This is a genomic window from Aeromonas sp. CD (genome assembly GCF_033349375.1).
In the GTDB taxonomy this organism is placed as follows: Bacteria; Pseudomonadota; Gammaproteobacteria; order Enterobacterales; family Aeromonadaceae; genus Aeromonas; species Aeromonas hydrophila.
Window position 1 is genome coordinate 1000021 of record NZ_CP137631.1, and the last position, 55516, is coordinate 1055536.

Sequence of the window (55516 nt, forward strand, 5' to 3'; positions counted from 1 at the left end):
CTGACGGGGGATGCCAGGCGGGCCGCCGACGAGTGGCTGGCGACGGGGGGCACAGTGGTGGCGGCCGAGGCGGGCGAACTCGACCGGTTGCCGGCCCCGGACCTGGTGGTCGACGCACTGCTCGGCACCGGTGTCCATACCCGACTGTCACCGCTTATGACAAAGATCGTCGCAACAATCAATGGCTTGCAGGTGCCCGTGCTATCGGTGGATCTCCCCTCCGGCCTCAATGCCGACACCGGCTGCGCCATGGGGGCCGTGGTGCGTGCCAGCCGCACCCTCACCTTCATCGGCATCAAGCAGGGCATGCTCACCGCCGACGGGGTGGATTGCGTCGGTCGGCTCGACTGCGATCCCCTCGGCGTCAGCGTCCCGCCCGGCTGGCAAGCGGCGGCCGAGCGCATCGATTATCCCTCCCTGCACGCCCGACTGACCCCGCGCCAGCGCTCGTCCCACAAGGGCTCCCACGGCAAGGTGCTGCTGGTGGGGGGCAATGCGGGGATGCAGGGAGCCATCGTGCTGGCCGCTCGTGCCTGCTTGCGGGCTGGTGCCGGCCTGGTGCGGGTGTGCCAGCATCCTGACCAGCTGCCGGCCAGCCTCTACCAGGCCGAATTGATGGGCAGTCAGGACGGAGACGAGGAGCGCTGGGCTTCGGTGCGGGTGGTGGGACCCGGCCTGGGGCAGGATGAGTGGGGTCGGCGCCATTTTGAGTCTTTTGTTAACGAGCAGGTGCCACTGGTATTGGATGCCGATGGATTGAATTGGCTGGCGCAATGTCCCCGTCATCAGGATAATTGGGTGCTCACGCCCCATCCGGGCGAGGCCGCCCGCCTGTTGGGCTGCACCATTGCCGAGATTGCCGCGGATCGTTTTGCCGCGGTGCAGCGTCTGCAGCAGCGTTTCGGCGGTGTGGTGCTGCTCAAGGGGGCGGGGACGCTGATCCACGATGGCAAGGGGATATCGCTCTGCGACGCGGGCAATCCCGGCATGGCCAGTGGCGGCATGGGCGACCTGTTATCTGGTATAATCGCCGCCCTTTTGGCCCAGGGCTGGTCTGCCGCCGAGGCAACCCGACTGGGCGCCGTGATCCACGGGGAAGCGGCCGATCTGGCCGCTGCAGACGGAGAGCGGGGCATGCTGGCATCAGATCTGCTGCCCTTTATCCGTCGACTGGTAAATCCCGACACCATAACAAGCTAAAGAAGAACATGGCAAAACAGTTGATGATGACACTGCCGGACGAGGCAGCAACAGTGGCACTGGGTGGCCGACTGGCCCACGCCTGCCAGCAGGCAACCACGGTGTTCTTGCACGGCTCTCTCGGGGCCGGCAAAACCACCCTGACCCGGGGTTGGGTACAGGGGCTGGGGCATGAGGGCAAGGTCAAGAGCCCGACCTATACCCTGGTCGAGCCCTATGAGCTGGCCGACTGGCAGCTCTACCACTTCGATCTCTATCGATTGGCCGACCCGGAGGAGCTGGAGTTCATGGGGATCCGTGACTACTTCGGCGCCAATACCCTCTGTCTGGTGGAGTGGCCGGAGAAGGGCGATGGCTGGCTGCCTGCCCCCGATCTCGACATTACCCTGAGTTATGCAAACGAGCAGCGCGAGGTCCTGATAGAGGCCCGCACTGCTATTGGCGAAGCCATTCTGGAACGGTTGTCATCTACGTGCGCTTGATCCTTGTTATTGCCCTCTCCCTGCTGGCCTTACCCTCCTGGGCGAATCAGCTCAAGAGCGTGCGGGTGTGGCCATCGCCGGACAACACCCGGGTGGTGCTCGACATGAGCAGCGCCCCCAATTACAACTACTTCACCCTGACCGGCCCCGACCGGCTGGTGATCGACCTGAAAGGGGCGAGCAACGTCACCAATCTGGCCCGCATCGAGAACAAGAGCGAGCTGGTGCGCAAGATCCGCGAGAGCTCGCCGCTGGAGAAGGGCGGTCTGCGGCTGGTGCTGGATCTCAGCTCCACCATCAAGCCGGTGGTGTTCCCGCTGGCACCGGCGGGGCCCTACGGCCACCGCCTGGTGATCGACCTGCCGTACGAAGAGAAGGCCTCCGCCGCGGTGCAAGCCACGCCGGTGGGTGGTAAGGGCAAGGGGGTGGTGATCGCCATTGACCCGGGCCACGGCGGCGAAGACCCGGGCTCCATCGGCCCGCGTCGCACCTACGAGAAGCGGGTAACCCTGGCGGTTTCCCAGAAGCTGGCCGCCCTCATCGACCGCGAGCCCGGCATGCGTGCCGTGCTGACCCGGCGCGGCGACTATTTCGTCGATCTGAACAAGCGCTCCGAGATTGCCCGCAAGGCCAAGGCCGACCTGCTGGTGTCGGTGCACGCCGACAGCTTCCACAACTCGACCCCGCGTGGTGCCTCCGTCTGGGTACTGTCGACCAACCGCGCCAATCGCGAGATGGGCAGCTGGCTGGAGAAACAGGAGAAGCAGGGCGAGCTGCTGGGGGGCGTTGGCAAGGTGTTGGCCGAATCGGACCCGAACCCCTATCTGGCGCAGACCTTCCTCGACCTCTCCATGGACAAGTCCCGTGCCGAGGGCTATGACGTCAGCCGCCAGATCCTGCGTTCGCTGGGCCGGGTGGCCAGGTTGCACAAGAAGGCACCGGAGCACGCCAGTCTGGCGGTGCTGAAGGCGCCGGATATCCCCTCCGTGCTGGTGGAGACGGGCTTTATCTCCAACCACGCCGAAGAGCAGCTGCTGGCCACCGCCAGCTATCAGGATCAACTGGCCCGCGCCATCTTCGAAGGGATCCGCAACTATTACCGGGCCCATCCGACCAAGGGGGCCATGCTCACCGGCAAGGGGCAGGCTAGTAACAAGCAGGCGGCGGTCAGCCGACCCGCCCCCGCCAGCAAGCCGGTCGCCGTCAGCAAGCCGGCGGCGCAACCGGTGCAGCAGGTGGTGACCAACCGGATGCCGGCCACCGAGCCGAATCGCAGCAGCGATGGCGGGGCACCGGTCAGCAGTGTCGGCGGATCCTCGTCCGGCGCCGGCGTGATCAAGCCCTACGTGGTGGCGGCCAAGGAGCCGAGTGCCCCGGTCGCCAGCGTGCAGAGCAACGACAAGGCCAACATGCTCCGTCATGTGGTCACCCGCGGGCAGAGTCTCTCCCGGCTCGCCGAGAAATACGGGGTCAGCCAGGCGCGGCTGGTGGAGATCAACAAACTCAAGTCGCGGGACATCCAGATAGGGCAGGTGCTCTATATTCCGCAAAAGTAGCGCTGGATGAGGCGCCGGGCCCCTCCCTGCCAGTAGCAGAGAGGGGCCCGGTGGACTGTCATTGACCCCTACCGATTACCCACGTCTTCAACCAGCAGGAGTCAGTGATGCCGATCCGTAACTTGTCCCCTGTGCTGGCCAGCCAGATGAGAGTGGGCTGTGATGCGGTGGCATGGTTCTCATCCGGGGTTGTGGCCACAGTCATGCCGTTCAACCAGCAGGAGTAAGCGATGCCAATCCGTAACTTGTCCCCTATTCTGGCCAGCCAGACGAGCGTGGGCTGTGATGCGGCGGTGCGGCTCCCATCCGGGGCGGTGGCCACAGCCACTCCGTTCAACCAGCAGGAGTAAGCGATGCCAATCCGTATATTGCCGCCGATTCTGGCCAACCAGATTGCTGCCGGTGAGGTGGTGGAGCGGCCCTCCTCCGTGGTCAAGGAGCTGGTGGAAAACAGCCTGGACGCGGGTGCCGACCGGGTCGAAATCGACATTGACAAGGGCGGCTCCAAGCTCATTCGCATTCGCGACAACGGCGGTGGTGTAGCCAAAGATGAGCTGGTGCTGGCACTGTCGCGCCACGCCACCTCCAAGGTAGCGACCCTCGACGATCTGGAAGGGATCAACAGTCTGGGCTTTCGCGGCGAGGCGCTCGCCTCCATCAGTTCGGTCTCCCGGCTCACCTTCACCTCCCGCACGGCGGAGCAGAGCGAGGCCTGGCAAGCGCAGGCCGAAGGGCGGGAGATGAGTGTCACCGTCAAGCCGGCGGCCCACCCGGTGGGTACCACGGTGGAGGTGGTGGATCTCTTCTTCAACACTCCGGCACGGCGCAAGTTCATGCGCAGCGAAAAGACCGAGTTCGCCCACATCGACGAGCTGGTGCGCCGCATCGCGCTCTCCCGCTTCGACGTCACCCTGATCCTGCGCCACAACGGCAAGGTGGTGCGCCAGTACAAGGCCGCCAATACGGTGGCGGAGCAGGAACGCCGACTCGCCGCGGTGTGCGGTTCTCCCTTTATGCACCACGCGCTGGCGGTGGAGAGCGAGCACAGCGACGTGCGGCTGTGGGGCTGGCTGGCGACCCCCGAGGGCGCCAGGCCGCAGAACGATCTGCAATACACCTATGTCAACGGCCGCATGATGCGCGACAAGCTGATCAACCATGCCATCCGCCAGGCTTATGACGAGCTGCTGCCGGCCGACCGGTTCGCGGCATACGTGCTCTACATCGAGCTGGATCCGCGTCAGGTGGACGTCAACGTCCATCCGGCCAAGCACGAGGTGCGCTTTCATCAGGCACGCCTCATTCACGACTTCATCTTCCAGGCGCTGTTTACTGCCCTGCGCCAGCAAGGTGCGGCTAGCGATGAGCCCTTGGCCGAGACTCTGGTCGAGCTGCCGGTCAGTGCCTCCATCGAGTACCCGGGCCAGGCCCCCAGAGCCGAGTGGTATGGCGCTGAGCACAACTACCGGGCACCGCCCCGGGAAGTGCGGGAAGGCAGTAGTACCGGGCGGGCCGGCAACTACCAGCCGCCCGAGCCCCCCAGCCGGGAGGCGATGCGCGGCATGGGATCGCTGCTCACCACCCTGCCGGCGGTGCAGGGCACGCCGCAGGCAGAGGCTGAGACCGCGCCTGTTGCTGCCGTGCCCGCCAAAGCGGGGACGTGGCGGGCATTGACCCTGGTGGAACAGGCCTATCTGCTGCTGGAGCGAGACAACCGGCTGGCCCTGCTGTCGCTGGTGCGGGCCGAGCGCCTGCTGCTGCGCCACTGGCTGCTGGAGGCCTGGGGTCAGGGGCTGGCGGCCCAGCCGCTGCTGTTGCCGGTCTCCTTCAAGCTGCCGAAAAACCTGGTCGCGCTGGTCGAAGAGCAGGATCGTTTGCTCAAACGGATGGGGCTGGAGTTGAAAAGCGGCGGGCGCGACACCATGATCCTGACTCGGGTACCGGCGTTGCTGCGCCAGACCGATCTGGTGCGCTTATTACCTGAATTGTTGCAACTGATCGAGAGCGGATCTGACAGTGATGCCGGCCAGCAGGCTGAAGTACTATGCCAATGGCTGGTGGAGCAGGGGATAAGTCGCGAAAAAGTATACGATTTTGCCACGGCCAACCGCTTGCTGACGGAACTTGTTGCCGATTTCAGTGACCAACTGGCTGACGTTCGCATGGTGCGCCCGCTGGTGCTGGCGAGCGTGCTGGCCGAGTTCGCCGATGGCCATTGAGGGGAATGTCCCTTTTGAACCCATAAACCAGTTTTTTGCAGGTGCGCCGCACGGGCGGTGACCATGCAAGGGGAGTTTTTTACGTGGCTGACTTGCCGACTGCAATTTTTCTGATGGGGCCGACGGCCTCCGGCAAGACGGATCTCGCCATCGAACTGTGCCAGGCGCTGCCCTGCGACATCATCAGCGTGGATTCCGCGCTCATCTATCGCGGCATGGATATCGGCACCGCCAAACCGAGTGCTGCCGAGCTGGCGCTGGCGCCGCATCGGCTGATCGACATCCTGGACCCCGCCATGAGCTATTCGGCGGCCGATTTTTGCAAGGATGCGTTGCGGGAGATGAAAGAGATTGCCGATCGCGGCCGAATTCCGCTGCTGGTGGGCGGCACCATGCTCTATTTCAAGGCGCTGCTGGAGGGGCTCTCTCCGCTGCCTTCCGCCGACCCCGCCATTCGGGCCGGCATCGAGGAGGAGGCCGCTCGCCTTGGCTGGCAGGCTCTGCACGATGAACTGGTGCGCATCGACCCGGTGGCCGGTGCCCGCATCCACCCCAATGACCCGCAGCGGCTCAGCCGGGCGCTCGAGGTCTACCGCATCAGCGGCAAGACCCTCACCGAGCTGACCCAGGTGCAGGGGGAGGGGCTGCCCTATCGGGTGCTGCAGTTTGCCATCGCGCCGAGCGATCGCGCCGTGCTGCACCAGCGCATCGAGCTGCGCTTTGACAAGATGCTGCAGGGCGGCTTTGAACAGGAAGTCAGGGCGCTCTACCAACGGGGCGATCTCACCCCGGATCTTCCCTCCATCCGCTGCGTGGGATACCGCCAAATGTGGGACTACCTGGCGGGGGAAGTGGAGTATGATGAGATGCGCTATCGCGGAATTGTTGCCACCCGCCAGTTGGCCAAGCGTCAAATGACCTGGTTGCGCGGTTGGTCTGATGTGACCTGGTTGGAATCTGGTGAGTCTGGCAATCTGGCAAGGGTCGTCGCCCGTGCCGGAGTGGCTTGACACTCCTGTATAATCAGGTTGTTATATTGATATCCGGTGTTTAAAAACAACAAACTATAAGGAAAAGAAGATGGCTAAGGGGCAATCTCTCCAAGACCCGTTTTTGAATGCGCTGCGCCGTGAGCGGATTCCTGTTTCTATCTATTTGGTGAACGGCATCAAACTGCAGGGTCAGATCGAATCGTTTGACCAGTTTGTCATTTTGCTGAAGAACACCGTGAGCCAGATGGTCTACAAGCACGCCATCTCTACCGTGGTGCCGGCCCGTGCCGTCAACCACCACCAGCATGCGCCGGGCGCGGCTGGCGAAGAGCAGGGTGAAGCCGAGGCGTGATATCCCGGGACGAGGCGACTCGTCAACCCAGATTCATCATGATTCCTGTCAAGGAGCAAGCGCTTGTTTGACCGTTATGAAGCCGGCGAACAGGCCGTTCTGGTACATGTCAACTTCAGTGATGAGGGTGAGCGGGAGGATCTGGAAGAACTCAAGATGCTGGTGAGCTCGGCCGGGGTCAATGCGCTGGGGGTGATCACCACCAGCCGCAGTGCGCCCAGCGCCAAATTTTTTGTCGGCAGCGGCAAGGCTGAAGAGATAGCGTCCCAGGTCCAGATGCTGGATGCCGACGTCGTCATCTTCAACCATGCCCTGACCCCTGCCCAGGAGCGCAACCTGGAGCGTCTGTTCCAGTGCCGGGTAGTGGACAGGACCGGTCTGATCCTCGATATCTTTGCCCAGCGCGCCCGTACCCACGAAGGCAAGTTGCAGGTCGAACTGGCCCAGTTACGCCATCTTTCTACTCGCCTGGTGCGAGGCTGGACCCACCTTGAACGTCAGAAGGGCGGGATCGGTCTGCGCGGCCCGGGTGAAACTCAGCTGGAAACCGACCGTCGTCTGTTGCGTGAGCGCATCAAGGCGATTTTGCGTCGGCTCGACAAGGTGGCCAAGCAGCGGGAGCAGGGGCGTCGTGCCCGCAACCGCAACGAGGTGCCGACCGTTTCCCTGGTGGGTTACACCAACGCCGGAAAGTCCACTTTGTTCAACCAACTTACAGCTGCCAGCGTGTATGCTGCCGACCAATTGTTCGCAACCCTGGATCCGACCCTGCGCAAATTGGTGATCCAGGATGTGGGTGATGTGATTCTGGCGGATACAGTTGGATTTATTCGACACTTGCCCCATGATCTGGTCGCGGCCTTCAAGGCGACGCTGCAGGAGACCCGCGAAGCGGACTTGCTGCTGCACGTGGTGGACTGTGCCGATGAGCAGATGCAGGAAAATATCGAGTCGGTGCAGCAGGTGCTGGCCGAGATCGAAGCCGATGACCGACCCCAGCTGATGATCTGCAACAAGATCGACAAGCTGGGTGAACATCCGGTCGGGCTGGAGCGTGACGAAGAGGGGCGCCCGGTGCGGGTCTGGCTGTCAGCCCAGACCGGGGAAGGATGTGCAGACCTGTTTACGGCCCTGACTGAATTGCTGGCCGGATCCATGGTGCACCACACCCTGCAGTTGCCGCCTTCGGCCGCCAGATTGCGCAGTGCGCTCTATCGCCTCAAGGGCATCGAGCAGGAAGGTTTCAGCGAGGAGGGGGATTTTGTGTTGGAAGTCCGCCTGCAACTGGCTGACTGGAACCGCCTCATGAAACAAGAAGGTGAGAGTTTACAACGCTTTATCAGGCATTGATTCGTCGATGAGATGAATGTTTGCTGGCTTCATCAACGGTTGATGGCCCGATAGAGATGATATCCATCCGCATGTATTAATGGAGACGCTGATGGCTTGGAATGAGCCTGGTAACAACGGCAAAGACCGTGACCCCTGGGGGAACAACGGCAAGAATCAGGGACCCCCTGATTTGGACGAGATGCTGCGCAAGGTGAGCCGCCGTTTTGGTGGTTTGCTCGGTGGCGGCAAGTCTGGTGGTGGCGATGTAGGCAAGTTTGGCCTCTCCATCGCCCTCGTGGTGGCGGTAGTGGTGTGGGTCGTCAGCGGCTTCTATACCATTCGTGAAGCCGAGCGGGGCGTGGTGCTGCGCTTTGGCGAATACTCCCACAACGTGGATCCCGGCCTGCGCTGGAAGCCGACCTTCATCGACCGGGTGATCCCGGTGGACGTGGAATCGGTCCGCTCCCTGCCGGCTTCCGGTTTCATGCTGACCCAGGACGAGAACGTGGTGCGGGTCGAGATGGACGTGCAGTATCGCGTGGTCGACCCGGAGCAGTATCTGTTCAGCGTCACCAACGCCGACGAGAGTCTGAGCCAGGCCACCGACAGCGCCCTGCGTTACGTGGTGGGTCACACCCGGATGGACGACGTGCTGACCACTGGTCGTGAGAAGGTGCGCCAGGAAACCTGGCAGGTGATCGACAGCATCATCGAGCCGTATCACATGGGTCTGCAGATCGTCGACGTCAACTTCCTGCCGGCACGTCCGCCGGAAGAGGTGAAAGACGCCTTCGATGACGCCATCTCCGCCCAGGAAGATGAACAGCGCTTCATTCGTGAAGCGGAAGCCTATGCCCGTGAAGTGGAGCCGAAGGCCCGTGGCCAGGTCAAGCGTCTGGAGCAGGAGGCCGAAGCCTACAAGTCCCAGATCGTGCTGAAGGCCAAGGGTGAAGTCGCTCGCTTCAACGAGTTGCTGCCCCAGTATCAGGCTGCGCCCGAGCTGACCCGCGATCGTATCTACCTGGAGACCATGGAAGAGCTGTATCAGCAGGCCAACAAGGTGGTGGTCGACATGCCGGCTGGCAACAACAGCATGATCTATCTGCCGCTCGACAAGCTTTCCGGCAAGGCAAACGCAGTGCAACCGGCTCGTCCGGCAGGTGCGCCGGTGGTGGAACAGACCCCGCCGTCCAACGAAGGGGCCAACTCCACTCCGACTCCGCTGCGTAGCGGCGACCGTTTCAGCTCAGGGAGAAACTAATAGATGAAAAAGATAGCTATTGGTGTCATCGCTGTGGCCGCCATGGTCTGCTTCTCGTCGGTCTTCATCGTCGATGAAGGCCAGAAGGGCATCGTCGTGCAGTTCGGCAAGGTGAAACGGGTCGACTCCGGTGAGCCGCGCCTGTACGAGCCGGGCCTGCACTTCAAGGTGCCGCTCATCGACCAGGTACGCAAGATGGATGCCCGCATCCAGACCCTGGAAGGTCAGGCGGATCGCTTCGTTACGTCCGAGAAGAAAGACCTTATCATCGACTCCTACGTGAAGTGGAAGATCGAGGACTTCTCCAAGTACTACCTGGCGACCGGTGGTGGCAACAAGATCCAGGCTGAAGACCTGCTCAAGCGCAAGATCAACAACGGTCTGCGTTCCGAGATCGGTAACCGTACCATCAAGGACATCGTCTCCGGTGAGCGCAGTACCGTGATGGAAGATGCCCTGATGAAGATGGCGCGCTCCTCCGAGCTCGGCATCAAGGTGGTGGATGTGCGGATCAAGCAGATCAACCTGCCGGTGGAAGTCTCCAGCTCCATCTATCAGCGGATGCGTGCCGAGCGGACTGCGGTAGCCCGTGAGCATCGCTCCCAGGGCCGCGAGCAGGCCGAGATCCTGCGTGCCGATATTGACCGCAAGGTGACCGTGATGATCGCCGACGCCGAGAGTAACGCCCGTCAGCTGCGTGGTGAAGGGGATGCCGAGGCCGCCAAGATCTATGCCGACAGCTACAAGAAAGACCCCGAGTTTTTCAGCTTCGTGCGCAGTATGGAGGCCTATCGCAAGAGCTTTGCCGGTGGCAATGACCTGATGGTCCTCAAGCCGGACAGCGAGTTCTTCCGCTACCTCAAGTCGCCGCACGGCAGCAAGCAGTAAGCGAGTCGCAATGATACCCAAGGGCCTGATGATTCAGGCCCTTTTGTTTGGCGGTCAGGGGCTTGCCGGTATCCCGGCAGCTTGTGGACATGGTGGTTGAGAGGAGAGGTGATGCTGACATCCATCTTGATGGGGCTGGGCTTGCTGTTGCTGTTCGAGGGGTTGGGACCGCTGCTGATGCCGCGCGCCTGGCAACAGATGCTACGGCTGCTGAGCGAGCAGCCCACCGAGCAGCTGCGCCGCATCGGCGGCTGTCTGGTGGTGGCCGGGGCCGTTATTCTGTGGGCGCTGGCGCGTTAGAGGATGGTGCTGAGTGGGCCAGACTGTGTTTGCCGGACAATAAAAAAGAGGCCCTTTGGCCTCTTTTTTATTGTCCGGCGACTGGCATCAGGCGCTGCGCTGCACCGCCATGTGGGCCAGTGTTGCCAATGCCTGCTTGTGCTGGGAGTCCGGCAGGATGGCGATGGCCGCGATAGCTTTGTCGGCCTCTTCCCGGGCCCGCATGCGGGAGTATTCCAGCGCGCCGGTACGGTCGAGGATGGCCAGGATCCGGTCTAGGTGCTCCATGCCGTTGCGGTGCTCGATGGCGTCGCGCACCAGTTGGCGCTCTTCCGGGCTACCCACTTCCATGGCTCGCAACAGCGGCAGGGTGGGTTTGCCTTCGGCCAGATCGTCGCCGACGTTCTTGCCCATCTCGTCGCTCTGGGAGCAGTAGTCCATCACGTCGTCGATGATCTGGAAGGCGGTGCCCAGATACTTGCCGTAGTCGGTCATGGCCTGCTCGACGGGGGCTGGCTGATGGGTCAGCACGGCGGCGAGGCGGGTGGCCGCCTCGAACAGCTTGGCGGTCTTGCAGTAGATGACCGTCATGTAGCTCTCTTCGGTGGTATCCGGATCGTTGCAGTTCATCAGCTGCAACACTTCCCCTTCGGCGATGGTGTTGGTGGCATCGGAGAGGATCTCCATCACCCGCAGGTTGGAGAGCTCGCTCATCATCTGGAAGGAGCGGCTGTAGAGATAGTCACCGACCAGCACGCTGGCGGCATTGCCGAACAGGGCGTTGGCGGTTTCCCGGCCGCGGCGCAGGTCGGATTCGTCGACCACGTCGTCGTGCAGCAGGGTGGAGGTGTGAATGAATTCGATGATGGCAGCCAGTTTCAGGTGGTCTTCACCTTCGTATCCCAGTGCGCGGGCGGCCATGACGGTCAGCATGGGGCGCATCCGTTTCCCGCCTGCACTGACAATATAGAAACCCAGCTGGTTGATCAGGCTGACATCGGACTGGAGTCTCGTCAGGATCAGTTCATTGACCGCCGTCATGTCGGCGGCACAGAGCGCACGGATAGTCTGTTGGTCCATAAGTCTCGTAACGTGACGGCAGTGATGACTGCGATTTTAGCAATGGCGGGGATTCTACACGATTTCACAATGGGTTACAGTTAAGCGTTTGTTCACGGCGGCAGATATGCGCACAAAATAAACTTTTTGCTAAATTGGCCTTGCCTGAGCAAATCGATTTGCGTAGAATGCCGGCCCATTGTTATAGGTTTTTGCGCGTGTCTGGCCTTGAGCAAAAGACACGCCTTTACGGAGTTAATCAAATGTACGCGGTATTCCAAAGCGGCGGAAAACAACACCGTGTGGCCGAAGGTCAAATCGTTCGTCTGGAAAAGCTGAACGTTGAGACTGGCGCTACCATCGACTTCAACGAAGTTCTGATGGTTGCTGCAGGCGACACTTTTAAAGTAGGTGCTCCTTTCGTTGAAGGTGGCAAGGTTGTAGCTGAAGTTGTGGCTCACGGCCGTGGCGAGAAAGTGACTATCGTCAAGTTCCGTCGTCGTAAGCACCACCGTAAGCAAGCGGGCCACCGTCAGTGGTTCACTGAAGTCAAAATCACTGGCATCAGCGCTTAATTAGAGGAGTACGATAGATGGCACACAAAAAAGCTGGCGGTTCATCCCGCAACGGCCGCGATTCAGAAGCTAAACGCCTGGGCGTGAAGCGTTTCGGCGGCGAAACAGTTCTGGCTGGCAGCATCATCGTTCGTCAGCGTGGCACCAAGTTCCACGCCGGTACCAACGTTGGTCTGGGCAAGGATCACACCCTGTTCGCTACTGCGACTGGTAAAATCCTGTTCGAAGTTAAAGGTCCGCTGAACCGTAAGTACGTTAGCATCGTTGCTGAGTAATTACGGACCGCAAGGATCCGAAGCCCCGCCAACAGGCGGGGCTTTTGTTTTTCTGCAGCAGTTTACGAAAAAACGGCACGCAGCTGACCCTGGCTCTGAAAGGGCATGCTTGGCAAGATGCGTATCGCCCGCAGGGGTCTGTACCACTATAATTGCGTATCGGTTTTTCGAATTAAGGTGACGGTTACCTATGAAGTTTGTTGATGAAGTCCAGATTCGAGTCGATGCCGGTGACGGTGGTAACGGTTGTGTGAGCTTTCGCCGTGAGAAGTACATTCCGAACGGCGGCCCGGATGGCGGTGACGGCGGTGACGGTGGCGACGTATATCTGGTTGCCGATGAAAACCTGAACACCCTGATCGACTACCGTTTCGAGCGTTTTCACGCCGCCGAACGTGGCGAGAATGGCCAGAGCGCCAACTGTACCGGCCGTCGTGGCAAGGACAGGATCCTGCGCGTACCGGTCGGCACCCGCGCCAGCGATGAAGACACCGGCGAACTGCTGGGTGACCTGACCCACCACGAGCAGAAGCTGCTGGTCGCCAAGGGCGGCTTCCACGGTCTGGGCAACACCCGTTTCAAGAGCTCCGTCAACCGGGCACCACGCCAGAAGAGCAACGGTACCCCGGGTGAAGTGCGTACCCTGAAGCTGGAGCTGTTGCTGCTGGCCGATGTCGGCATGCTGGGTCTGCCCAATGCCGGCAAGTCCACCTTCATCCGTGCCGTCTCCGCGGCCCGTCCGAAAGTGGCCGACTACCCCTTTACCACCCTGGTACCGAACCTGGGCGTGGTGCGTGGTGAGAACTCCCGCTCCTTCGTCATCGCCGACATTCCCGGTCTGATCGAAGGTGCCGCCGAAGGCGCTGGCCTCGGTATCCGCTTCCTCAAGCACCTCGAGCGCTGCCGCGTGCTGATCCATCTGGTGGACATCTGCCCGGTCGATGGTTCTGATCCGGCCGAGAATGCGGTGACCATCGTCCGGGAGCTGGAAAAATACAGCCCGGAACTGGCGAGCAAGCCGCGCTGGCTGGTGTTCAACAAGATGGACCTGATCCTGGAAGAAGAGGCGCAGGAAGTGATGGATCGCGTCCAGACCGCCCTCAATCATGAAGGTCCTGTCTACGCCATCACCGCCATCAGCAAGGAAGGGACCAAGAAGGTCTGCTACGACATCCTGGACCTGCTGGATACCATGCCCCGTCAGCTGGCGGAAGATGCCAAAGACGCCATCGAGAAGGTGGAGTTCAAGTGGGACGACTACCACAAGAACCAGCTGGCCAAGGCTGAAGCCGATGCGCTGGCCGCCTCCAAGGCGTTTGATGAATCGCTGGACGACGACGAGTGGGATGACGAAGACGATGATGGCGTGGAAGTCATCTACGTGCGTGACTGACCCACATCCCGTGCGCGGTCGTGATACCGCCACCCGGTGCTGAGAAACCGGAGCCTTCCCAGGCTCCGGTTTTTTTATGGGGATCGACCGGATCACCATATAGATATATTTCTTATGTCACTTATTGCCTGCCAACCGCAACTGATTATACTGCGCACCTGAATGTAACCTTGTCGAAACAATATGCTAACCAATTGTAATGAATTGATATGCGTATCTGCTTGCGTGCATTCTTATGGAAGGTTTGCCTGTGTAGATATTTATGCTTGAAATGATCCATTAAAAGCTTGTTTGTGCATTTTATTGGGGTATTCTTGCGCCCGTTTTGCCGGGCGAGAGCATGGATATGCAGGTTTGCCTGGCTAAGGAAAAGTAACATTAAGGCTGTAGACCATGCTGGAAAAGACTCTGCAAGCACCTGCGCTCAATACCCGCCGCAACGTGCTGATGTTCCTGGTCCCGTCACTCATCGGGATCCTGCTGTTCATGACCCCCGTCATCTATGACGGAAACGTCACCATCCCCGTGGCTGTGCTGGCGAAGCTGGTACAAACGGTGTTTGCCGATTATCTGGTGGCCATGGTCAGCGCCATCATCACCACCACCATGCTGATGACGCTGGTAGCCTGGCTGTTCAAGCCAGCGATCCTGGTCAGACGCCCCTTCCTCAACAGCCTGTTCAACGTCTCTCCCTTCTGGGCCTGCGTACGGGTACTGGGCGGCATCTTCGTGCTGCTGACCTTCTTCGAGGCGGGCCCGGCGGCCCTGCGCTCCGATGCGACCGGCGGCCTAGTGCTGCATGATCTGCTGCCGGTGCTGTTCTCCGTCTTCATCTTCGCCGGCCTGCTGCTGCCCTTGCTGCTCGATTTCGGTCTGCTGGAGTTTGTCGGCACCATGATGACTCGCATCATGCGCCCGGTGTTCCGTCTGCCCGGTCGCTCCGCGGTGGACTGTTTCGCCTCCTGGCTGGGGGATGGCAGTGTCGGCATCCTGCTGACCAGCAAACAGTACGAAGGCAAGTTCTACACCCAGCGGGAAGCGGCCGTCATCGGCACCACCTTCTCTGCCGTCTCCATCACCTTCTGCCTGGTGGTTATCTCCCAGGTTCGGTTGGAGCACATGTTCGTGCCCTTCTACCTGACCGTCTGTCTGGCCGGGGTGGTGGCCGCCATCGTGGTGCCGCGTTTGCCGCCGCTCTGCTGGAAGAAGGATGTCTACAGCGACGGAACTCCCCTGTGTCGCAAGCAGGAGTCGGTGCCGCACCAGCACAGCGTGCTGAGCTACGGCTATGAGCGGGCCCTGACCAAGGCCGAGGGCATGACCGACATGGGGGCAGTGGCACGGGAAGGGGTGAAGAACGCGCTGGACATGATCTTCGGCGTGCTGCCTGTGGTGATGGCCATCGGTACCTGCGCCCTGATGCTGGCCGAGCACACCTCCATCTTCAACTGGCTGGGGGCCCCCTTCGTGCCCTTGCTGGAGCTGCTGCAACTGCCGGAGGCGGAAGCGGCCTCCAAGACCATCATGGTCGGCTTCGCCGACATGTTCATCCCGGCAGTGCTGGCTTCCACCATCGAGAGCGACATCACCCGCTTCGTGATCGCCGCCATGTCGGTGACCCAGCTCATCTACATGTCGGAAGTGGGCGCCCTGCTGCTGGGCAGCAAGATCCCGGTCAAGTTGTGGGAGCTGTTCGTGATCTTCCTGCTGCGTACCCTGATCACCCTGCCGGTCATCGCCGGGGTGGCCCACCTGCTGTTCTGATCCGGCTCGCGCCTTGTCACACGGTCAACTTCGGTTGGCCGTTTTTTATGGCCGGCATTAGACCAAAGTGAGTCTTTTACAGGTCTTGTTTTTACATTAATGTAACAGTCTGCAAAAACACGCCAGCCGAGCAGTAGGCACGTCCAACCTATGTGGCCAGGAGTTACCCCATGACCTCACTGCTCAGCTACCGGGCCGGTCCCTGCGATCAGCCGCTGCTTCATCAGACCATAGGCGCCTACCTGCAACAGGTGGCGGAACGTTTCCCCGACCGGCCCGCCGTGGTGGTGCGCCACCAGCAGATCCGCTGGAACTACCGTGAATACCTGACCCAGATAGACAGGTTGGCGCTGGGCCTGCTGGCGCTCGGGATCCGGCCGGGGGAGCGGGTCGGCATCTGGTCGCCAAACAACATCGAGTGGTGCCTGGTGCAATTTGCCACGGCCCGCATCGGGGCCATCATGGTCTGTATCAATCCCGCCTACCGCAGCTACGAGCTGGCCTTTGCCATCAACAACGTGGGCTGTCGGGCCCTCATCTGTGTCAGTGCGTTCAAGGGCTGCGACTACCTCGCCATGTTGGGGGAGCTGGCCCCCGAGCTGGCGAACTGCCCACCCGGCCGTCTCGTATCATCCCGGCTGCCGAGCCTGGAGATGGTGATCCGGCTCGGGGAGGAACAAAGTGCCGGCATGCTCAACTTCCCCGAGGTGCTGGCACTGGGCGACCGGCAGGACCCGGCCTGGCTGGCCCGGGTGGCGGCCACCCTCAAACCCGATGACGCCATCAACATCCAGTTCACCTCGGGTACCACGGGCAACCCCAAGGGGGCCACCCTCAGTCACAGCAACATCCTCAACAACGGTCGCCAGGTGGCGCAAGGCATGGCGTTCAGCGAACAGGACCGGCTCTGCATCCCGGTGCCGCTCTACCACTGTTTCGGCATGGTGCTCGGCAACCTGGCCAGCATCAGCGTGGGGGCCTGCGCCCTGTTTCCGGCCGAAGCCTTCGATCCGGCGGCCACCTTGCGGATGGTGAGCGAGGAGCGCTGCACCGCCCTGCACGGGGTGCCGACCATGTTTATCGCCGAGCTGGAGCTGGCGGAGTTTGAGCAGTTCGATCTCTCCTCCCTGCGCACCGGCATCATGGCCGGTGCCATCTGCCCAGAACCCTTGATGCGCAAGGTACAGACCCTGATGCACATGACCGAGGTGACCATCGCCTATGGCCAGACCGAGTGCAGCCCCATCAATCACATGACCGCCATCGATGCGCCGCTGGACAAGCGGGTCACCACGGTCGGCCGCGCCATCGGCCACACCGAGATCAAGCTGGTCGACCCCAGCGGAGAGATAGTCGCTATCGGCGAGCGGGGCGAGATCTGCTGTCGCAGCAACGGGGTGATGCAGGGGTACTGGCAGGATCCGGTCAAGACGGCGGAGACCATCGACCAGGAGGGGTGGCTGCACTCGGGGGACATCGGCATCATGGATGAAGAGGGCTATGTGCGGATCGTCGGGCGCAGCAAGGAGCTGATCATCCGCGGTGGCGAGAACATCTATCCGCGCGAGATCGAAGAGCGTCTTTACGATCATCCGGCGGTGCAGGATGCGGCGGTGTTCGGGGTCGACAGCGAGCGCTATGGCGAAGAGGTGTGCGCCTGGGTCAAGCTCAGACCCCGCCAGGAGGCCAGCGAGGAGGAGTTGAAACAGTTTCTGGCAGCCCGCATCGCCTATTTCAAGGTGCCCAGATACATCCGGTTCGTGGAGGAGTACCCCATGACGGTGACCGGCAAGCTGCAAAAATTCAGGATGCGGGAGCTGATGAGTGACGAGCTGGCCCGCCAGCACGCCGAGGCGACGGGCTGAGTGGCGGTGACAATGGAAAAGGGCCTGCGGGCCCTTTTTCGTCAGCGTCCAAGCGGGTGGGGCAGTGCTGGTGTGCGGGGGCACTGTACCAGCAGCATGTGGGTGGTGAAGGTGCTGGTCTGGGGGAAGCCTGGGCTAAATCCCGTCACCGGATCGGCGACCCCCATGCTCATCTGGTGAGTGGTGATGGTGCGCTTGCTTCGATCGATTTGCTGATAGCCGTGGGGGCAGCTCAAGAGCGCCTGTTGCTGGCACTCCTCTGGCGCGCCGCACTCGATCTGGAAGCGTTGCTGGGCGGGATTGGCGGAGGGAAGTTCGCTGACGGTGGCGGGTGCCGGCAGCAGGGTGCAGCCGGACAGCAAGATGCTGCCCAGCAGCCATATTCTGGGTGACATAAGAGGCTCGTCCTTGGTGAGACAAGAGAAGGGCCGGCCAGGATTCGGGTTTCCCGTGCCGGCCGCGAAGCGCGGATCAGCGCGGGGTGATGCCCATGTCGACCGGACACTGGATGGTCAGGGAGTGGACCGTGTTGGCGACGCGATAGGGCTTGGCCGCCTTGTAGACCTTCTTATCTTCGTCGTAGCTGCCCCCCAGATACTGGGTGCTGTAGAGCGTTTGCTGGCGGCGATCGGTCTCCTTGTAGCCCTGCGGGCAGGTCTGATTGGCCTGCTGGAAGCAGGCGGTCATGCTGCTGCACTCGATGTAGAAGCCGCGCTGGCTGGCATCGGCCAGGTGCACCGGGGTGACGGTGGGGGCGGGGGGAGACAGCAGGGAGCAGCCGGAGAGCGTCAGCGCGCCCAGCACAATGAGATGTTTTGACATAGATAACCTGAACAGTGTGGTGTGACAAAGAGTGAGGGGGAGTCTATTGCTCCCCCTTCGCTATAGGGGCACCGTTATAACCAGCCGGGGGCGCTCAGGCCAGCCCGCAAATGTAAGAAAATATGACCCGCCCTAGGTTGGCGCGGCCAGCAGGGCGGTTTCATCCACCGGATCCAGCTGCTCGGGGGCGAGGAAGCGCTCGGCGTAGTCGCGCCAGATGCCGCTGCTGACAAACAGGGCAAACAGGGCGGGATCGATGTGCTGCTCGCGCACCATGCTCTGCATGATGGCCAGCGACTGGGAGACCGTTTTGCCCGATTTGTAGGGGCGATCGCTGGCGGTCAGCGCCTCGAAGATGTCGGCGATGGCCATGATGCGGGCGGGGATGCTCATCTGGCTGCCCAGCAGCTGGCGCGGATAGCCCTTGCCATCCATCCGCTCGTGGTGGCCGCCGGCAATCTCGGGCACGCTGCGCAGATGGCGGGGGAAGGGGAGGCGTTCCAGCATGCGGATGGTCTGGATGATGTGCTCGTTGATCTTGTAGCGCTCCTCCTCGGTAAGGGTGCCGCGACCGATGGCGAGGTTGTAGCGCTCGCCGCGGTTGTAGAGGTGAGTGGGCACTCGCACCTTGAAGCCCCAGGGGTTGCGCTCGTCCAGCTGATCGTGGGCGGGGCGGGGGATGAGGTGGGCGGCCTTGTCCGCCAGCAGGGGTTCGACGCAGGGCAGCGGCGCGGCCGGCTCGTTCTGGCGCAGCTTGAGCTCCTCCCGACTGATGCCGAGTCGATCGTCCAGGGTGCGCAGCCAGGTGCGGCTGGCGATGGCATCCAGCCTGGCCAGCTTCTCCGGCGCCATCCACTCACCGCCCAGGTTGCACTCGGCAACGAAGGCGAACTCCTGATCCAGGGTGCTCCAGAGCGGAGCCACCTCGCTCCTGGCCGCTTCCCGCTCCGATGCCGGCAGGCGGGCCGCCAGCGCCTCGATGTAGCCGTCGCGCTTGAGCACCTCGAAGCGGGTGCGGATCTCGTGGATCCGGTCGTAGAGGGTCTCCAGCTTGGTGGCCTTGTCCACCACGAACTCGGGGGTAGTCACCTTGCCACAGTCGTGCAGCCAGCTGGCGATATGGATGGCCTCCCACTCCTCCTCGTTGAGTCGAAACTCGGCGAACGGCCCCTGCTGCTGGGCGCAGGCAGCTTCGGTCAGCATCCGGGTCAGCTCAGGCACCCGCTGGCAGTGGCCGCCGGTGTAGGGGCTCTTGGCGTCGATGGCGCCGGCCATCAGCTCGATGAAGGATTCCAGCAGCTGTTTCTGCTCCTCCAGCAGGCGCTGGTTCTCGATGGCGGAGGCCGAGGTGCCCGCCAGCGCCTCGATCAGGCTGATGCGCGAGGCCAGCTCGCGGGCCGGGCAGTCAGGCAGGATCAGCAGCAGGCAGCCGCTCAGCTCCTGGCGATGGTTGCACAGTGGCTCGGCCACCAGCTGGCAGGGGCCGGGGAAGGGGCCCCAGTCGGCCAGATACTGCTGCCAGCCACTCTGGTCGATGGCGAGGCTGAGCCGCTCGCCCCGGGCCAGCTCGCCAAACAGGGCCTGCTGCCAGCGGATCTGTCCGGCCGGCAGCGGCGCTTGGCGCCACAGCGCCTGTACCGCCACCATGCCCCGCTCCTGGGCCAGGTAGAGGCAGCCTCCTTCGGCCTGCACCGCGGCGATGGTCTCGTGCAGGATGCGGCTGAGCAGAGAGTCGAAGCGGTGTTCGGCCGCCAGCGCCCGCCCCATGTTCATGAAGTTGCCGAGGGTCAGCCGCATGCCGGACATGGTGCGGGCCAGATCGTCGATCTCGCGGATGGCCGACTCGGGGACCCGGCTCTCGCCGAAATCGAAGTGCTGGATCCGCTCCGCCTCCTTGGTGAGCGCCAGCAGCGGGGTGGCGGTGCGCCGCGAGACCAGCCAGATCACCGGCAGCAGCAGCAGCAGGCCCGCCAGTGCCCAACCCAGGTTGACCAGGGCTTCGTCCCGGGCCTGCTGATAGAGCAGGTCGGCCGAGACCAGCAGGGCGATGTGGAAAGGGGAGTCGGTCCCGAGGGGAGCGAGGTTGACCAGCCAGTCGCTGCCATCGGCGGCGGTCAGGTTGAGCTCCGCCGGCTCGCTCAACAGGGTGGGCTGGCTGATGATCCGCTGCTGCAGATCCGGCAGGGCCGGGTGGGGCAGGGTCGCCAGCATGGGCAGCTGGCTCAGCTGCTCGAAGCTGGGCAGGTGTCTGGGGTCGGCGGCCAGCAGGGTGGCGTACTCATCGAACAGGATCACCTGGCTCTGGGCGGGCAGCTGCAGCTTGCCGATCAGGGCCGACAGCCCCTCGACGCTGGTGTCGAGCCCGATCACGGCGCGCCGGTCGTCGCTCTCCACCGCCAGCGTCATGCCCGGCTCCTTGGTGGTGAAGAACAGATAGGGGCTGGTGGTGGCGATCCCCGCGCGCCAGCGGGCCTGCTTGTACCAGTCGCGGCTGCGGGGATCGTAGCGGTAGTTCGGCATGGCACGACGCTCGAGCAGGGCCAGCCGTTGATCAAAATAGAGAAATTCCCCCTTGCCCTGGCTGAGGCTCTGCACCAGCAGGGTACTGGCGGCCGGTACGCCCCCCAGCTGGGCTCTGGCCCGCTCGGTCAGTTTGCGCACCAGAAAGAAGTCGCCATCTTCGTAGCCGGCGTAGACGGCCCCATAGCTGGGGCTGTTGGCCAGCACCTCCGCCAGTTGCGGCAGGTAGGCCAGGCGTTCGGTCAAGGTGGTCATGGCGGCCAGCTGGCCGCTGCGTAACAGGCTGAGCGACATGCGGGCCGGTCGCTCGTTCAGTTGCAGGGCAAGGGCCAGCTGCTGGCGATACTGCAGGAAGTTCTGTCGCTCGTGCTCCAGTCCCTGGCGCGCCCCTTGCTGGAACTGCAAGGCGATGAGGGCACTGCCGAGCAGGGTGAACAGCAGGATGAAAAGGGTGGCGATATGCACGTAGAAGGGTTTACGACCTGGCCTGGCAGTTGTCATGGACACATCCTTGTCACACGGGCGATTGCAGAGACGATCAGCTTGCAGTGTGCCAACAGGATGACAGAAAACACAATAACCCATTCATGGATATCGGGATGTGGCTGACGGAGACGGCGCCTGCCGGGGCTCTCGGCGCCCGCTCTGGCCAATTTTGCCGGCTGATCAGGTGATTCATTCAGGTATCCCGTGCTACATTGCCCCACTTGTTACTGGTCTGTGAATCAATGGAGTGACCCATGTCTGCCATCCCCTATTCCGTACTCGATCTGGTGCCCGTGGCCGAAGGCTCCCAGCCGGCCGAGTCGTTTCGCCGCTCGCTGGACCTGGCCCGTCATGCCGAACGCCTGGGCTATTGCCGCTACTGGCTGGCCGAGCACCACAACATGCCGGGCATCGCCAGCGCCGCCACCTCGGTGCTGATCGGTCATCTGGCCGGCGGCACCAATACCCTGCGGATCGGGGCCGGCGGCATCATGCTGCCGAACCACTCGCCGCTGGTCATCGCCGAACAGTTCGGCACCCTGGCTTCGCTCTATCCGGATCGCATCGATCTGGGGCTTGGCCGTGCGCCGGGCACCGATCAGCGCACCATGCGGGCGCTCAGACGCCAGCGTAGCGGTGAGGTGGATGACTTCCCGGCCGATGTGCGCGAGTTGATGGATTACTTTGGCGACGAGGTGGGGGCGGTGCAGGCGGTACCGGGACAGGGGCTGCATCTGCCCATCTGGCTGCTGGGCTCCAGCCTCTACAGCGCCCAGCTGGCGGCGGCCATGGGGCTACCGTTCGGCTTTGCTTCCCACTTCGCCCCCGCCATGCTGCTGCAGGCGCTGGAGATCTACCGCGCCCAGTATCGCCCCTCCGCCCGCTGGCCCAAGCCCCATGCGGTGGTCTGCATCAACATGATCGCCGCCGACAGCGAGCGGGAGGCACGCTTCCAGTTCACCACCCTGCAGCAGCAGTTCCTGCGCCTGCATCGCGGTAACGCAGGCAAGCTGCCGGCCCCCGTCATCGAACTGGGAGAGGAGTGGTCGGAGCGCGAGCTGCTGGCCATGGAGCAGACCCTGGCTCGCTCGCTGGTGGGCAACCCGGATCAGATACGTCACGGCCTCAAGGCGCTGCTGGCGGAAACCCGGGCCGACGAGCTGATGTTCAACGGTCCCATCGTCGATCATCAGGCTCGTCTGCGCTCTTTCGAGATTGCCGCCGAGTTGATGCAGGCGCTATAAGCTCGCCTGCCCGATACCAAGGCGCCATCTTGCACAAAACGCCTCTGTCGCCCTGCTGTCAGGTGATCGAAAGAGGGCGTCGTGGGGAGGGAAGGCAGGTTTTTTTGAGCACGCTCTTTTATCTAATGCACTGAATCCAAAGGAAAGTCAGGTTGGTGTCAGGGCGCTGTCGTGGCCCATTGCACCCGCCGGCCCCTATGCTGGCCCCGTCAATCAACCACAAGGAGTTCGAGATGATCGTCAGGAAGTTGAGATTGCAGCGGGGCTGGTCACAGGAGCAGTTGGCCGCCTTTACCGGCCTGAGCGTTCGCACCATTCAGCGGATCGAGCAGGGCCAGCAGCCCGGACTGGAATCCCTCAAGGCCCTGGCCGCCGTCTTTGAGCTCGAGGTGGCGCAACTTGACGGTACAAGCCAACAGGAGCACGAGATGAGAGGGAGTGATACGATGGAACGGGATGAGATACGGGTATCGGTAGAGGAGCGGGCCGCCATGCGCTATGTGGAGGGGCTCAAGGGCTTCTATTACCACATCGCCAGCTACCTGCTGGTGATTTGCGGGCTGTTTGTCATCAACTACCTGAGCAACCCGGGCTATATCTGGGCCTGGTGGCCGGCGCTGGGCTGGGGGTTGGGATTGATCTCCCATGCCATCAACCTGTTCCAGCCGTTCAAGCTGTTCGGCCCCGAGTGGGAGCGGCAGCAGATCGAGAAACGGCTGGGGCGCAAGCTCTAGGGTGAGCGATGCACCATAAAAAAACGGGCCCGGCAATGCCGGGCCCGTTCTGTTTTATTGCCTGCCACCTGCTTGGTGTGGGTGGGACAGGAGAGTTATCAAGGCGCCATCTTTATAATAGTGAGGTGCTGATCACTCAGACCCGGCCTCTTATCATCACTTGGCGTAAGTGGGGCAGGGGGGCTATCAGGGCATCATCTTCATAGCGCCACAGGGTGAGGCACTGATTGTTCAGATGCACTCCCCTTATCATCACTTGGCGTAAGTGGGACAGGGGGTGGCGATCAGGGCGTCATCTTCATAGCGCCACAGGGTGAGGCTTTGTCGCTCAGGTGCAGCCCTCTGAACCATCACTTGGCGTAAGTGGGACAGGGGGTGGCGATCAGGGCATCATCTTCATAGCGCCACAGGGTGAGGCTGTTGCCCCAGACACAGCCGGTGTCCAGCGCCTTGATGTCCTGCTTGCCGGTGTTGCCCATCAGGGCCGCCCAGTGGCCGAACACCAGGATGGGGTCATCCACATGGTGCTCGCGCTGCTCGAACCAGGGGCGCAGGCCCGGGGTCGACTCGGTGGGGCCCTTCTTGCATTTGAAGTCGAGCCGGCCGTCGAAATAGCAGAAGCGCATCCGGGTGAAGGTGTTGATGATGTAGCGGTAGCGCTCGATCCCGACCAGATCGTCCTGCCAGCCATCCGGCTGATCGCCATACATGTTGTGTAGCAGCCACTGGTACTGATCGCCACGCAGCAGGCTTTCCACCTCGCGGGCGCAGTTGCGGGCGGTGCGGGCGTCCCACGCCGGGGAGATGCCGGCATGCACCATCATGATGGGCAGGTCGGGGTGCTCCGCCAGTAGCGGACGGTGGCGCAGCCACTCCAGCAGCTCGTCCCGATCCGGCGCCTCCATCAGCTCCTGCAGCTTGTCCTTCTTCTTGAGCGGAGCGACGCCATCGGCGACCGCCAGCAGGTGCAGATCATGGTTGCCGAGCACGGTGACGGCCCGGTTGCCCAGCCCCTTGACGAAGCGCAGGGTATTGAGAGAGTCCGGGCCGCGGGCGACCAGATCGCCGCACAGCCAGAGCACGTCGTTAGCGGGATCGAACTCGGCCAGATCCAGCAGACGGCGCAAGTCGTCGTAACAGCCCTGGATATCGCCAACAAAACAGTTCGCCATGAAACCTCAGTTGATAATGTGGGGGACGGCCAGCGTAAAGGGCGCGATGGGCGTCTCGAATTGCTGCCCCGACTCGTCTTGCAGGGTATAACTCCCTTCCATCACCCCGAGCGGGGTGGCCAGCGGTACGCCGCTTTGATAGCTGAAGGTCTCTCCCTCTGCGATCACCGGCTGCTCGCCGACCACGCCGGGGCCTTCGACTTCCAGCATCTTGCCATTGGCATCGGTGATGAGCCAGCGCCGGTGCAGCAGCTGCGCCGGGCCCGGCCCCAGGTTCTCGATCTCGATGAGATAGTGGAACTGGTAAGGGTCTTTGGAATCCGCCACATAACGGGGGTATGGGCGGATCACGATGTGCGGAGTGGCCACGGGATCAGGCCTGTTGCTGATCCGCCAGCCAGTTGGCGATCATGACGAACTGCTCGAGGGAGAGGTTCTCCGGGCGCAGGTTGCCATCGATACCAAGCTCGGTCAGCTGGGCGTCCGTGATGAAGTTGGAGAAGCTGTTGCGAATGGTCTTGCGACGCTGGCCGAAGCCCTCGGTGCAGACCCGGTTCAGGCAACGAATGTCTTTCGCGACGATGGTCGGGTTCTTGTGCGGGATCAGACGCACCACGGCGGAGTCCACCTTCGGTGCCGGCTTGAAGGCGCCAGGGCCCACTTCCAGCACAGGCACTACCTGACAGTAGTACTGGGTCATCACGCTCAGTCGGCCATAGGCCTTGCTGCCGGGACCGGCGGCCAGACGCAGGACCACCTCCTTTTGCAGCATGAAGTGCATGTCCTCCACCCGGTCGGCGAACTCGCACAGGTGGAAGATGAGCGGGGTGGATATGTTGTAGGGCAGGTTGCCGAAGATGCGCAGCGGCCCCTTGCCTTCCCCCATCAGGGTGCCGAAGTCGAAGCGCATGGCATCGGCTTCGATGACGGTCAGCTTCTCCTTGAGGGTCGGGTGCTCGCGCAGGCGAGCGGCCAGATCCCGGTCCAGCTCGACCACGGTCATCTTGTCCATCTGGGAGGCGACCGGCTCGGTCAGCGCGGCCAGACCCGGGCCGATCTCCACCAGGTTCTGACCCGGCTGCGGATTGATGGCGGCCACGATCTGATCGATCACGTAGCGATCGTGCAAGAAGTTCTGACCGAAACGCTTACGGGCGGTGTGGCCCATGTGCACCTTGTTGCTCTGCACCTTACTGCTCATATCTTTTTTTCTCTACCATCTTGATGGCGTGGTTGATCGCGGTGATCAGGCTGCCCGAGTCGGCGAGGCCCTTGCCTGCCAGATCCAGTGCGGTGCCGTGATCCACCGAAGTGCGGATGAAAGGAAGTCCAAGGGTGATATTGACCGAACTGCCGAAGCCCTTGTATTTGAGCACGGGCAGCCCCTGGTCGTGGTACATGGCGAGTACCGCATCCGCATCCTTGAGGTATTTGTCCTGGAACAGGGTATCGGCCGGCAACGGGCCGACCAGATCGATCCCCTCCTGGCGAAGACCTGCTAGGGCGGGTTCGATCACGTCAATCTCTTCACGGCCGAGATGGCCGCCTTCCCCGGCGTGGGGATTGAGGCCGCAGACGTAAATGCGGGGTGTGGCGATGCCGAATTTGCTCTTGAGATCCGCATCCAGGATGCGGATCACCTTGCCGAGCCGATCCTCGGTGATGGCCATCGCCACATAGGCCAGCGGAATGTGGGTGGTCGCCAGCGCGACCCGCAGTCCCTCGGTTGCCAGCAGCATCACCACGTCGGCGGTGCCCGACTGCTGGGCGAAGAACTCGGTGTGGCCGCTGAACGAGACGCCAGCCTGGTTGATGATCCCCTTGTGCACCGGCCCGGTCACCACGGCGGCAAACTCGCCGCTCATGTTGCCGTCGCAGGCGCGCTGCAGGGTGGCCAGCACGTAGGCACCGTTGCCCTCGTCGAGCATGCCCGGCACCACGGCGGCGCCGAGGGGAACCGGACAGACGGTCAGGGTACCCGCCCGCTGTGGGCGGGCAGGCTGGTTGGCATCATAGGGCTGCAACTCGACGGGCAGCCCCAGCAGGGCGGCCCGCTCGCGCAGCAGCGCCGGATCGGCGATCACCACCAGCTGGTGCGGCCAATCCTGCTGGGCAATCTGCAGTACCAGATCCGGACCGATCCCGGCCGGTTCACCCGGGGTGATGGCGAGACGACGACAACTCATCAGCTGCCGGCGCCTTCGATCTGGATGTAGGCCTCGTCACGCAGCTCGTCCAGCCAGGCCTGGGACTCTTCGGTGAAGCGACGGTTGTAAATCAGCTGATAGGCGCGCTGCTCCTGGGCCTTGTTGGTGGCATCCTGGCTGCGGCGCTCTTCCAGCTGGACGATGTGCCAGCCGTGGGTGGTGCGGAAGGGTTCGCTGATCTGGCCCGGTTGCAGGCGGTTGACCATGTCGCGGAACTCCGGCACATAGACGTTGGGATCGGACCAGCCCAGCTCGCCACCCTGCACCGCAGAGCCCGGATCTTCGGAGTACTTCTCGGCCAGGCTGGCGAAGCTGGCCTTGCCGCTCTTGATGTCGTGCAGGATGCCGTCCAGCATGCCCTTGGCTTTTTCTTCGCTCAGGATGATGGAGGGCTTGATCAGGATGTGGCGGGCGCGCACTTCGGTCTGCACGACCTGCTGCTGGCCCTTGGTGTCGAACACCTTGATGATGTGCAGGCCGGCACCGGAACGCAGCGGGCCGACGATGTCGCCCTTCTTGGTGCCTTGCACGGCCTCGGCCATCAGGGTCGGCATCTCCTGCGGGCTCATCCAGCCCCAGTCTCCCCCTTCCAGCGCCTTGGGTCCGCTGCTCTCGGCAATGGCCATCTTGCGGAAGTCGGCGCCCTGCTTGAGGGCGGCCAAGATGCGTTCAATCTTGCTCTTGGCGGCGTTGAGCTGCTCGGCGCTCGGGTTGTCCGGCAGGGCAACCTGGATGTGGCCGACATGGTATTGCTGCTGTTGCTGACCCTGCTTGGCGAGGATGTCGACCACCTGCTTCACCTCCTGCTCGGAGATGTTGATGCGGCGGCGCACCTGATTGCGGCGCACCTCGTTCATCAGGATCTCGCGGCGCACCTCTTCCCGATACTGGGCATAGGTCAGCCCTTCACGGGCCAGCTGGGCCCGCAGCTGATCCAGGGTCATCTTGTTGTCGGCGGCGATGCTCTGGATAGCCTGCTCCAGCTGGGTATCGCTGATCTTGAGACCCTGACGATCCGCCAGTTGCAGCTGCAGGCTCTCCTGGATCAGCCGATCCAGTGCCTGTTTGCGCAGGGTGGCGTCATCGGGCAGGGACTGGCCGCTCTCCTGGGCAGAGGCCTTCACCTTCTGCACCAAGGCTTCCTGCTGGCTGGCCAGCACCACGTCCTTGTTGACCACGGCAAGCACCTTGTCCATCAGTTCGGGGGCGGCGAAGGCACCCTGGCTCATGGCTCCGAACAGGCCTGCAGTCAGCAGGGAAATCAACGTCTTCTTCATATCCATCTCTCAAGGCGTTTGCCAGACCGCTTATTGGTCTCGCAGGTTAAACGGACGAATGTAAGGCAGTGCTTCGGTGTCCAGGGAAGTGCCCTTGGAGCCGGTACCCACGCTACCCAATCCTTTCATTTCAAACTGAATGCCCAGACTGCGCTCCGAGGTCGGACGCATGGTCACGTTGTCCGGAGTGTTGACCCACTCCAGGTTGAAGTTGATGCTCCAGCAGCAGGAGTCGTACTTCAGGCCTACCTTGCGATCAGACTTCACGCTCTGATTCAGCTCCTGATAGTAACCCCCGTACAGGTGCCACTGGTCGTTGAGCGGAGTGGTCAACAGCAGGCCGATCTGGTTGAGGTCGGTTACCTGTCCCTTGTTTTCAAGGTCGTAGTTGGCATCGCGCACGAAACGATGGTTCAGCTGGCTGATCAGCTTCTCGCGGCGATACTCGATGGCGCTGTTGGCGGAGCTGAGCCGGCTCTGGTCCACATCATATTGCGCGCCGGCATGGGCAAACCACTGCTCGTTGATCTTGGCATCCCCCTCGAAAGAGAGCGGGGAGCGGGTGTTGGTGTTCAGGGTCTCGCTGGGATAGAGCTTGACCCTGGGCGCAACAAAATCGAAAGCTTGGGCAACGGCCAGCCGAATTCGTTCATCACCGGCCTCATCATATACCCGGCTGGTGAGGCCGATGGAGACTCTGTTGGAGTCGCTAATGCGATCCAGACCGGCGTAGCGGCGGTCGCTGAACAGGCTGTAGTAGTCCTGGCGCATGCTGGTGGAGTCATAGACGCCTATGTTGTCCTGGTTCTTGTAGGGCACATAGAGGTACTGGAACTCCGGCTCCAGAGTCTGGTTGGCATCGCCGCCGAACCAGTTCTGGTTGCGCTCGAAGGTCATGCCGCCCTTGAGACGGAAGGAGGGCAGGGTGCGGGTGATGATCCCTTCGTCCAGGGTGACCCCGTTGCCGTTTTCAGGAGTAAAGCGGCTGACAAAGGTCTGGCTCATATTGTCCGGCACTTCCTGATCGTAACGGGTGTACATCAGCTTGTACTGGCTGTCGAGGTAGTAGCCTGCCTCGTTGATGAGCGGCATGGTCAGGGTCGGGGCCGTGTAGACCCGGGTACCGGTGTAGGCGCCGCCCTGGTTCTGGGCGATGGCCTGGGCGTTGTTGTAGCCGAATTTGGTGATCTCGGTGTTCCAGGCGAGATCGTACCAGCTGCCCTGCTGGTAATAGTTGTGGTCGATGCGCGGCATCAGCTCGTGGGGCTGCTGGGCGCTGGCCAGCAGGATCTGGTAGGTGCGCACCTCGGTGTTGATGTTCCAGTTGGGCTGGAAGTAACCGGCCATCAGGGACTGCTGCAACTGGTTCTCGACCTGGGTGCCCACCTTGGGGGAGAAGTCGTTGAAGTAGTTGTAATCCCGATCCCGCACCTTGGTGTAGTCGAGCGACACCCGCATGGCGTTGTCGGCAAACAGCGAGGTGTGGTTGGCGTTGAGCAGGTAGCGGTGACCGTCATCCAAGCCGGTATAGCTGGGATTGGTCGGGTCATACTGTTTGTCGTTGGCCAGGTTCTCGAAATAGAGGCTGCCGACGTGGGCCGGATCCGGCATGTAGCGGAACTGCACCTGCTCCATCAGGCCCCGTCTGTCCATGAAGCGGGAGGTGATGGTGGCATCGTAGTTCGGCGCTATGTTCCAGTAGAACGGCTGGGTGATGTCCATGCCGTTCTTGGAGCTCTGGGTATAACCCGGGTAGAGCAAGCCCGTCTTGCGCTCATCCTTGATGGGGAAGTTGATGTACGGGAAGTAGAACACCGGGTAGTCGTAGAGCCAGAGACTGGCGTTCCAAGCCTCCCCGAACACCTCGGTCTGATCGATGTCGATGCTACCCGCCTTCAGGGTCCACACTTCCTGACCCGGCGGGCAGGTGGTGTACTGGGCCCCTTCCAGGGTGATGTTCTGGTTGTTGTTGGTCATGGTGACCCGGTCGGCTGAGCCGCGCACCGGCGAGCCATGCACCTGATACTTGCCCTCTTCCAGCTCGGAGTTCTTGGTATCCAGGTTGGATTTCAGGGTCTTGTCACTGGTGACCGTGATCTGGCCATCGTTGTAGTAGATGTTGCCGATGGCGATGACGTCCCGGCTCTTCTGATCGAGCTCGGCGTAGTCGGAATCGAACTTGCGCACGCCCTGGCGCACCTTGACGTCGCCCTGGTAGACGGCGGTGCCGCCCTGCTTGGCTTCGAGCCGATCGGCATCCACTTCCACGGGTTGGGCGTTGGCGTCCTTGCCGGGCGCCAGCTTCTCAATCTTGGGGACATAGTCATAGCAGAGCCCGTCCAGGATCCCGGTAGCGGGCGGCGGCGTCAGCGGCGCCGCCTGCACGATGGCCGGGGTCAGGGCTGGAACAAGGCTGATGGTCAGGGCGATGGGATAGGAGTATCCCAGTGTCCGTTTTGTCATGTGAAAGACTCGCGCAATCCGTGGTAGCTACGGCTGATTCAAGACATGCATTTTACGACAGGATTCATCGAGTTGACATTGCATGTCATTGCTTTATGTTAGCCGGCAATGATAAAGCATTATTGCGGCCAGGGCTAACAGCCAAGTGCTGCTTTCCAATTTGGTCCCCGACTTATGCACGATCGCGATTCCCTCTTGTTGCACTGGGCGCGCCGGATTTCCGGTGATGCCAGCCTGCAGTTGACCCTCATTTCCGGTGACGCCAGTTTTCGCCGCTACCACCGTGGCGGTGGCCTGATCTGGGTGGATGCCAATCCTAAAACCGAAAAGAATCATGAGTTTGTCCGTAATTCCTCGGCCCTGCACACCGGTGGCCTGCTGGCCCCCGAGGTGCGGGCGGTGGACTACGAGCAGGGGCTGCTGGCGGTGACGGATCTGGGGGATACCCAGCTTATCGGCTGCCTGAACGCAGACAACGTGCTGGCCTGGTACGGCAAGGCCATCGCGCTGCTGCCCCGTCTCGGCGCTGTTGAACTGGACCTTGAGCCTTTTGATGCCGCCTTTATGGCGCGGGAGAACAGCATTTTCCCCGAGTGGCTGCTGGGTCACCATCTGCAACTGACCCTGAGCGACGAAGAGCAGCAGTTGCTCGATGAGACCTTCGCCTGCCTCACCGGGAACAACCTGACCCAGCCGCAGGGGGTGATGCACCGGGATTTTCACAGCCGCAACCTGATGGTGTGCGGTGGCGAGACCCCGGCCGACAGCCGGCTGGCGGTCATCGACTTCCAGGACATGGTCATAGGCCCGCTCAGCTATGACCTGGTCTCGCTGCTGAAAGACTGCTACGTGCGCTGGCCGGACGCGGTGATCGAGCAGGGCATGCGGCTCGGGTTTGACACCCTGCAGCAGGCCAAGCTGCTGGGCGGGCTCGATTACGCCGCGTTTCGTCGCGCCGCCGACCTGACCGGCATGCAGCGTCACCTCAAGGCGGCGGGCATCTTCACCCGTCTCTACCACCGCGATGGCAAGTCCGGCTACCTCAAGGACATTCCTCGCACCCTCGGCTATGTGGTGGATGTCTGCCGCAGCCATGGCGCAAGCTACCCGGTGCTGGCCCGCTTCGGCCAGTGGCTGGCGCAGGTGGTGCTGCCCGGGCTGGCCCGCACCGGAGTGGCGTCATGAAGGCGATGATCCTGGCCGCCGGTCGCGGCGAGCGGATGCGCCCGCTCACCGACAGCCTGCCCAAGCCGCTGCTGGCGGTGGGGGGCAAGCCGCTCATCGTGCACCATATAGAAAAGCTCAAGACGGCCGGTGTGACCGACTTGGTCATCAACCACGCCTGGCTTGGCCACAAGCTGGTGGCCGCGCTCGGTGATGGCAGTGCGCTCGGGGTGTCCATCCACTGGTCGGCCGAGGAGAGCGCGCTGGAGACCGCCGGCGGCATCATTCAGGCGCTGCCGCTGCTGGGGGCTGAGCCGTTTCTGGTGATCAACGGCGATACCTGGCTCGATCTGGACTATCGCACTCTGGTGAGCCAGCCACTGGGCACGGATCTGGCCCACCTCTGGCTGGTACCCAACCCGCCGCAGCATCCGGCGGGGGATTTTGCGTTGCAGGCGGGCAAGGTGGTCGATAGCCCGGCGCTGACCTTCAGCGGAGTCGGGCTCTATGATCCCGCCGCCTTTGCCGGACTCACACCGGGGGCGCGCAAGTTGGCGCCGCTGCTGCGCGAGTGGATGGCGCAGAGCCGGGTGGGCGGCAGCCTGCTGGCCGGCGAGTGGCGCGACATCGGCACGGTGGCGCGGCTGCAGGCGCTGGACGATCAGTTGCAAGGACGCACTCATTAATTTCACGAGGTCTTGAACCATGCGTATTTGGGGTAAGGTGCTTGGCGCCTTCTTCGGTTTTCTGCTCGGCAACATCTTCGGTGCCCTGCTGGGCCTCTGGATCGGCCACCGTTTCGACCGTGGCATGGGCTTGAATTTTCGCCGCGCGCCCACCCAGCAGCAACAGGCGGTCTTCTTCCACGCCACCTTCGCCGTCATGGGCCACATCGCCAAGGCGAGCGGCCAGGTGACCGAGCAGGAGATCCGGGTCGCCTCCAACCTGATGGACCGGATGCGGCTGGCAGGCGAGCAGCGTGCTCGCGCCCAGGAGTCGTTCCGTCAGGGCAAGGAGGCAGACTTCCCGCTGCGGGAGACTCTGGCCGAGTTTCGCCGTGCCAGCCAGGGCCAGCGCGATATCCTGCGTTTCTTCCTCGAGGTGCAGCTGCAGGCCGCCTTCGCCGATGGCAAGGTCGAGGCCAACGAGCGCGCCATCCTGCACACCATCGCCGACGAGCTGGGTTTCAGCCGCATCGAGCTGGCCCGCATTCTGGCGATGGCCGAGGCACAGATGAACTTCTTCAACCGGGCGCACGGTGGCCAGTATCAGGATGGCGGGCACGGCGGGCAGCAGTATCGGCAGGAGGCCCCCTCCCGTGACCGGCTCAAGGATGCCTACCAGCTGCTGGGGGTGAGCGAGAGCGACAGCGATCAGGAGATCAAGCGCGCCTACCGCAAGGAGATGAGCAAGCATCACCCGGACAAGCTGGCCGCCAAGGGCTTGCCGCCCGAGATGATGGAGATGGCCAAGGAGAAGACCCAGGAGATCCAGCAGGCCTGGGAGTGGATCCGCGAGGCGCGCGGCATTCGCTGAGCGCCCCTTCGTCAGCCATAAAAAAATGCCCGTCGCTGACGGGCATTTTTGTTTGTGCAGTATTTGTGCGTCGCGGCTTAGTGGCTGTCGACCCAGACGAACTTGAGCACGAACAGCAGGGCCACCACCAGCACGCAGGGGTTGATCTCGCGCCAGCGGCCGGTGCCCGCCTTCATCACGCAGTAGGAGATGAAGCCCACGGCGATCCCCTCGGTGATGGAGAAGCTGAACGGCATCATGACGGCGGTCATGAAGGCCGGCACCGCTTCGGTCAGATCTTCCCACTTCACCCGGGTCAGCTCGGAGCACATCAGCACGCCCACGTAGATAAGGGCGCCGGCTGCGGCGTAGGCAGGTACCATGGCGGCGACCGGAGAGAAGAAGATCGCCAGCAGGAACAGCAGGCCGACCACGATGGCGGTGAGGCCGGTACGGCCGCCGACGGCGACGCCGGAGCTGCTCTCGATGAAGGCGGTGACCGAGGAGGTGCCCATGAAGGCGCCGCCGACGGAGCTGGCGCTATCTACCAGCAGGGCCTGTTTCATGCGCGGGAAGTGGCCCTTGTCATCGGCCAGCTTGGCGCGGTTGGTCACACCGATCAGGGTGCCGGAGGAGTCGAACAGGTTGACCAGCATGAAGGAGAAGATGATCCCGGCCAGGCTGATGTCGAGCGAGCCCATCAGATCCAGCTGACCAAACACCGGCTCGATGCTGGGGGGCATGGAGACGAAGCCCTTGAAGGTGACGTCGCCAAACAGCCAGCCCAGGGTGGTGGTCACCACGATGGCGATCAGCACGGCGGAGTGGACGCCGCGGGCGGAGAAGATGCAGATCAGGAAGAAGCCGAGCAGCCCCAGCAGGCAGGGCAGGGAGGTGAGGTTGCCCACCGTCACCATGGTTGCGGGGCTGGCGACCACGATGCCGGCGTTGTGCAGGCCGAGCAGGGCGATCAGCAGACCGATGCCGGCGGTGATGCCGACCCGCAGGGTGAGCGGAATGTTGGCGATGAGCCAGTAGCGCACCCGCAGCAGAGTGAGGATCAGCAGGCCCATGGCACCCCAGAAGATGGTGCCCATGCCCACTTGCCAGGAGTAGCCCATGCCGGCCACCACCACGAAGGCGAAGAAGGCGTTGAGGCCCATGGCCGGGGCCAGCGCGATGGGCAGGTTGGCGAGCAGGCCCATCAGGATGCTGCCGATGCCGGCGATCAGGCAGGTGGTGACGAACACGGCCTGGGTGTCCATGCCGGCCGCAGAGAGGATTTGCGGGTTGACGAAGACGATATAGACCATGGTCAGGAAGGTGGTGATGCCGGCAATCACTTCGGTGCGGGCGTTGGTGCCATGGCCCTTCAGGGCAAACAGACGCTCAAGCAATCCTTGCCCGGCGGCCTGTGCGGGGGCCTGGTGTGGTTGATTCATGTTGGATTCCAATAGGTGACGTGAAATAAGCAGCAGGCGAGCAGCCGGCCCCATCCATGCGGGCGTGACGCCCTGTTTCTGGTGGTTAAATAACCAGGCTCGTCCTGATACCGTGACAGCGCGCACATTTTTACACAGGCGGCGCCGTTTACAAACCCCGGATCTGCGAGGCGGATCAATGAATAGAGCAAAAATTCAAACGTTTGCCCCGCCAGAAATAAAAAAGGTTCTCGCTGGAGAACCTTTTGCGTGGGCAGTGGCCTATCATAGGGTCTTGAAGTAGCGCTCCACCAGCTGGGCCAGCACGGAGTCGAGGGTCTCCTGCACTTCCCCCAGCTCCCGCCCCAGGCGGCGCAGAAACAGGCTGGCCTGCTCTTCGGTCAGCTTGCGGCCGTCGATGAAAAACTCCTGCTCCGGCAACTGCTTGTCATAGCGGGGCAGCAGGGTCCAGTTCACCAGCTCCGGCTCCACGGCGGCGAAGATCCTGGCGGCGGCGGTGCAGAAGGTCTCGATGTGCGCCTTGCCGTCCGGCCCGAGGCAGCCGGGCTCGACCCGGATCTGGATGGTCAGTTTCTTCTCTGTGGGCTGGGTCGTCATCTTGCTACATCCATGCATAAGGTATCCGTCTTGGATTGTAAGCGATCGGGCACAAGAAAGGGGAGCCTGGGCTCCCCTTGTGGCATGTGCCGGTTTACTTGGCGATTCGCTTGTCGTGGTGGGAACGGTACGGCTGATGTAGCAGCCGCACTTGTTTGCCCTGTTACTTGGCGATGCGCTTGTCGTGATGGGAACGGTGCGGCTGATGTAGAAGCCGTACTTGTTTGCCCTGTTACTTGGCGATGCGCTTGTACTTGGCGCGGTGCGGCTGGATGGCCTCGGCGCCGTAGGTCTTCTTCTTCCACTCTTCGTATTCGGTGAAGTTGCCCTCGAAGAAGGCGATCTTGCCCTCGTCCTGGTAGTCCAGGATGTGGGTGGCGATGCGGTCGAGGAACCAGCGGTCGTGGGAGATGACCATGGCGCAACCCGGGAACTCCAGCAGGGCGTTCTCGAGGGCGCGCAAGGTTTCGATGTCCAGATCGTTGGTCGGTTCATCCAAGAGCAGCACGTTGCCGCCGGTCTGCAGCAGCTTGGCCAGGTGCAGACGGCCGCGTTCACCACCGGACAGCTCGCCAACCCGCTTCTGCTGATCGGCACCCTTGAAGTTGAAGCGGCCGATGTAGGCGCGGCTCGGGAACTCGTAGTTGCCGATGCGCAGGATGTCCTGGCCGTCGGCGACTTCCTCGAACACCGTCTTCTTGTCGTTCATGCTGTCGCGGAACTGATCCACCGAGGCCAGCACCACGGTCTCACCCAGGGTGATGGAACCGGAGTCCGGCTGCTCCTGACCTGACATCATGCGGAACAGGGTCGATTTCCCGGCCCCGTTCGGACCGATGATGCCGACGATGGCCCCCTTCGGAATGGAGAAGGAGAGGTCGTCTATCAGCTGGCGGTCGCCGTAGGACTTGCAGAGGTTGGCCACCTCCACCACCTTGTCGCCGAGGCGCGGTCCGGGCGGAATGAACAGCTCGTTGGTCTCGTTGCGCTTCTGGTAGTCGTTGGTGTTGAGCTCTTCGAAGCGAGCCATACGGGCCTTGGATTTGGCCTGACGGCCTTTCGGGTTCTGGCGAACCCACTCCAGCTCTTTCTCGATGGACTTGCGACGAGCCGCTTCCGTGCTGGCTTCCTGTGCCAGACGGGCATCTTTTTGCTCCAGCCAGGAGGAGTAGTTGCCTTCCCACGGGATACCTTCGCCGCGGTCCAGCTCCAGGATCCATCCGGCCACGTTGTCGAGGAAGTAACGGTCGTGGGTGATGGCCACCACGGTACCCTCGTAGTCATGCAGGAAGCGCTCCAGCCAGGCCACGGATTCCGCATCCAGGTGGTTGGTCGGTTCGTCCAGCAGCAGCATGTCCGGCTTTTCCAGCAGCAGGCGGCACAGCGCCACCCGGCGGCGCTCACCACCGGAGAGGTGCTTGATCTGGGCATCCCAGGCCGGCAGGCGCAGGGCGTCGGCCGCGCGCTCCAGCTGGTTTTCCATGTTGTGGCCGCCCTGGGCCTGGATGATGGCTTCCAGCTCGCCCTGTTCGCGGGCCAGCTTGTCGAAATCCGCATCCGGGTCGGCGTAGGCCGCATAGACCTCGTCCAGCCGAGCCATGGCGCGTTTCACCTCGCCGACCGCCTCTTCGACCGCTTCACGCACGGTCTGCTCCGGATCCAGCTTCGGCTCCTGCGGCAGGTAGCCGATCTTGATGCCGGGCTGCGGACGGGCTTCCCCTTCGATCTCGGTGTCTAGCCCTGCCATGATGCGCAGCAGGGTCGATTTACCGGCGCCGTTCAGACCCAACACGCCGATCTTGGCGCCCGGGAAGAAGGAGAGGGAGATGTTCTTGAGAATATGACGCTTGGGCGGCACTACCTTGCCGACCCTGTTCATGGTGTAAATAAATTGAGCCATTGGCTAATTCTCTTCCTTTTCAGCAGGTTAATGTCTTGGCACTAACAGACTGATGTCGTGGTGGGGCCAGGTCGACGCGGGTCAACCGGGTTCCAAAAAACCCGTCGATTGTAAACCAATGGGCGAGGGGGGGCAAAGGTGGCACCCGGTCGGCCATCCCCTTTGCCGGGGCCATCACAGCCTGCTGCAACGGACCGTCAAACTTGGCATGATGAAGGCCCCGTTTGCCCCGGAGTTTGCATGACCAGCCTGCCCTCAGCCCCGCCTCTGGCGGCCACCCTCGCCGCCATGGGGCTGGCACCTGCCATCGGTGAGCCGCTTGCCGCCCGCCAGCCTCGTTTGACCTTGCTGCCGGGTCAGCCGCTGCTGGCCCAGGGGGCGATGCAGGAGTCGGCTTTCTACATCGAGCGGGGCATCGCCCGCGCCTGCCATTACAATCGGGACGGGCAGGAGCGCTGCAAGGAGTTCTACTTCGAAGGGGAGCTCTGTTTGCTCTACGACAGCTGGCTCACGGGGTCGCCTGCCCGCTACCAGCTGGAGGCCGTCACGGCGCTGCAACTGGTGCGGGTACCGCTCGCCCTGCTGGATGAGCCCGCCTGGCAGCCGGTCTGCATGGCCCTGCTGCGCCAGCAGCTGTGCTACAAGGAGCGCAAGGAGGCCTTCTTGCTGCTCCACTCCCCCGAAGAGCGCTACCGGGAGCTCTGCCGCTCCTTCCCCCACTGGCCGGCGCGGCTCACCCAGGTGCAGCTCGCCAACTACATCGGCATCAGCCCGGTCACCCTGTCGCGGATCCGCCGGCGCATTAACACGGGTTAATGCCGCGCTTTGTCCATCCCCGCCATGCTGGACCCCTCGAACAAGCCTGGAGTGGGGATGATGTCGCTGTTTTTGTGGTCACAACTGGTGGTGAGCCTGGCGCTGCTGCTGGATCTGCTGTCGTTTCAGCTGCGGACGCGCCGGGCCATTCTGGCCTGCCTGGCGCTCTCCTGCGCCCTCAATGGCGCCCATTTCGCGCTGCTGGGACAAGCGTCGGCCGCCCTGCTGCTCTGGCTGGCGAGCCTGCGCTTCGTGGTCAGCATGCTGGCCACACGCCGACTCTTGATGTGGCTCTTTATGGGGTTGTCCTGCCTCGCGGTGCTCGCCACCTATCAGGGGCCACTCGCCCTGTTAGGGTTGCTGGCCAGTCTGCTGCAGACCCGGGCTGCGTTTTGCCTAGATGATCGCCTGCTGCGGCGCTGGATGCTGCTGGGCACCCTCTGTTGGCTGGCCAACAACCTGTTGGTGGGGTCACCCGTGGCGGCGCTGATGGAGGGGCTGTTTCTGGTCAGCAATCTGGTGGGCTACTACCGCCACTATGGGCGCAGGGCATGTCCGGGGCGTTGATATCGGCTGCGGGAGAGAGAGTGGGCCAAGTCCCGCCTGATAGGGATTACCAAGAAAAGAAGCCGCCATCGTGGTGGCCTCTTGGGTGCATCAGGCTTTGTTGAAGCCGTTGATGAGCGCTTGTGCGTAATCGATGACGAACTGCTGGCAGTGGATGGCGGTCTGCGGATCGAACTCTTCGTCGTGCAGATCGGTGTTGGAGAGCACCCGGATACCGACGACAAATGCCGCCTTGTTGGCCCGGCTGCCACTGCGGTGTATCAGGCTTTGTTGAAGCCGTTGATGAGCGCCTTTGCGTAATCGATGACGAACTGCTGGCAGTGGATGGCGGTCTGCGGATCGAACTCCTCACCGTGCAGATCGGTGTTGGAGAGCACCCGGATCCCGACGAAGGGCACCTTGTAGGCCTCGGCTACCAGGGCGGCGGAGGAGGTCTCCATCTCTTCTGCTGCCGTGTTGTAGGTCTGGTGCAGCCAGTTTATGCGGGCGATCTGGCGGTTCCACTCGTCGGCGGTTCCTATGATGCCGGGGACCACCCGACCGTGACGATAACGCTCGGCCATGCCGAGGGCGCGGCCGACCAGCTCGGGATCGCCGGCAAAGGAGGAGTGTTCCACCAGCTTGCCGTTGTCACGCAGGCGCATGGTGACCTCGAAGTTGTGCCATTTGCTCGGGTCAACGCCTTGCTCGGCGGGCGTCAGGTCACTGCGGTAGGCCCCCATGTTGAAGCTCTTGGTGCCGATGACGATGTCGCCCCGGCGCAGCGCCGGATCGTGGCCACCCGCCGTGCCCTGATTGATGACGAGGCGCGGCCGGAAGCGCTCCATGGCGAGGGTGGTGGCCGCGGCGGCATTGGCCAGTCCCACCTCGGTGCGGGAGACGACCACCGGATAGCCCGAGAGGGTGCCCTGCCAGTAGGTCCAGGCGCCTACGGTCAGCTCTTGCTTGTCCTTGAGGGCGGCCACCAGGGTCTCGACTTCGACATCCATCGCCCCCTGGATCAGGATGGGGGCGGGAGCCGGCTTGGCCGCCACGACGGCGGAGGAGCAGAGGGCAAACAGGGTGAGCAGGCGCGAGCAGCGTTTGATGAAATTCATGGATTACCTGTAGAACGTGCGAGAAAGCGCCGGATCCTACCGAAAGGCAAACGATTGCGCAAATGCGGGTGTGATTTTTGTCAATAGCGGGCCGGCAGTGCGCCGGGTTCAGGGCTGCTTGTGGCCGGCGAAGTAGAGCACCCGCCGCACATATTGCTGGGTCTCCTGATAGGGGGGGATACCGCCATACTGCTCTACCGATTTTTCGCCAGCGTTGTAGGCCGCCGACATCAGGGTCCAGTTGCCATCGAAATGGGTGTGCAACCACTTGAGATAGGCCACGCCGCCCTTGATGTTCTGCTCCGGATCGAAGGGGCGGGTCACCCCGAAGCGCTGCTGGGTCTCGGGAATGAGCTGCATCAGCCCCTGGGCATTCTTGGGGGAGACTGCGCGGCTGTCGAGGTTGGATTCGGCGATGGCGATGGCCAGCACCAGCCGCTCGTCGATGCGGTGGCGCTTGGCAGCGTGGCGCAGCATGGTGGCCAGCTTCTGCTTGGCGGGCGACTGGCGGGCCAGATAGGCCTCCAGATTGAAGGGGGTGGTGGGGATGGCGGCGAAGTAGCCGCCGGCTCCGCCGACGCCGCTGCCGCACTGATCCCCCATCACGGCATTGCCGACCCGGCTGTTGTAGTAGCGGGCGGCCTGCTGGTTGCCAAGGCGGATCGCCATGGCCAGGTAGGCGTTGGCCATGCGGGGGTTGCGAACCGAGCCCGGGCCGGTGGCGAGCAGGCGGCCGATGCGAAAATACCCTTCCGGGTTACCCGTGGTGGCAGCGGCGCAGTAGAAGTGGATGGCCTGGGTCAGGTTGCCCTGACTCTGTGCCTGCTGACCTTGCTTCAGTGCGCTGAGCGCCTTGGGCGCCTGTCTGAAATCCCTGCTTTGCGCCGCTGCCTGCCCGGTGCCGGCCAGCAACAGCGATAAAAAAAGCAGCAAAAACAGCCTGTTTTCGCTGGAACTCGACATGGATTCTCTCCTGTTGGGGTACAGAAGATATAGGGGAACATGGCCTGTTCTGCCATTAATCCAGTGGATCCTGTTGTTATGGATCCGGGTATCCAGAGATCAAAACGGTATGGAACCAATGACGGAGGCTGGTGCGGCAGGGGTTGGCGACGGCTCATAAGGATCGCCGCCAACAAAGGGGTTGCTAGATAAGCTGCCCCTGGCCAGGCTCGCCACCATCGCCACCATCGCCACCATCGGCACCATCGGCACCATCGGCACCATCGGCACCATCGGCACCATCGGTACCATCGGTACCATCGGCACCATCGGCACCATCGGCCCCATCGGCCCCATCGGCCCCATCGGCCCCATCGATACCGTCAGTGCCATCAATACCATCAGCACCGTCCATGCCGTCGGCACTGGCGCTGCCATCGCTGCCATCGCTGCCCGGTTCCGGGAGCCACTGGCCATTGTCCGCCGGCGGGCAGTCATCACCGGCCGGGCAGGGAGTGCGGGCCTGCAGCGGGGCGCCATGCAGGCAGCCAAGCAGCAATAGCAGAGAATAGAGGGGACGAGTCGGTTTCATGGAATTGACCAGGCATAAACAAGGAGAGAAGAGAAGGGCCTTGCTGGCCCCTCAGACGTCGAGGTGATAGGGCTGCTCGTCCGGCTCGGCGGCGGGCAGCTGGCGATACATCAGGCGAATTTCGCTCACTACCCAGAGTGAGAGCAGGCCGAGCAGGCTCAGCAGCGGCGCCAGGGTGTGGCTCTGTTGTAGTCCGTAGGCAGACAGGGCGGCGCCCAGCAACAGCAGAATACGGATCATGAGGTGACTCCTTCTCATCATGGTGAGGGGGCGGATGCGTGCCCGTGTGGCACCAAGTGTGGCCAGTATACCCCAGCTGGTGCCCGGCAAACCGCCATCCGCTTCACATCCCCATCCTAAGGACGGAAGTGAAGGCAGTGAAGCGCCATCCACTTCAGATTTCCATCCTAAGGGCGAGGTGGAGGTAGTGAAGCGCCATCCGCTTCAGATTTCCATCCTAAGGAGGGAGGCGGCGAAGCGCCATCCGCTCCAGATTTCCACCCTAAGGGCTGAAGTGGAGGCAGTGAAGCGCCATCCGCTTCAGATTTCCATCCTAAGGAGGGAGGCGGCGAAGTGCCATCCGATTAACTCATCAATCCGCGGTCGGCCGGTTCATCTGCGCGCTCATGGTGTCGATGAAGTGGCGGATCGCCACCGCGGCCGGCTGGCCGTCGCCGGGCGGGGCGTAAAGCACGCAGAGATCGGCGGGGATCGCCTGCTCGAGCCGGATGAAGCGCACGTGGGGCCACTTCTGGCGGGCGTAGCTGGCCGGCACCAGCGCCACCTGCAGGCTGGTGGCCACCACCGCCATCAGGGTGTTGGGTTCGACCACCTCTTGGTTGAGATGGGGGTAGAAGCCCTCCACCAGACAGGCGTTGATGATGAGGTCGGTAGAGGAGGAGTTGGCGCGGCTCATCAGCACGAACGGCTCCCCCGCCAGCTCGGGCAGGGAGACCAGCTTGCGATCCCGCAGCGGATGCTCGTCCGACACCACCAGCACCATGGACTCGCGATAGATGGTTTCGGCCAGCAGCGGATGGATGTTGACGGTGTCGGCGAAGCGGGCGAGGCCGAGGTCTATCTCCTTGCGCGCAAGCGCCTGTTTCTGCCGCTCGGGGGAGAGCTCGGTGAAGGTGATCTCGAACTCGGGGTGACGCTGGTGGCACTGGCGGATCACCTCACCAAAGCCGGCCCAGAAGATGGAGCTGACCAGCCCGATGCGGATCTGGTTGCGCTCCATGCGCCCCGCCTGCACCACCCGGTTGAGGCCGCTTTCCAGTACGTCGAACAGCAGGGTGCACTCGGCCTGCAGCAGCCTCCCGGTGGCGGTGAGGCTCACCTGGCGGGTGTGGCGCTCGAACAGCGCCAGCCCCAGCAGGGATTCGAGTTCCTTTATCTGGGCGCTGAGCGGCGACTTGGAGACATTGAGCTGCAGGGCGGCCCGGCTGAAATGCCCCTGGCTGGCCACCGCATGGAAGTAGCGCAGCATCTTGAGGGTGACGCGATCGCGCCAGTGACTGTCGAGGGCCAAGCGACCTCCTTCGGTGGCTGATTGAGGGCCGGGTGCGATCCCCGTCAAAGTTTGCGCGACCGGTGCGTGCGGCAGCAGGGCCGCTGCGCGGCGGATGGTCGATCCGGCTCACACCTTTGCCGGTCCGTTTTGACCGTGGCGGGACTGGCTGGCGGCAAAACGGGGCCAATCAGCGCCATTCATGCCAGTTCCTTTGGTTTTCAGCCATCTCCCGGCGGGAAATTGTGCTGAAAATCAGGATAGTCAGGCCGATTTTAGCGATTTTTATCGCCCAATACCTCCCCTAGAGTGAGCGCCATGTCCCATTTACAGCCTCAAGAGGTGCAGCTCATGCAACAAGATCCGGTACTCAACGCCGTCGCCACCATTCTCGCCCGCAAGCCGGGTTTCGCCCCCCGTGCCGCCATGATCCTGGGCTCCGGCCTCGGCGTGCTGGCCGATGCGCTGGAGGAGAAGGTCACCATTCCCTACGAGGAGCTGGACGGCTTCCCGGTCAGTACGGTGGCCGGCCACAGCGGCGAGCTGGTGCTCGGCAAGCTGCACGGGGTGGATGTGGTCTGCATGAAGGGGCGTGGCCACTACTACGAACACGAAACCATGAAGGTGATGACAACCCCGGTGCGCACCTTCAAGCGGCTGGGCTGCGAGCTGCTGCTGGTGACCAATGCGGCCGGCTCGCTGCGCCCGGAGCGGATCGGGGTCGGCTCCCTGGTCATCTTCAACGATCACATCAACACCATGCCGGGCACCCCCATGACGGGCGCCAATGACGAGGCCTACGGCCCGCGCTTCTTCAGCCTGGCCAATGCCTATGACAAGGGGTTGCGCAGCGAGGCGCTGGCGCTGGCCGAGCGGGAGGGGATCACCGTCAATCAGGGGGTGTTCGTCTCCTACAGCGGCCCCTGCTTCGAGACCGCGGCCGAGATCCGCATGATGCAGATCATCGGGGGTGACGTGGTGGGGATGTCGGTGGTGCCAGAAGTGGTCAGTGCCGCCCACTGCGCGCTGCCGGTGCTGGCCATCTGCGCCATCACCAACATGGCGGAGGGGCTTGGCGACGTGCAGCTCTCCCACGAGCAGACCCTCAAGTGCGCCAAGCTGGCGGAAACGGATTTCATCCGCCTCATCAACGCCTTTATCAAGCACCACTTCCAGTAAGCAGGGAACGACCAGGAGGTCAGTTATGTTTGCAGCAGGATTTCTCGGTATGGCGGCGCTGATCCTCATCGCCGTGCTCGCATCGACCAACCGCAGGGCCATTCGCCTGCGCACCGTGGGACTGGCGCTGGCCTTGCAGGTCGCCATCGGTGCTCTGGTGCTCTATGTACCGCTGGGGCGCCGGGCGCTGGAGGGGATGGCTCACGGGGTCGACGCCGTGTTGGCGAGCGGCAAGGCGGGCATCCACTTCCTGTTTGGCAACCTGGTCAACTTCTCGGTGGATGGCATCGGCTTCGTGTTTGCCCTCAACGTGCTGCCGCTGGTGGTGTTCTTCTCGGCGCTGATCGCCGTGCTCTACTACCTCGGCATCATGCAGCTGGTGATCCGCTTCATCGGCGGCGCCATGGCGCGGCTGCTCGGCACTTCCCAGACCGAATCCATGTCGGCGGTGGCCAACGTCTTCGTCGGCCAGAGTGAGGCGCCGCTGGTGGTCAAACCCTACATGCCCAAGATGAGCGATTCGGAGTTCTTCGCCGTCATGTGCGGCGGCATGGCCTCGGTCTCCGGCACCGTGCTGGCGGGCTACGCCATGATGGGTGTGGACATGCAGTACCTGCTGGCCGCCTCCTTCATGGCGGCGCCGGGCGGGATCCTGTTTGCCAAGCTGATCATTCCCGAAACCAGCCAGCCGGACTATGTGTTCGACAACAGCATCCAGTTTGACGGCAAGAAGCCGGAGAACGTGCTGGCGGCGGCAGGCGAGGGGGCCAGCAGCGGCCTCAAGCTGGCGGCGGCCATCGGCGCCATGCTGATCGCCATGATCGGGCTGGTGACTCTGGTCAACACCCTGCTGGGCGGGGTGGGGGAGATGGTGGGCATGCCGCTCTCCCTCGAGCTCATCCTGGGCTGGATCTTCTCGCCGCTCGCCTTCCTGCTCGGGGTACCGCTGGCGGACATCGGCATCGCTGGCGCCATGATCGGCAAGAAGCTGGTAGTGAACGAGTTCGTGGCCTACAGCGACCTCTCCCCCTACCTGAAAGACGCCAGCACTGTGACTGCCGCCGGCCTGCAGGTGCTGGAGGAGAAGTCCAAGGTGATCATCAGCTTCGCCCTGTGCGGCTTTGCCAACCTGGCCTCCATGGGGATCCTGATCGGTGGTCTCGGCACCCTCTGTCCCTCCCGCACCGACTTCATCGCCCGCTACGGCCTGCGTACCGTGCTGGCTGCCACCTGTTCCAACCTGATGAGCGCCGCCATCGCCGGGATCTTCTTCTCCCTGGCCTGAGCGTCCCATCCCTTGTTCCGGGGCGCTGCGGCGCCCCTTTCTTATCCCGACAGGAGCCTTCCATGATTCCAGCTACTGCTTTTTCACCAGCCTGCGCCGCCACCGAGTCCGCCAGCCGGGCCATCCGCTTGATGGATCTCACCAGCCTCAACGACGATGACCACGACGCGCGCATCATCGCCCTCTGTCACCAGGCGCAGACCCCGGTCGGCAACACCGCTGCGGTCTGCATCTATCCGCGCTTCGTGGGGCTGGCCAGGCTCACCCTGGCGGCACAGGGCACCCCCGAAATCAAGGTCGCCACCGTGGTCAACTTCCCCCACGGCGACGATGAGTTAGATGTCGTGCTGGCCGAGACCCGCGCAGCCCTCCTTGCTGGCGCCGACGAGATCGATCTGGTGATCCCCTGGCGTGCGCTCAAGGCAGGGGACGAGGCGCCCGCCCGGGCGCTGGTGCGCGGCTGCAAGGCATTGTGCGGGCCGCGGCTGCTCAAGGTGATCATCGAATCCGGCGAGCTGCAGGAACCCGCGCTTATCCGTGCCGCCTCCCTGCTTGCCATCGAGGAGGGGGCCGACTTCATCAAGACCTCCACCGGCAAGGTGCCGGTCAATGCCACCCCCGAGGCGTGCCGCACCATGCTGGCAGCCATCGCCGAGTGCGGCGCACAGCACCGGGTGGGCTTCAAGGCGGCAGGCGGGGTAAAAAGCGCGCAGGAGGCGGCGGAGTATCTGGCCATGGCGGCCGCACTCTTTGGCGATGAGTGGCTGGTTGCCGAGCGCTTTCGCTTCGGCGCCTCCAGCCTGCTCGGCCAGTTGCTGGCCACTATCGAGGGCAAGAAGCCGGTTGCTGCCGACGGCAGTTATTGAATCATTCCCATCCAGTGCGGCGCCCGGCAGGGCGCCCCTTTGCACAGGTGCATGCCATGTCCCATCCCCGTTTTCATTTCGTGCAGGCCCACGGCAAGGTGCTGCTGTTCACCCTGCTCATCAGCCTCTCCTTTCCCATCGGCAGCGCCCTCACCGCGGTGCTGGACCCGCTGGTGGTCACCTGGGCGCGCTACCTGCTGGCGGCGCTCACCTTCGTGATTCTGCTGGCTTGCCAGCGCCGTCTGGTGCTGCCTTCGCTGCGGGATCTGGGGCGTTATACCCTCATCTCGCTGCCGGCCCTCTGCTACTTCGTCGCCATGTTCGTGGCGCTGCAGGAGACCAGCGCCCTCGATGCCAGCGCGCTCTACACCACGGTGCCCCTCATCAGCGCGCTGGCCAGCATGCTTGTACTGCAGCGTCGCATCGGCTGGTCGATGGCGTTCGCCCTGCTGGGGGGCATGGTGGCGGCCGCTCTCATCATCTTTCGCGGCGAACTGAGCCAGCTGGCGAGCCTGAGCCTCACTCCCAGCAACCGCATCTACCTGCTCGGCTGCGTGGGGATGGCGCTTAACCCCATACTGGTGAAGCGCTACTACCGGGGCGAGTCGTTTGCCCACCTCACCTGCTGGACCCTGATCTGCGCCACCCTGCTGCTCACCCTGGTGGCGGCGCCGCGGCTGCTGACAACCGACTGGCAGCAGGTGTCGCTGCCGCTCTGGCTCGGCCTTGCCTATCTGGCGCTGTTTGCCACGGCGCTCAGCTTCTTTTTGTTTCAGCAGGGGAGCGTGGTGCTGCAGCCGGAGCAGGTCTCGGCCTACACCTACCTGATCCCGGTGCTGGTGCTGTTGACCGGCATGCTGAGCGGGGAGGAGGTGATCTGGCGGCAGGTGGGCTGGGGCGTACTCGGCGTGCTGCTGACCATGGCGGTCATGGTGCTGGTGCCCGCTCGGCAGGCACGCCGTGCCTGAATGGGTCAGCGGGCGGGCTGGTAGTAGTCGAGATACCAGCGCACGAACGCGGCGACCCCTTCCTTGATGGAGGTGGCGGGGCGCAGGCCGGTGAGGGTGTGGAGGGGCTCGCTGTCGGCCCAGGTGGCGTGCATGTCGCCCGCCTGCATCGGCAGCATCCGCTTGATGGCGGGCTTGTCCAGCGCCTGTTCCAGCGCCTCGATGAAGTCGAGCAGCCGCACCGGCTGGCCATGACCGATGTTGAGGATGCGGTAAGGCGCGGCGCTCTCGGCCGGGCTCTGCTCGCCGGCATGCCAGTGAGGGTTGGGGCGGGGCGGCAGCTCGGCGACGGCGAGGATCCCCTCGACGATGTCGTCGATGAAGGTGAAGTCGCGGCTGAGATCGCCCTGGTTGTAGACGTCGATGGGCTCGCCCGCCAGGATGGCGCGGGTGAACTTGGCGATGGCCATGTCGGGCCGGCCCCAGGGGCCGTAGACGGTGAAAAAGCGCAGCCCCGTGGTGGGCAGGCCGTAGAGCGCCGAGTAGGCGTGGGCCATCAGCTCGCCACTCTTCTTGGTGGCGGCATAGAGGGAGACCGGGTGGTCCACCTGCTGATCGGCACTGAACGGCAGCTGCTCGCCCATGCCGTAGACCGAGCTGGAGGAGGCGTAGATCAGATGCCGGATGCCGTGTTGGCGGCACCCCTCCAGCACCGTCAGCATGCCGGTGAGGTTGCTCTCGCTGTAGGCAAACGGGTTTTCCAGCGAGTGGCGCACCCCCGCCTGAGCGCCCAGGTGGATCACCCGCTCGAACCGCCCCTCGGCAAACAGGGTGGCCATGCCGGCCCGATCCGCCAGCTCGCCTTGCACGAAGCGAAAATGGGGGAAGGGGGTCAGCATCGCCAGGCGGGCCTCCTTGAGGCTCACCTCGTAGTAGTCGTTGAGGTTGTCCAGCCCCACCACCTGATGACCCGCCTCGCACAGCCGTCTGGCCACGTGAAAACCGATAAAGCCGGCGGCGCCGGTGACCAGATACTTCATGATTGGGGTCCTGTGCAGATCATGGGGCTCCTGACGGTGATGGGAAAAGGGGCTGCGCGCTTTGTAGCAGAGCCGGCGCGTCTGTGCCATGGCAAACCGCCGGTGTCGGCGCAGCAGGGGCGGCTCAGGCGCGGCATGCTGCATCTTGGTGCAGCGGCTGTCAATGGAGAATGACAGGCACCAAAACGGGGCGTGGGCGGCGACTATTGTGATCATGGTCGCAAAAAATAGACTGAACCCCATAACGAAGCCCTGCGGACAGGGCTCGCGCCCGCCAGACGGGCAACAGACACTCTTTCACTTCGCTATTGGATACCGGTTATGGACAACACCCCTGGCTCGGCGCACTCCGTTCGTACTGCGCACCCCCTCTATGAAGACGTCATCGCCCTGCTGACCGCGGCCGGCTTCGTCTCCCTCGGCATCTTTCTGTTTCATCAGGTTGGTCTGCTGACCGGTGGCACCGCCGGGCTGGCGCTGCTGCTGCAGCAGGTGACGGGGCTGAGCTTCGGCCTGCTGTTCTTCGGCATGAACCTGCCCTTCTATGCCCTGGCCTGGCTCAGGATGGGGCCGCGCTTCACCCTCAACACCTTCGTCTCGGTGGCGGCGGTCTCCTTCATGACGGATCACCTCAACGCCGTGCTGCAAATCGGCAAGATTGAGCCGGTCTACGCGGCACTGATCGGCGGCACCCTGATCGGCATGGGGCTGCTCATCATGTTCCGCCACAAATCGAGTCTGGGCGGCTTCAACATCCTGGCGCTGTTTATCCAGGATCGGTTCGGCATCCGCGCCGGCAAGCTGCAAATGGGGCTGGATTGCACCATCGTCATCGCCTCTTTCTTCGTGGTGCAGCCCTGGATCCTGGCGCTCTCGGTGGTGGCGGCCATCATCTGTAACCTGGTGTTGACACTCAACCACAAGCCGGGCCGCTATCAGATCGCTTGACGAGTAAAGAATCATATGAGGCTGCTTGGCTGGCGATTAGCCCGCCACGCCTTGCAAACAAACAGAGCGCCTGATGGCGCTCTGTTGCTATCTGCCGCACGGCCATCACCGCATCACACCACCATGGGCAGCCCGCTTTCGGGGTGGAGGATCACCTGGGCCGGGTAGTCGTAGAGCCGGTCGATGAGATCAGGCGTCAGCACCTCGCGCGGGGTGCCGTCGGCCATCACTCTGCCCTGTTCCAGCATCACCAGTCGGTCGGCGTAACGGGCCGCCAGATTGAGGTCGTGCAGCACCACCAGCACGGCGGTATGGCGGGCGGCGAGGGCGCGCGCCATGGTGAGCAGCTGGTGTTGGTACTTGAGATCGAGCGCCGAGGTGGGTTCGTCGAGCAGCAGCAGCCGCGCTTGCTGCGGTTCGTCCGGTGCCTGCCAGATCTGGGCCAGCACCCGGGCGAACTGCACCCGCTGGCGCTCCCCGCCGGAGAGGCCGGGATAGAGCCGGCCGGCCAGGTGATCGACCCCGGCATGGGTCATGGCGGCCCCGACTATCTCGTCACGCCGGCTGGCCGGTTCGCTGTGGGGCAGCCGGCCCATGGCCACCACCTCCTCGCACAGGAAGGGGAAATTCAGGGACGAGCTCTGCGGCAGCACCCCGACCCGATGGGCCAACTCGGTGCCGGCCCACTCCTGCCGCTCCCGGCCAAACAGGCGGATCTCCCCCTGATGTTCCAGCTCGCCGGTGAGGCATTTGAGCAGCGAGCTCTTGCCGGCGCCGTTGGGGCCGAGCAGGGCGGTGAGGCTGCCCGCCTGCAGGCTGAGGTCGAGCCTGTCCAGGATGGGGCGGCCGCCCCGGCTGAGGCTGAGCTGGCGACAGTGCAGCAGGGTCGATGAAGCAGACAATAGGAGTCCTCCGGTTAAAGCGTCCGGCGGCCCTTGACCAGCAGCCAGATGAAGAAGGGGGCGCCCAGCAGGGCGGTGATGATGCCGACCGGCATCTCGGCCGGCGCCAGCAGGGTGCGGGCCAGCATGTCGGCGCCCAGCAGCAGGGCGGCCCCGAGCAGGGCGGAGAGCGGCAGCAGCCGGACGTGGTTGGGGCCGGCCAGCAGCCGCACCAGGTGGGGCACCACCAGGCCGACGAAACCGATCATGCCGGCCACCGCCACCGCTACGCCGACCCCGGCGGCGGTGAGCAGGATCAGCCGCCGCTTGAGGGACTGCACCTGGATGCCGAGGTGGCGGGCCTCCCCTTCACCCAGCAGCAGGGCGTTGAGGGGGTTGGCATCGCGCAAGAACAGAATGAGCAGGGCCACCAGGGTCAGCAGCGCCAGCGCCACGTCCACCGGCTTGCCCGCTGCCAGCGATCCCATCTGCCACAGGCTCAGGTTGCGCAGCATCTGATCGTCGGCGAGATAGGTGAGCAGGCCGATCACGGCGCCGGACAGCGCGGTGACGGCCACCCCGGCCAGCAGCATCACAGTGACCGAGGTGCCACCTTCCCGGGTGCCGAGCAGATAGACGAGGGTGGTGGTCAGCGCTCCGCCGAGGAAGGCTAGCAGGGGCAGCAGGCCGATGCCGAGCAGGCTCTGCCACTGCTGGCCGAGGGGGGCCAGCAGCACGATGGCCAGCGCCGCGCCGAGCGCCGCGCCGCCGGAGACCCCGATGATGCCAGGGTCGGCCAGGGGGTTGCGAAACAGCCCCTGCATCACGGCGCCGCAGAGGCCGAGAATCCCCCCCACCGCGATGCAGAGCAGGGTACGCGGCAGGCGGATCTCCTGCACGATCAGCAGCTTGTGAGCCTCAATCCCGCTCCCTTGGCCGGCGAACAGGGCTTGCAGGCTCTCGCCAAAAGAGAGGGCCATGGGGCCGGTGGCCAAGGATCCGACCAGCAGCAGCGCCAGTGCGCCGCCGGTGAGGCACAGCAGCCAGGGCAGTGGCAGACGCATCATGAACCCAGCTTGATCCACTTGGCGATCTGGCTGGCCTGCTGCAGCGAGGTGAGGCTGAGCCCCCCTTGCAGGGCGTGACCGTCGATGGCGTGGATGGCCCTGTTCTTGCCGGCCGGGGTGGCGGAAAGGGCGGGCACCTGGCTCAGCACGGTTTCAGGATCCTGATACTGCTGCCAGTCGCGGCCGCTCACCAGCACCAGATCGGGCTGCAGCTCGATCAGGGATTCGGTAGAGACTGGCTTGTAGTCTTGCAGCTGGGCCACCGGGTTGACGCCGCCGGCCAGGGTGAGCAGGGCGCTGGCTGTGGTGTTGCCGCCGGCGATACTGGTGGGCTGGCCCTTGTGCAGCAGCAGGAAGACCACCTTGAGCGGCTTGTTCTGCTTGGCCTGGGCGGCCAGCTGTTCGCTCTGGGCCTGGATCTCGGCCTTCAGGCGGGAGCCGGCGGCCGGGTCCTTGAGCAGGGTGGCCAGGGTATCGATGCGCTGGTTGAGGTTGGCGAGGGTAGGGGCGGTGGGCAGCACGTCCACCTCGACCCCGGCTCGGCGCAGTTGCTCCAGGGCAGGCGGCGGCCCCATCTCGTCGCTGCCGACCAGCCGGGTCGGCGCCAGGCTCAGGATCCCCTCGGCGGCGAGGGCGCGGTGATAACCGACCCGCGGCAGGTTTTTCGGCTCTGGGCTGCTGATGTCGGTGGCGATGAGGTTCTGCTCACCGCCCAGCGCCAGAATGAGTTCCGTGGTGGCCGGGCCTATGCTGACGATACGTTCCTGCGCCAGAACGGGCAGGGACAGGGCTGAGCAGCCGAGCAGGCTGAGTGCGAGGGCAAAACGACGGCCCATGCTAACCTCCGAAGGGTGAATGAAGTTGGGTTGCCGCCGAGAATATCAAGCCGTCGAAAAAAATGCACTGAGAATGAAAGCGATTATCAATTGCATTGGTTTGGGGCCTTCATTACAGTATCCGCCATGACAGAACAGGGATGCCGCAGGCACCCCAAGGGAGAACCGATGAGCATTGCACAACGCATTCATGGGCTGCTGGAACAAGATCCCAGCGCTCACCCATCCACCATCGCCGCCGAGCTGGCCGTCAGCGAATGGGAGGTGGTACGCCACCTGCCGGCCGAGCTGGTCACCCTGGTGCCCACCGAGCAGGCCGAAGCCCTGCTGGCGGATCTGGCCGACTGGGGCCAGGTGACCACCATCGTCGAGTCCGACGGCTCCATCTTCGAGGTGAAGGCCCCCTTCCCCCGTGGCAAGAGCGCCCGCGGCTACTACAACCTGATGGGGCGCGACGGCGAGATGCACGGCCACCTCAAGCTCGACAACGTGGTCGGCATCGCCCTGGTCAGCAAGCTGTTCATGGGCAAGGAGGGGCACTCCTTCCAGTTCTTCGGCCACAGCGGTCGCTGCATTTTCAAGGTCTATCTGGGGCGTGACGAGCAGCGTCAGCTGCTGCCGGCCCAGGTGGAACGCTTCATGGCCCTGCGCCACCAGTATCAAGAGGAAGTCAAAGCATGAGTGAACGTCAGGAGCGTCTGCAGAACCGCCTGCAACCGGAGATCCGCGAGTTCCGCGACGGTTGCCGCACCCTGCAGCTGGCGACGGTGGACAGTGAAGGCAACCCCAATGCCAGCTATGCCCCCTTCGTGCTGCAGGAAGATGGCTACTATGTGCTCATCTCCGAGATCGCCCGCCACGCCCGCAACCTGCAACAGGTGCCCAAGGTGTCGCTGATGCTGATCGAGGACGAGAACGGGGCCCGCGAACTGTTTGCCCGCAAGCGCCTTACCTTCGATGCGGTGGCCGAAGTGGTGGCCCGCGACGACGTGCGCTGGGAGCAGGCCATTGCAGCGCTGGAAGGGCGCTTCGGCGATATCGTCAAGGGGCTCTCCAACCTCAAGGATTTCGTGCTGTTCCGGCTCAAGCCCGAGCAGGGACTGTTCGTCAAGGGCTTCGGCCAGGCGTTCCGGGTCTCCGGCGACGAGCTGGTGGATTTCGTCCATCTGGTGGAAGGGCACAAGCGCGTCGACAACGGTGCCGAGCTGACCATCCCGGCCGATGCGCCGGTCTGACCCGCGCGATCACGAACATGACAAAACGGGCAGCCCTGGGGCTGCCCGTTTTTTTATGGCCGGTGCTGCTCAGTCCTGCCAGGAGGCCTTGTTGGGGAAGGTGTCGCGGTCGGCCCGGGTGGCGGTCTCGTTGCACTCACCCCGGATCTTCCAGGAGGTCTGGCTGAGCACTATGTAGCCTTCGCGGCAGTACTTGCGCTCGGCCAGCGCCTGGGTGAGCTGGGCATCCTGCAGCGCTTCACGCCGCTCCAGCAGGCTCTTGCTGCGACTCAGGCGGCTGCCGTCATCGTCCTGCAGGCGGGTGGGCAGGGTATCGAGCGGGGCGGCTTCGAAGGTAAAGCGCTTGCTCCCCTCCTCATTGATGTGGGTCCTGAACAGGGGGGCCGGGCCATCCGGCTGGCGCCCCGGCAGGCCGGAGCAGGCGGTGATTGCCGGTAACAGCAGCGTGAAGGCAACGGCAGAGAGTAGACGCACACAAGACTCCAATCGGGTGATCGCTTCAGAGCGGGCAGATTAACATGCCGGCTCGGGTTGGGTGGCGCCGAGCAGCTCATCCGTCGTGAGCAGGGTCACGCTTCTGCCTTTTGGCAGGCTGAGGTGACGCCACATCCAGTGGTGGTGCTCGATGATCTGCTCCGCGCTCAGGTGGGGCCTGTCCGCCGTGGTGTGGGCGTCGGTCACCGCCACCACCTCGAAGCCGCGGGCGGCGGCACTGCGCAAGGTGGTGTCGACGCAAAAGTCGGTGGCACAGCCGCAGATGAGCAGCCTGTCCACCGGCTGCTCCGCCAGCAGGAAACCGAGCTCGGTGTCGAGGAAGCTGTCGCAGGCGGTCTTGCGTACCCGGCTGTCATGCCCCTGTGGGGCGAGATCGGCGTGCAGCTGCCAGCCCGGACTGGCGGGATCCACTTCGGAACCGGGGGCATCGTGCTGCACATAGATGACACGACCCTGTTCTGCCCGCACGCGCTCGGCCAATCGATTGATATTGGCGATGACCTGGCTGTCCTGATGGCGAGGCTGGGTGAACAGCCCCTGTTGCATGTCGATGACCAGTAACACATCCATATGAAATCCTTGGGCAAATGTTTGTCAGGGTGGCAGCCACTGGGCTCCTCAGACGCAAGGTCAGGGTTGCAGCCACTGGCTGCAGTCACGACTGCGGGATTGATGCAGTGCGCCCATATCTTGCTTCATTTCATCGGCATTTAGCCAGCGTTCCGGCAGGGGGGCGATGCCGACCCGCACATCGGCAATCCGGCTGGCCGCTGCTTGCCCCTCACCCGCTTGCGGCGCCGTCAGCTCCGGCACGACCAGCGCCACCTTGAGATCCGGGTTGCGGCTGGCGATGCGGCTGGCCAGCCCCAGCCCGCCCTCTACGTGGAAGTTGCCGGCGATGTGCATGATGCGTTGGCCCGGGTGGCTGCGCAGGTAATCCACCATGCTCTCGGCCATGGTGTCGTCCCAGCTGGTCTGGGCGGCAAAGCGGCGGGCGTTGCTGTCGGCATCCCCATGATGGAGCGAGGCCATGAACTTCTGGCGATAGGGATCATCGCCGAGGGTGAGGGTGCGGGCCAGCTGGCTGCGACGGTTGGCGGGCAGCTGATCGAGCCAGGCCGGCCCCTCCTGGCCGACACAGCTCACCAGCGGTTTGGGCGCATTGGCGGCGATGACCGGCAGGTGGTGCGCCTTGGCGAACTCCACCAGCGGGCGATAGTCGCTCTGGTAGTTGGGCCAGGCGTTGCCGTCACGAATGAGCGCCGCCTCGCCGATGCGACCGGCCAGGTAGGCATCCAGCACCGGCTGATCGGCGCGGCTGAACTGCTCCATGGAGAGCACCAGAGGGCGACCGTCTGCGGCCAGGCCCGCCAGCATTCTGGCCTGCAGCAGGTGCACCGCCGGATGGGTGTGCAGCTCGCCGACCAGCACTATGTCGGCATCCGCCACCCTGGCCAGGGCCTGCTCGAGGGTCAGATCGTTCCCCTGAGGGGCCTTGAGCTGATAGTGATAGAGGGTGCCGGCATCGTTGACGGGGGCCGTCGTGGCACAGGCGGCCAGCAGCAGGGGCAGGGTGAACAGAGGCAGTAATCGGGTCATGGATGTCTCGCAGCGATGAGGTGCCTGCACCATACAATGGCAGCATGGCGGGCGGGAAAACAGAGGGGCGTAGTGTAGAACCGAATTATGACAAAAGAAAATGAGAATGATTCCGTTTATTATTGATCTTTGTTGAGAGGTGGGTAAGATGCCAGCTGTTTGATAACAGTTCTCAATAAGGATTTGCAGTGGCCCATAACAACACCCTATCGCTGGTCGCCCTTGCCGTGGCAGCCGGCCTCGCTTCCCCGGTTTTTGCGGCGGACAAGAAAGCAGATGAAGTCATGGTGGTCAGTGGCTCTCGGATGGAGCAGAAACTGGAGGATGTCTCCGGCCCCATCTCGGTCATCACCGCCGAACAGATTGAAGAGCAGGTGGTGAGCAACGTCGCCGACCTGTTCCGTTACGAACCGGGCGTCACCGCCCTCGGCGGCGCCGGCGATGCCCAGACCTTCATCATTCGCGGCATGGGCGAGAACCGGGTCAAGATAGTGCGCGACGGCGTGCGCCAGAACGATGCCTACAAGAACGGCGGCGTGGGCCAGAGCTATTTCGACACCGACATGATCAAGCAGGTCG

General features: G+C 63.3%; 55 protein-coding genes and 1 pseudogene (2 of these 56 running past the window's edge). 31 read left to right on the forward strand and 25 right to left on the reverse strand.

Going from position 1 to position 55516, the window contains the following annotated elements:
• From R2E40_RS04620 to R2E40_RS04665, 10 genes are all read left to right on the forward strand, one after another.
• Positions 1 to 1200: the 3' portion of an NAD(P)H-hydrate dehydratase gene (locus R2E40_RS04620; RefSeq protein ID WP_318164871.1), read on the forward strand. 312 nt of this gene lie to the left of the window's left edge; the window shows 1200 of its 1512 coding nt (coding positions 313-1512); its start codon lies off the left edge, out of view; the stop codon is at positions 1198 to 1200.
• 8 nt (positions 1201 to 1208) lie between these two features.
• Positions 1209 to 1682, forward strand: coding sequence for a tRNA (adenosine(37)-N6)-threonylcarbamoyltransferase complex ATPase subunit type 1 TsaE (tsaE, locus tag R2E40_RS04625; RefSeq protein WP_017410299.1), 474 nt, complete (start codon positions 1209 to 1211; stop codon positions 1680 to 1682).
• Positions 1673 to 3238 carry an N-acetylmuramoyl-L-alanine amidase gene (locus R2E40_RS04630; protein ID WP_269384495.1) on the forward strand — a complete coding sequence of 522 codons (1566 nt, stop codon included), beginning with the start codon at positions 1673 to 1675 and terminating at the stop codon, positions 3236 to 3238. Before tsaE ends, R2E40_RS04630 begins: the two co-directional genes overlap by 10 nt.
• Positions 3239 to 3591: 353 nt before the next feature.
• On the forward strand, positions 3592 to 5457 hold the full coding sequence (gene mutL / locus R2E40_RS04635; RefSeq protein ID WP_318164872.1) for a DNA mismatch repair endonuclease MutL: 1866 nt from the start codon (positions 3592 to 3594) through the stop codon (positions 5455 to 5457).
• Positions 5458 to 5549: 92 nt separating this feature from the next.
• The gene (miaA, locus tag R2E40_RS04640) at positions 5550 to 6467 is read left to right on the forward strand and encodes a tRNA (adenosine(37)-N6)-dimethylallyltransferase MiaA (RefSeq protein ID WP_253626694.1); all 918 of its coding nucleotides are present in this window, start codon (positions 5550 to 5552) and stop codon (positions 6465 to 6467) included.
• Between the two features lie 70 nt (positions 6468 to 6537).
• Positions 6538 to 6801, forward strand: a complete 264-nt coding sequence (gene hfq / locus R2E40_RS04645) for an RNA chaperone Hfq (RefSeq protein WP_011704864.1) — start codon at positions 6538 to 6540, stop codon at positions 6799 to 6801.
• A gap of 63 nt (positions 6802 to 6864) precedes the next feature.
• A complete protein-coding gene (gene hflX, locus R2E40_RS04650) occupies positions 6865 to 8151 on the forward strand; it encodes a ribosome rescue GTPase HflX (RefSeq protein WP_011704865.1) in 1287 nt (428 codons plus the stop codon).
• Positions 8152 to 8242: 91 nt separating this feature from the next.
• Complete coding sequence (gene hflK / locus R2E40_RS04655; protein ID WP_005304223.1) at positions 8243 to 9394, forward strand: FtsH protease activity modulator HflK; 1152 nt, start codon at positions 8243 to 8245, stop codon at positions 9392 to 9394.
• Positions 9395 to 9397: 3 nt separating this feature from the next.
• Positions 9398 to 10282: a protease modulator HflC gene (hflC, locus tag R2E40_RS04660; protein WP_011704867.1), complete on the forward strand. Its 885-nt coding sequence runs from the start codon at positions 9398 to 9400 to the stop codon at positions 10280 to 10282.
• A 111-nt stretch (positions 10283 to 10393) separates the two neighbouring features.
• On the forward strand, positions 10394 to 10582 hold the full coding sequence (locus R2E40_RS04665; RefSeq protein ID WP_011704868.1) for a DUF2065 domain-containing protein: 189 nt from the start codon (positions 10394 to 10396) through the stop codon (positions 10580 to 10582).
• A gap of 87 nt (positions 10583 to 10669) precedes the next feature.
• Here the strand turns inward: R2E40_RS04665 and ispB are convergent, their stop codons facing one another.
• The gene (gene ispB, locus R2E40_RS04670) at positions 10670 to 11641 is read right to left on the reverse strand and encodes an octaprenyl diphosphate synthase (RefSeq protein WP_318164873.1); all 972 of its coding nucleotides are present in this window, start codon (positions 11639 to 11641) and stop codon (positions 10670 to 10672) included.
• Between the two features lie 242 nt (positions 11642 to 11883).
• Between ispB and rplU the strand changes: the two genes are divergently transcribed.
• The 5 genes from rplU (at position 11884) to R2E40_RS04695 (ending at position 17492) form a co-directional block, all read left to right on the forward strand.
• Complete coding sequence (rplU, locus tag R2E40_RS04675) at positions 11884 to 12195, forward strand: 50S ribosomal protein L21 (RefSeq protein ID WP_005304210.1); 312 nt, start codon at positions 11884 to 11886, stop codon at positions 12193 to 12195.
• Between the two features lie 17 nt (positions 12196 to 12212).
• On the forward strand, positions 12213 to 12470 hold the full coding sequence (gene rpmA, locus R2E40_RS04680) for a 50S ribosomal protein L27 (protein ID WP_005339028.1): 258 nt from the start codon (positions 12213 to 12215) through the stop codon (positions 12468 to 12470).
• Positions 12471 to 12660: 190 nt separating this feature from the next.
• Complete coding sequence (gene cgtA / locus R2E40_RS04685; protein WP_318164874.1) at positions 12661 to 13863, forward strand: Obg family GTPase CgtA; 1203 nt, start codon at positions 12661 to 12663, stop codon at positions 13861 to 13863.
• Between the two features lie 393 nt (positions 13864 to 14256).
• Positions 14257 to 15627: a YjiH family protein gene (locus R2E40_RS04690; protein WP_016349611.1), complete on the forward strand. Its 1371-nt coding sequence runs from the start codon at positions 14257 to 14259 to the stop codon at positions 15625 to 15627.
• A 170-nt stretch (positions 15628 to 15797) separates the two neighbouring features.
• Complete coding sequence (locus tag R2E40_RS04695) at positions 15798 to 17492, forward strand: AMP-binding protein (protein WP_318164875.1); 1695 nt, start codon at positions 15798 to 15800, stop codon at positions 17490 to 17492.
• 41 nt (positions 17493 to 17533) lie between these two features.
• Here R2E40_RS04695 and R2E40_RS04700 read toward each other — a convergent pair whose 3' ends face one another.
• From R2E40_RS04700 to R2E40_RS04710, 3 genes are all read right to left on the reverse strand, one after another.
• Entirely contained in the window at positions 17534 to 17887 is a 354-nt protein-coding gene (locus R2E40_RS04700) for a hypothetical protein (RefSeq protein ID WP_318164876.1), read from the reverse strand.
• Between the two features lie 76 nt (positions 17888 to 17963).
• Positions 17964 to 18314: a hypothetical protein gene (locus R2E40_RS04705; protein WP_024944334.1), complete on the reverse strand. Its 351-nt coding sequence runs from the start codon at positions 18312 to 18314 to the stop codon at positions 17964 to 17966.
• 132 nt (positions 18315 to 18446) lie between these two features.
• The gene (locus tag R2E40_RS04710; protein WP_318164877.1) at positions 18447 to 21419 is read right to left on the reverse strand and encodes an HD domain-containing phosphohydrolase; all 2973 of its coding nucleotides are present in this window, start codon (positions 21417 to 21419) and stop codon (positions 18447 to 18449) included.
• Positions 21420 to 21574: 155 nt separating this feature from the next.
• Between R2E40_RS04710 and R2E40_RS04715 the strand changes: the two genes are divergently transcribed.
• Both R2E40_RS04715 and R2E40_RS04720 read left to right on the forward strand, forming a co-directional pair.
• Positions 21575 to 22564, forward strand: a complete 990-nt coding sequence (locus tag R2E40_RS04715; protein WP_016349616.1) for a luciferase-like monooxygenase — start codon at positions 21575 to 21577, stop codon at positions 22562 to 22564.
• Between the two features lie 233 nt (positions 22565 to 22797).
• Complete coding sequence (locus R2E40_RS04720; protein ID WP_017410311.1) at positions 22798 to 23298, forward strand: 2TM domain-containing protein; 501 nt, start codon at positions 22798 to 22800, stop codon at positions 23296 to 23298.
• Positions 23299 to 23648: 350 nt separating this feature from the next.
• Here R2E40_RS04720 and R2E40_RS04725 read toward each other — a convergent pair whose 3' ends face one another.
• Genes R2E40_RS04725 through lptD form a run of 6 tightly spaced genes read right to left on the reverse strand, consistent with a single transcriptional unit; the run spans position 23649 to position 30417 of the window.
• Positions 23649 to 24470 carry a symmetrical bis(5'-nucleosyl)-tetraphosphatase gene (locus R2E40_RS04725; protein WP_043160557.1) on the reverse strand — a complete coding sequence of 274 codons (822 nt, stop codon included), beginning with the start codon at positions 24468 to 24470 and terminating at the stop codon, positions 23649 to 23651.
• Positions 24471 to 24476: 6 nt separating this feature from the next.
• On the reverse strand, positions 24477 to 24839 hold the full coding sequence (gene apaG / locus R2E40_RS04730) for a Co2+/Mg2+ efflux protein ApaG (RefSeq protein ID WP_318164878.1): 363 nt from the start codon (positions 24837 to 24839) through the stop codon (positions 24477 to 24479).
• A 4-nt stretch (positions 24840 to 24843) separates the two neighbouring features.
• Positions 24844 to 25671: a 16S rRNA (adenine(1518)-N(6)/adenine(1519)-N(6))-dimethyltransferase RsmA gene (rsmA, locus tag R2E40_RS04735; RefSeq protein WP_016349619.1), complete on the reverse strand. Its 828-nt coding sequence runs from the start codon at positions 25669 to 25671 to the stop codon at positions 24844 to 24846.
• Positions 25661 to 26656, reverse strand: coding sequence for a 4-hydroxythreonine-4-phosphate dehydrogenase PdxA (gene pdxA / locus R2E40_RS04740; protein ID WP_318164879.1), 996 nt, complete (start codon positions 26654 to 26656; stop codon positions 25661 to 25663). The genes rsmA and pdxA overlap by 11 nt, the downstream gene beginning before the upstream one ends.
• Positions 26656 to 27954: a peptidylprolyl isomerase SurA gene (gene surA, locus R2E40_RS04745; protein WP_011704881.1), complete on the reverse strand. Its 1299-nt coding sequence runs from the start codon at positions 27952 to 27954 to the stop codon at positions 26656 to 26658. Before surA ends, pdxA begins: the two co-directional genes overlap by 1 nt.
• Before the next feature lie 30 nt (positions 27955 to 27984).
• A complete protein-coding gene (gene lptD / locus R2E40_RS04750; RefSeq protein ID WP_257686021.1) occupies positions 27985 to 30417 on the reverse strand; it encodes an LPS assembly protein LptD in 2433 nt (810 codons plus the stop codon).
• Positions 30418 to 30591: 174 nt separating this feature from the next.
• On the opposite strand from lptD, the gene R2E40_RS04755 reads away from it, so the two are divergent.
• The 3 genes from R2E40_RS04755 to djlA are packed head-to-tail and all read left to right on the forward strand — an operon-like array spanning position 30592 to position 33117.
• On the forward strand, positions 30592 to 31602 hold the full coding sequence (locus R2E40_RS04755) for an aminoglycoside phosphotransferase family protein (protein WP_318164880.1): 1011 nt from the start codon (positions 30592 to 30594) through the stop codon (positions 31600 to 31602).
• Positions 31599 to 32267, forward strand: a complete 669-nt coding sequence (gene murU / locus R2E40_RS04760; RefSeq protein WP_318164881.1) for an N-acetylmuramate alpha-1-phosphate uridylyltransferase MurU — start codon at positions 31599 to 31601, stop codon at positions 32265 to 32267. The genes R2E40_RS04755 and murU overlap by 4 nt, the downstream gene beginning before the upstream one ends.
• Positions 32268 to 32286: 19 nt before the next feature.
• Complete coding sequence (gene djlA, locus R2E40_RS04765; protein WP_011704885.1) at positions 32287 to 33117, forward strand: co-chaperone DjlA; 831 nt, start codon at positions 32287 to 32289, stop codon at positions 33115 to 33117.
• Positions 33118 to 33194: 77 nt separating this feature from the next.
• Here djlA and R2E40_RS04770 read toward each other — a convergent pair whose 3' ends face one another.
• The 3 genes from R2E40_RS04770 to ettA all read right to left on the reverse strand — a co-directional run bounded on the left by R2E40_RS04770 (position 33195) and on the right by ettA (position 37035).
• A complete protein-coding gene (locus tag R2E40_RS04770) occupies positions 33195 to 34538 on the reverse strand; it encodes an NCS2 family permease (protein ID WP_005304142.1) in 1344 nt (447 codons plus the stop codon).
• A 264-nt stretch (positions 34539 to 34802) separates the two neighbouring features.
• On the reverse strand, positions 34803 to 35135 hold the full coding sequence (locus tag R2E40_RS04775) for a hypothetical protein (protein ID WP_318164882.1): 333 nt from the start codon (positions 35133 to 35135) through the stop codon (positions 34803 to 34805).
• 232 nt (positions 35136 to 35367) lie between these two features.
• Positions 35368 to 37035, reverse strand: coding sequence for an energy-dependent translational throttle protein EttA (gene ettA, locus R2E40_RS04780; protein ID WP_024944344.1), 1668 nt, complete (start codon positions 37033 to 37035; stop codon positions 35368 to 35370).
• Positions 37036 to 37275: 240 nt separating this feature from the next.
• Between ettA and R2E40_RS04785 the strand changes: the two genes are divergently transcribed.
• Together R2E40_RS04785 and R2E40_RS04790 are read left to right on the forward strand one after the other, a co-directional pair.
• A complete protein-coding gene (locus R2E40_RS04785) occupies positions 37276 to 37851 on the forward strand; it encodes a Crp/Fnr family transcriptional regulator (protein WP_269384479.1) in 576 nt (191 codons plus the stop codon).
• A 57-nt stretch (positions 37852 to 37908) separates the two neighbouring features.
• Entirely contained in the window at positions 37909 to 38418 is a 510-nt protein-coding gene (locus tag R2E40_RS04790) for a YgjV family protein (protein ID WP_049047672.1), read from the forward strand.
• A 90-nt stretch (positions 38419 to 38508) separates the two neighbouring features.
• Here R2E40_RS04790 and R2E40_RS04795 read toward each other — a convergent pair.
• From R2E40_RS04795 to R2E40_RS04805, 3 genes and pseudogenes are all read right to left on the reverse strand, one after another.
• A pseudogene (locus R2E40_RS04795) lies at positions 38509 to 38637 on the reverse strand (5'-methylthioadenosine nucleosidase); the annotation flags it as partial.
• A gap of 41 nt (positions 38638 to 38678) precedes the next feature.
• Positions 38679 to 39515, reverse strand: coding sequence for a 5'-methylthioadenosine nucleosidase (locus R2E40_RS04800; protein ID WP_318164883.1), 837 nt, complete (start codon positions 39513 to 39515; stop codon positions 38679 to 38681).
• Positions 39516 to 39623: 108 nt separating this feature from the next.
• Positions 39624 to 40478 carry a lytic transglycosylase domain-containing protein gene (locus tag R2E40_RS04805; protein ID WP_318164884.1) on the reverse strand — a complete coding sequence of 285 codons (855 nt, stop codon included), beginning with the start codon at positions 40476 to 40478 and terminating at the stop codon, positions 39624 to 39626.
• A gap of 181 nt (positions 40479 to 40659) precedes the next feature.
• Here R2E40_RS04805 and R2E40_RS04810 point away from each other — a divergent pair, with 181 nt between their 5' ends.
• A complete protein-coding gene (locus R2E40_RS04810; RefSeq protein ID WP_318164885.1) occupies positions 40660 to 41019 on the forward strand; it encodes a thiocillin family RiPP in 360 nt (119 codons plus the stop codon).
• Between the two features lie 81 nt (positions 41020 to 41100).
• Here R2E40_RS04810 and R2E40_RS04815 read toward each other — a convergent pair whose 3' ends face one another.
• Both R2E40_RS04815 and R2E40_RS04820 read right to left on the reverse strand, forming a co-directional pair.
• Positions 41101 to 41289 carry a hypothetical protein gene (locus R2E40_RS04815; protein ID WP_139725255.1) on the reverse strand — a complete coding sequence of 63 codons (189 nt, stop codon included), beginning with the start codon at positions 41287 to 41289 and terminating at the stop codon, positions 41101 to 41103.
• Positions 41290 to 41641: 352 nt separating this feature from the next.
• Positions 41642 to 42580 (reverse strand): LysR family transcriptional regulator, encoded by a 939-nt coding sequence (locus tag R2E40_RS04820; RefSeq protein WP_113994687.1) that lies wholly within the window; start codon positions 42578 to 42580, stop codon positions 41642 to 41644.
• 330 nt (positions 42581 to 42910) lie between these two features.
• Between R2E40_RS04820 and xapA the strand changes: the two genes are divergently transcribed.
• From xapA to R2E40_RS04840, 4 genes are all read left to right on the forward strand, one after another.
• The gene (gene xapA / locus R2E40_RS04825) at positions 42911 to 43738 is read left to right on the forward strand and encodes a xanthosine phosphorylase (RefSeq protein WP_269384475.1); all 828 of its coding nucleotides are present in this window, start codon (positions 42911 to 42913) and stop codon (positions 43736 to 43738) included.
• 25 nt (positions 43739 to 43763) lie between these two features.
• Positions 43764 to 45023: a NupC/NupG family nucleoside CNT transporter gene (locus R2E40_RS04830; protein ID WP_029301694.1), complete on the forward strand. Its 1260-nt coding sequence runs from the start codon at positions 43764 to 43766 to the stop codon at positions 45021 to 45023.
• 62 nt (positions 45024 to 45085) lie between these two features.
• Entirely contained in the window at positions 45086 to 45889 is an 804-nt protein-coding gene (deoC, locus tag R2E40_RS04835; protein WP_052143491.1) for a deoxyribose-phosphate aldolase, read from the forward strand.
• Between the two features lie 56 nt (positions 45890 to 45945).
• A complete protein-coding gene (locus tag R2E40_RS04840; protein ID WP_052143490.1) occupies positions 45946 to 46857 on the forward strand; it encodes a DMT family transporter in 912 nt (303 codons plus the stop codon).
• Positions 46858 to 46862: 5 nt separating this feature from the next.
• Here R2E40_RS04840 and R2E40_RS04845 read toward each other — a convergent pair whose 3' ends face one another.
• Entirely contained in the window at positions 46863 to 47876 is a 1014-nt protein-coding gene (locus R2E40_RS04845) for an NAD-dependent epimerase (RefSeq protein ID WP_318164886.1), read from the reverse strand.
• 321 nt (positions 47877 to 48197) lie between these two features.
• Between R2E40_RS04845 and R2E40_RS04850 the strand changes: the two genes are divergently transcribed.
• Positions 48198 to 48824 carry a YitT family protein gene (locus tag R2E40_RS04850; protein ID WP_011704899.1) on the forward strand — a complete coding sequence of 209 codons (627 nt, stop codon included), beginning with the start codon at positions 48198 to 48200 and terminating at the stop codon, positions 48822 to 48824.
• Positions 48825 to 48937: 113 nt separating this feature from the next.
• Here the strand turns inward: R2E40_RS04850 and R2E40_RS04855 are convergent, their stop codons facing one another.
• The 3 genes from R2E40_RS04855 to R2E40_RS04865 are packed head-to-tail and all read right to left on the reverse strand — an operon-like array spanning position 48938 to position 51608.
• Positions 48938 to 49726: a heme ABC transporter ATP-binding protein gene (locus R2E40_RS04855; RefSeq protein WP_011704900.1), complete on the reverse strand. Its 789-nt coding sequence runs from the start codon at positions 49724 to 49726 to the stop codon at positions 48938 to 48940.
• A 14-nt stretch (positions 49727 to 49740) separates the two neighbouring features.
• Positions 49741 to 50772 carry a FecCD family ABC transporter permease gene (locus R2E40_RS04860; RefSeq protein WP_162516549.1) on the reverse strand — a complete coding sequence of 344 codons (1032 nt, stop codon included), beginning with the start codon at positions 50770 to 50772 and terminating at the stop codon, positions 49741 to 49743.
• On the reverse strand, positions 50769 to 51608 hold the full coding sequence (locus R2E40_RS04865; RefSeq protein ID WP_318164887.1) for a heme/hemin ABC transporter substrate-binding protein: 840 nt from the start codon (positions 51606 to 51608) through the stop codon (positions 50769 to 50771). Before R2E40_RS04865 ends, R2E40_RS04860 begins: the two co-directional genes overlap by 4 nt.
• A 168-nt stretch (positions 51609 to 51776) precedes the next feature.
• On the opposite strand from R2E40_RS04865, the gene hutX reads away from it, so the two are divergent.
• Together hutX and hutZ are read left to right on the forward strand one after the other, a co-directional pair.
• Positions 51777 to 52289 (forward strand): heme utilization cystosolic carrier protein HutX, encoded by a 513-nt coding sequence (hutX, locus tag R2E40_RS04870; protein ID WP_318164888.1) that lies wholly within the window; start codon positions 51777 to 51779, stop codon positions 52287 to 52289.
• Positions 52286 to 52843 (forward strand): heme utilization protein HutZ, encoded by a 558-nt coding sequence (gene hutZ / locus R2E40_RS04875; RefSeq protein WP_318164889.1) that lies wholly within the window; start codon positions 52286 to 52288, stop codon positions 52841 to 52843. The genes hutX and hutZ overlap by 4 nt, the downstream gene beginning before the upstream one ends.
• A gap of 69 nt (positions 52844 to 52912) precedes the next feature.
• Here hutZ and R2E40_RS04880 read toward each other — a convergent pair whose 3' ends face one another.
• Genes R2E40_RS04880 through R2E40_RS04890 form a run of 3 tightly spaced genes read right to left on the reverse strand, consistent with a single transcriptional unit; the run spans position 52913 to position 54937 of the window.
• Positions 52913 to 53317: a lipoprotein gene (locus R2E40_RS04880; RefSeq protein ID WP_043159620.1), complete on the reverse strand. Its 405-nt coding sequence runs from the start codon at positions 53315 to 53317 to the stop codon at positions 52913 to 52915.
• Between the two features lie 39 nt (positions 53318 to 53356).
• The gene (locus R2E40_RS04885) at positions 53357 to 53908 is read right to left on the reverse strand and encodes a cysteine hydrolase family protein (RefSeq protein WP_318164890.1); all 552 of its coding nucleotides are present in this window, start codon (positions 53906 to 53908) and stop codon (positions 53357 to 53359) included.
• Between the two features lie 60 nt (positions 53909 to 53968).
• Positions 53969 to 54937 (reverse strand): ChaN family lipoprotein, encoded by a 969-nt coding sequence (locus R2E40_RS04890; protein ID WP_318164891.1) that lies wholly within the window; start codon positions 54935 to 54937, stop codon positions 53969 to 53971.
• Positions 54938 to 55125: 188 nt separating this feature from the next.
• Between R2E40_RS04890 and R2E40_RS04895 the strand changes: the two genes are divergently transcribed.
• Positions 55126 to 55516, forward strand: partial view of a TonB-dependent hemoglobin/transferrin/lactoferrin family receptor gene (locus R2E40_RS04895; RefSeq protein ID WP_318164892.1) — the start only. The gene runs 1703 nt beyond the window's last position; 391 of the gene's 2094 nt are visible here — the first part of the coding sequence; it begins with the start codon at positions 55126 to 55128; the stop codon falls past the right edge of the window.

Coding starts and splice junctions, on each gene's coding strand:
- tsaE (WP_017410299.1), top strand. CDS start 1,209: ATGGCAAAACAGTTGATGATGACACTGCCGGACGAGGCAGCAACAGTG.
- mutL (WP_318164872.1), top strand. CDS start 3,592: ATGCCAATCCGTATATTGCCGCCGATTCTGGCCAACCAGATTGCTGCC.
- hfq (WP_011704864.1), top strand. CDS start 6,538: ATGGCTAAGGGGCAATCTCTCCAAGACCCGTTTTTGAATGCGCTGCGC.
- hflK (WP_005304223.1), top strand. CDS start 8,243: ATGGCTTGGAATGAGCCTGGTAACAACGGCAAAGACCGTGACCCCTGG.
- hflC (WP_011704867.1), top strand. CDS start 9,398: ATGAAAAAGATAGCTATTGGTGTCATCGCTGTGGCCGCCATGGTCTGC.
- R2E40_RS04665 (WP_011704868.1), top strand. CDS start 10,394: ATGCTGACATCCATCTTGATGGGGCTGGGCTTGCTGTTGCTGTTCGAG.
- ispB (WP_318164873.1), bottom strand. CDS start 11,641: ATGGACCAACAGACTATCCGTGCGCTCTGTGCCGCCGACATGACGGCG.
- rplU (WP_005304210.1), top strand. CDS start 11,884: ATGTACGCGGTATTCCAAAGCGGCGGAAAACAACACCGTGTGGCCGAA.
- rpmA (WP_005339028.1), top strand. CDS start 12,213: ATGGCACACAAAAAAGCTGGCGGTTCATCCCGCAACGGCCGCGATTCA.
- cgtA (WP_318164874.1), top strand. CDS start 12,661: ATGAAGTTTGTTGATGAAGTCCAGATTCGAGTCGATGCCGGTGACGGT.
- R2E40_RS04690 (WP_016349611.1), top strand. CDS start 14,257: ATGCTGGAAAAGACTCTGCAAGCACCTGCGCTCAATACCCGCCGCAAC.
- R2E40_RS04695 (WP_318164875.1), top strand. CDS start 15,798: ATGACCTCACTGCTCAGCTACCGGGCCGGTCCCTGCGATCAGCCGCTG.
- R2E40_RS04700 (WP_318164876.1), bottom strand. CDS start 17,887: ATGTCACCCAGAATATGGCTGCTGGGCAGCATCTTGCTGTCCGGCTGC.
- R2E40_RS04705 (WP_024944334.1), bottom strand. CDS start 18,314: ATGTCAAAACATCTCATTGTGCTGGGCGCGCTGACGCTCTCCGGCTGC.
- R2E40_RS04710 (WP_318164877.1), bottom strand. CDS start 21,419: ATGGGTTATTGTGTTTTCTGTCATCCTGTTGGCACACTGCAAGCTGAT.
- R2E40_RS04715 (WP_016349616.1), top strand. CDS start 21,575: ATGTCTGCCATCCCCTATTCCGTACTCGATCTGGTGCCCGTGGCCGAA.
- R2E40_RS04720 (WP_017410311.1), top strand. CDS start 22,798: ATGATCGTCAGGAAGTTGAGATTGCAGCGGGGCTGGTCACAGGAGCAG.
- R2E40_RS04725 (WP_043160557.1), bottom strand. CDS start 24,470: ATGGCGAACTGTTTTGTTGGCGATATCCAGGGCTGTTACGACGACTTG.
- rsmA (WP_016349619.1), bottom strand. CDS start 25,671: ATGAGCAGTAAGGTGCAGAGCAACAAGGTGCACATGGGCCACACCGCC.
- pdxA (WP_318164879.1), bottom strand. CDS start 26,656: ATGAGTTGTCGTCGTCTCGCCATCACCCCGGGTGAACCGGCCGGGATC.
- surA (WP_011704881.1), bottom strand. CDS start 27,954: ATGAAGAAGACGTTGATTTCCCTGCTGACTGCAGGCCTGTTCGGAGCC.
- lptD (WP_257686021.1), bottom strand. CDS start 30,417: ATGACAAAACGGACACTGGGATACTCCTATCCCATCGCCCTGACCATC.
- R2E40_RS04755 (WP_318164880.1), top strand. CDS start 30,592: ATGCACGATCGCGATTCCCTCTTGTTGCACTGGGCGCGCCGGATTTCC.
- murU (WP_318164881.1), top strand. CDS start 31,599: ATGAAGGCGATGATCCTGGCCGCCGGTCGCGGCGAGCGGATGCGCCCG.
- djlA (WP_011704885.1), top strand. CDS start 32,287: ATGCGTATTTGGGGTAAGGTGCTTGGCGCCTTCTTCGGTTTTCTGCTC.
- R2E40_RS04770 (WP_005304142.1), bottom strand. CDS start 34,538: ATGAATCAACCACACCAGGCCCCCGCACAGGCCGCCGGGCAAGGATTG.
- R2E40_RS04775 (WP_318164882.1), bottom strand. CDS start 35,135: ATGACGACCCAGCCCACAGAGAAGAAACTGACCATCCAGATCCGGGTC.
- ettA (WP_024944344.1), bottom strand. CDS start 37,035: ATGGCTCAATTTATTTACACCATGAACAGGGTCGGCAAGGTAGTGCCG.
- R2E40_RS04785 (WP_269384479.1), top strand. CDS start 37,276: ATGACCAGCCTGCCCTCAGCCCCGCCTCTGGCGGCCACCCTCGCCGCC.
- R2E40_RS04790 (WP_049047672.1), top strand. CDS start 37,909: ATGATGTCGCTGTTTTTGTGGTCACAACTGGTGGTGAGCCTGGCGCTG.
- R2E40_RS04800 (WP_318164883.1), bottom strand. CDS start 39,515: ATGAATTTCATCAAACGCTGCTCGCGCCTGCTCACCCTGTTTGCCCTC.
- R2E40_RS04805 (WP_318164884.1), bottom strand. CDS start 40,478: ATGTCGAGTTCCAGCGAAAACAGGCTGTTTTTGCTGCTTTTTTTATCG.
- R2E40_RS04815 (WP_139725255.1), bottom strand. CDS start 41,289: ATGATCCGTATTCTGCTGTTGCTGGGCGCCGCCCTGTCTGCCTACGGA.
- xapA (WP_269384475.1), top strand. CDS start 42,911: ATGCAACAAGATCCGGTACTCAACGCCGTCGCCACCATTCTCGCCCGC.
- R2E40_RS04830 (WP_029301694.1), top strand. CDS start 43,764: ATGTTTGCAGCAGGATTTCTCGGTATGGCGGCGCTGATCCTCATCGCC.
- deoC (WP_052143491.1), top strand. CDS start 45,086: ATGATTCCAGCTACTGCTTTTTCACCAGCCTGCGCCGCCACCGAGTCC.
- R2E40_RS04840 (WP_052143490.1), top strand. CDS start 45,946: ATGTCCCATCCCCGTTTTCATTTCGTGCAGGCCCACGGCAAGGTGCTG.
- R2E40_RS04845 (WP_318164886.1), bottom strand. CDS start 47,876: ATGAAGTATCTGGTCACCGGCGCCGCCGGCTTTATCGGTTTTCACGTG.
- R2E40_RS04850 (WP_011704899.1), top strand. CDS start 48,198: ATGGACAACACCCCTGGCTCGGCGCACTCCGTTCGTACTGCGCACCCC.
- R2E40_RS04860 (WP_162516549.1), bottom strand. CDS start 50,772: ATGATGCGTCTGCCACTGCCCTGGCTGCTGTGCCTCACCGGCGGCGCA.
- R2E40_RS04865 (WP_318164887.1), bottom strand. CDS start 51,608: ATGGGCCGTCGTTTTGCCCTCGCACTCAGCCTGCTCGGCTGCTCAGCC.
- hutX (WP_318164888.1), top strand. CDS start 51,777: ATGAGCATTGCACAACGCATTCATGGGCTGCTGGAACAAGATCCCAGC.
- hutZ (WP_318164889.1), top strand. CDS start 52,286: ATGAGTGAACGTCAGGAGCGTCTGCAGAACCGCCTGCAACCGGAGATC.
- R2E40_RS04885 (WP_318164890.1), bottom strand. CDS start 53,908: ATGGATGTGTTACTGGTCATCGACATGCAACAGGGGCTGTTCACCCAG.
- R2E40_RS04890 (WP_318164891.1), bottom strand. CDS start 54,937: ATGACCCGATTACTGCCTCTGTTCACCCTGCCCCTGCTGCTGGCCGCC.